At 72.7% G+C, this 49,811-nt stretch carries 53 protein-coding genes and 1 pseudogene; 36 read left to right on the forward strand and 18 right to left on the reverse strand.

What is annotated here, in order from left to right; all coding sequences use genetic code 11:
- The first annotated feature begins 53 nt into the window (after positions 1–53).
- Both AB0I15_RS60495 and AB0I15_RS60500 read left to right on the forward strand, forming a co-directional pair.
- On the forward strand, positions 54–917 hold the full coding sequence (locus AB0I15_RS60495; protein ID WP_358118393.1) for a hypothetical protein: 864 nt from the start codon (positions 54–56) through the stop codon (positions 915–917).
- Positions 918–997: 80 nt separating this feature from the next.
- On the forward strand, positions 998–2,041 hold the full coding sequence (locus tag AB0I15_RS60500; protein ID WP_358118394.1) for an endonuclease/exonuclease/phosphatase family protein: 1,044 nt from the start codon (positions 998–1,000) through the stop codon (positions 2,039–2,041).
- A gap of 55 nt (positions 2,042–2,096) precedes the next feature.
- Here the strand turns inward: AB0I15_RS60500 and AB0I15_RS60505 are convergent, their stop codons facing one another.
- Both AB0I15_RS60505 and AB0I15_RS60510 read right to left on the reverse strand, forming a co-directional pair.
- Complete coding sequence (locus AB0I15_RS60505) at positions 2,097–2,474, reverse strand: roadblock/LC7 domain-containing protein (protein WP_358118396.1); 378 nt, start codon at positions 2,472–2,474, stop codon at positions 2,097–2,099.
- Between the two features lie 20 nt (positions 2,475–2,494).
- Positions 2,495–3,115 (reverse strand): hypothetical protein, encoded by a 621-nt coding sequence (locus AB0I15_RS60510; RefSeq protein ID WP_358118397.1) that lies wholly within the window; start codon positions 3,113–3,115, stop codon positions 2,495–2,497.
- Between the two features lie 269 nt (positions 3,116–3,384).
- On the opposite strand from AB0I15_RS60510, the gene AB0I15_RS60515 reads away from it, so the two are divergent.
- Entirely contained in the window at positions 3,385–3,750 is a 366-nt protein-coding gene (locus tag AB0I15_RS60515; protein ID WP_358118399.1) for a hypothetical protein, read from the forward strand.
- A 111-nt stretch (positions 3,751–3,861) separates the two neighbouring features.
- On the opposite strand, the gene AB0I15_RS60520 is transcribed toward AB0I15_RS60515, so the two are convergent.
- Positions 3,862–4,392, reverse strand: a complete 531-nt coding sequence (locus AB0I15_RS60520; RefSeq protein WP_358118401.1) for a GNAT family N-acetyltransferase — start codon at positions 4,390–4,392, stop codon at positions 3,862–3,864.
- A gap of 247 nt (positions 4,393–4,639) precedes the next feature.
- On the opposite strand from AB0I15_RS60520, the gene AB0I15_RS60525 reads away from it, so the two are divergent.
- The 3 genes from AB0I15_RS60525 (at position 4,640) to AB0I15_RS60535 (ending at position 8,424) form a co-directional block, all read left to right on the forward strand.
- A complete protein-coding gene (locus AB0I15_RS60525; RefSeq protein WP_358118403.1) occupies positions 4,640–5,959 on the forward strand; it encodes an FtsX-like permease family protein in 1,320 nt (439 codons plus the stop codon).
- 117 nt (positions 5,960–6,076) lie between these two features.
- The gene (locus AB0I15_RS60530) at positions 6,077–7,267 is read left to right on the forward strand and encodes a serine hydrolase domain-containing protein (protein ID WP_358118405.1); all 1,191 of its coding nucleotides are present in this window, start codon (positions 6,077–6,079) and stop codon (positions 7,265–7,267) included.
- Positions 7,264–8,424, forward strand: coding sequence for a serine hydrolase domain-containing protein (locus AB0I15_RS60535; RefSeq protein WP_358118406.1), 1,161 nt, complete (start codon positions 7,264–7,266; stop codon positions 8,422–8,424). The genes AB0I15_RS60530 and AB0I15_RS60535 overlap by 4 nt, the downstream gene beginning before the upstream one ends.
- 909 nt (positions 8,425–9,333) lie before the next feature.
- Here AB0I15_RS60535 and AB0I15_RS60540 read toward each other — a convergent pair.
- The 7 genes and pseudogenes from AB0I15_RS60540 to AB0I15_RS60570 form a co-directional block, all read right to left on the reverse strand.
- Positions 9,334–10,209, reverse strand: a complete 876-nt coding sequence (locus AB0I15_RS60540) for a polysaccharide deacetylase (RefSeq protein ID WP_358118408.1) — start codon at positions 10,207–10,209, stop codon at positions 9,334–9,336.
- A complete protein-coding gene (locus tag AB0I15_RS60545; protein ID WP_358118474.1) occupies positions 10,206–10,958 on the reverse strand; it encodes a polysaccharide deacetylase in 753 nt (250 codons plus the stop codon). Before AB0I15_RS60545 ends, AB0I15_RS60540 begins: the two co-directional genes overlap by 4 nt.
- Positions 10,950–11,597, reverse strand: a pseudogene (locus AB0I15_RS60550) (dipeptide/oligopeptide/nickel ABC transporter ATP-binding protein); the annotation flags it as partial. The pseudogene AB0I15_RS60550 and the gene AB0I15_RS60545, both read right to left, overlap by 9 nt.
- Positions 11,598–11,602: 5 nt before the next feature.
- Positions 11,603–12,499: an ABC transporter permease gene (locus AB0I15_RS60555; protein WP_358118409.1), complete on the reverse strand. Its 897-nt coding sequence runs from the start codon at positions 12,497–12,499 to the stop codon at positions 11,603–11,605.
- Positions 12,496–13,503, reverse strand: a complete 1,008-nt coding sequence (locus AB0I15_RS60560) for an ABC transporter permease (RefSeq protein WP_358118411.1) — start codon at positions 13,501–13,503, stop codon at positions 12,496–12,498. The genes AB0I15_RS60555 and AB0I15_RS60560 overlap by 4 nt, the downstream gene beginning before the upstream one ends.
- Positions 13,503–14,669, reverse strand: coding sequence for an ABC transporter substrate-binding protein (locus tag AB0I15_RS60565; RefSeq protein ID WP_358118476.1), 1,167 nt, complete (start codon positions 14,667–14,669; stop codon positions 13,503–13,505). The genes AB0I15_RS60560 and AB0I15_RS60565 overlap by 1 nt, the downstream gene beginning before the upstream one ends.
- Positions 14,567–14,833, reverse strand: coding sequence for a hypothetical protein (locus AB0I15_RS60570; RefSeq protein WP_358118477.1), 267 nt, complete (start codon positions 14,831–14,833; stop codon positions 14,567–14,569). Before AB0I15_RS60570 ends, AB0I15_RS60565 begins: the two co-directional genes overlap by 103 nt.
- Between AB0I15_RS60570 and AB0I15_RS60575 the strand changes: the two genes are divergently transcribed.
- From AB0I15_RS60575 to AB0I15_RS60585, 3 genes are all read left to right on the forward strand, one after another.
- Entirely contained in the window at positions 14,772–14,978 is a 207-nt protein-coding gene (locus AB0I15_RS60575; protein WP_358118482.1) for a hypothetical protein, read from the forward strand. The genes AB0I15_RS60570 and AB0I15_RS60575 overlap by 62 nt on opposite strands.
- A 308-nt stretch (positions 14,979–15,286) precedes the next feature.
- Positions 15,287–16,141: a MurR/RpiR family transcriptional regulator gene (locus tag AB0I15_RS60580; RefSeq protein WP_358118413.1), complete on the forward strand. Its 855-nt coding sequence runs from the start codon at positions 15,287–15,289 to the stop codon at positions 16,139–16,141.
- 474 nt (positions 16,142–16,615) lie between these two features.
- Positions 16,616–17,569, forward strand: coding sequence for a DUF3500 domain-containing protein (locus AB0I15_RS60585; protein ID WP_358118415.1), 954 nt, complete (start codon positions 16,616–16,618; stop codon positions 17,567–17,569).
- A gap of 51 nt (positions 17,570–17,620) precedes the next feature.
- On the opposite strand, the gene AB0I15_RS60590 is transcribed toward AB0I15_RS60585, so the two are convergent.
- The 5 genes from AB0I15_RS60590 to AB0I15_RS60610 all read right to left on the reverse strand — a co-directional run bounded on the left by AB0I15_RS60590 (position 17,621) and on the right by AB0I15_RS60610 (position 20,361).
- Positions 17,621–17,770 carry a hypothetical protein gene (locus AB0I15_RS60590; RefSeq protein ID WP_358118416.1) on the reverse strand — a complete coding sequence of 50 codons (150 nt, stop codon included), beginning with the start codon at positions 17,768–17,770 and terminating at the stop codon, positions 17,621–17,623.
- Positions 17,771–17,914: 144 nt separating this feature from the next.
- Positions 17,915–18,112: a hypothetical protein gene (locus AB0I15_RS60595; RefSeq protein ID WP_358118418.1), complete on the reverse strand. Its 198-nt coding sequence runs from the start codon at positions 18,110–18,112 to the stop codon at positions 17,915–17,917.
- A gap of 114 nt (positions 18,113–18,226) precedes the next feature.
- Positions 18,227–18,853 carry a hypothetical protein gene (locus tag AB0I15_RS60600; RefSeq protein WP_358118420.1) on the reverse strand — a complete coding sequence of 209 codons (627 nt, stop codon included), beginning with the start codon at positions 18,851–18,853 and terminating at the stop codon, positions 18,227–18,229.
- Positions 18,854–18,963: 110 nt separating this feature from the next.
- Positions 18,964–19,503: a hypothetical protein gene (locus tag AB0I15_RS60605; protein WP_358118421.1), complete on the reverse strand. Its 540-nt coding sequence runs from the start codon at positions 19,501–19,503 to the stop codon at positions 18,964–18,966.
- Positions 19,504–19,560: 57 nt separating this feature from the next.
- A complete protein-coding gene (locus AB0I15_RS60610; protein WP_358118423.1) occupies positions 19,561–20,361 on the reverse strand; it encodes an IclR family transcriptional regulator in 801 nt (266 codons plus the stop codon).
- A 124-nt stretch (positions 20,362–20,485) separates the two neighbouring features.
- On the opposite strand from AB0I15_RS60610, the gene AB0I15_RS60615 reads away from it, so the two are divergent.
- The 4 genes from AB0I15_RS60615 to AB0I15_RS60630 are packed head-to-tail and all read left to right on the forward strand — an operon-like array spanning position 20,486 to position 23,895.
- On the forward strand, positions 20,486–21,139 hold the full coding sequence (locus AB0I15_RS60615) for an ABC transporter permease (RefSeq protein ID WP_358118425.1): 654 nt from the start codon (positions 20,486–20,488) through the stop codon (positions 21,137–21,139).
- Positions 21,126–22,109 (forward strand): ATP-binding cassette domain-containing protein, encoded by a 984-nt coding sequence (locus AB0I15_RS60620; RefSeq protein WP_358118427.1) that lies wholly within the window; start codon positions 21,126–21,128, stop codon positions 22,107–22,109. Before AB0I15_RS60615 ends, AB0I15_RS60620 begins: the two co-directional genes overlap by 14 nt.
- Positions 22,099–22,869, forward strand: a complete 771-nt coding sequence (locus tag AB0I15_RS60625; protein WP_358118429.1) for an ABC transporter permease — start codon at positions 22,099–22,101, stop codon at positions 22,867–22,869. The genes AB0I15_RS60620 and AB0I15_RS60625 overlap by 11 nt, the downstream gene beginning before the upstream one ends.
- A gap of 51 nt (positions 22,870–22,920) precedes the next feature.
- Positions 22,921–23,895: a glycine betaine ABC transporter substrate-binding protein gene (locus AB0I15_RS60630; protein WP_358118431.1), complete on the forward strand. Its 975-nt coding sequence runs from the start codon at positions 22,921–22,923 to the stop codon at positions 23,893–23,895.
- Positions 23,896–23,902: 7 nt separating this feature from the next.
- On the opposite strand, the gene AB0I15_RS60635 is transcribed toward AB0I15_RS60630, so the two are convergent.
- Both AB0I15_RS60635 and AB0I15_RS60640 read right to left on the reverse strand, forming a co-directional pair.
- On the reverse strand, positions 23,903–25,531 hold the full coding sequence (locus AB0I15_RS60635) for a CocE/NonD family hydrolase (protein WP_358118433.1): 1,629 nt from the start codon (positions 25,529–25,531) through the stop codon (positions 23,903–23,905).
- Positions 25,532–25,555: 24 nt separating this feature from the next.
- A complete protein-coding gene (locus AB0I15_RS60640; protein ID WP_358118435.1) occupies positions 25,556–26,149 on the reverse strand; it encodes a TetR family transcriptional regulator in 594 nt (197 codons plus the stop codon).
- Between the two features lie 71 nt (positions 26,150–26,220).
- On the opposite strand from AB0I15_RS60640, the gene AB0I15_RS60645 reads away from it, so the two are divergent.
- Complete coding sequence (locus tag AB0I15_RS60645) at positions 26,221–27,753, forward strand: carboxylesterase family protein (protein ID WP_358118437.1); 1,533 nt, start codon at positions 26,221–26,223, stop codon at positions 27,751–27,753.
- A gap of 14 nt (positions 27,754–27,767) precedes the next feature.
- On the opposite strand, the gene AB0I15_RS60650 is transcribed toward AB0I15_RS60645, so the two are convergent.
- The gene (locus tag AB0I15_RS60650) at positions 27,768–28,688 is read right to left on the reverse strand and encodes an aminoglycoside phosphotransferase family protein (protein ID WP_358118438.1); all 921 of its coding nucleotides are present in this window, start codon (positions 28,686–28,688) and stop codon (positions 27,768–27,770) included.
- Positions 28,689–28,866: 178 nt separating this feature from the next.
- Here AB0I15_RS60650 and AB0I15_RS60655 point away from each other — a divergent pair, with 178 nt between their 5' ends.
- The 22 genes from AB0I15_RS60655 to AB0I15_RS60760 all read left to right on the forward strand — a co-directional run.
- A complete protein-coding gene (locus AB0I15_RS60655) occupies positions 28,867–29,553 on the forward strand; it encodes a bacterial transcriptional activator domain-containing protein (protein WP_358118440.1) in 687 nt (228 codons plus the stop codon).
- Between the two features lie 35 nt (positions 29,554–29,588).
- Positions 29,589–29,852 (forward strand): hypothetical protein, encoded by a 264-nt coding sequence (locus AB0I15_RS60660; protein ID WP_358118442.1) that lies wholly within the window; start codon positions 29,589–29,591, stop codon positions 29,850–29,852.
- A gap of 46 nt (positions 29,853–29,898) precedes the next feature.
- Positions 29,899–31,638 (forward strand): ATP-binding protein, encoded by a 1,740-nt coding sequence (locus tag AB0I15_RS60665; protein ID WP_358118443.1) that lies wholly within the window; start codon positions 29,899–29,901, stop codon positions 31,636–31,638.
- Positions 31,635–32,147 (forward strand): hypothetical protein, encoded by a 513-nt coding sequence (locus tag AB0I15_RS60670; protein ID WP_358118444.1) that lies wholly within the window; start codon positions 31,635–31,637, stop codon positions 32,145–32,147. Before AB0I15_RS60665 ends, AB0I15_RS60670 begins: the two co-directional genes overlap by 4 nt.
- Entirely contained in the window at positions 32,144–34,252 is a 2,109-nt protein-coding gene (locus tag AB0I15_RS60675) for a DUF4157 domain-containing protein (RefSeq protein ID WP_358118446.1), read from the forward strand. The genes AB0I15_RS60670 and AB0I15_RS60675 overlap by 4 nt, the downstream gene beginning before the upstream one ends.
- A gap of 15 nt (positions 34,253–34,267) precedes the next feature.
- A complete protein-coding gene (locus AB0I15_RS60680; protein ID WP_358118447.1) occupies positions 34,268–35,083 on the forward strand; it encodes a Pvc16 family protein in 816 nt (271 codons plus the stop codon).
- Positions 35,084–36,084: 1,001 nt separating this feature from the next.
- Entirely contained in the window at positions 36,085–36,156 is a 72-nt protein-coding gene (locus AB0I15_RS60685) for a hypothetical protein (protein ID WP_358118479.1), read from the forward strand.
- Positions 36,157–36,179: 23 nt separating this feature from the next.
- Complete coding sequence (locus tag AB0I15_RS60690) at positions 36,180–37,058, forward strand: phage tail sheath subtilisin-like domain-containing protein (RefSeq protein WP_358118480.1); 879 nt, start codon at positions 36,180–36,182, stop codon at positions 37,056–37,058.
- 14 nt (positions 37,059–37,072) lie between these two features.
- Positions 37,073–37,504: a phage tail protein gene (locus AB0I15_RS60695; RefSeq protein WP_358118449.1), complete on the forward strand. Its 432-nt coding sequence runs from the start codon at positions 37,073–37,075 to the stop codon at positions 37,502–37,504.
- Entirely contained in the window at positions 37,504–37,866 is a 363-nt protein-coding gene (locus AB0I15_RS60700; protein ID WP_358118451.1) for a hypothetical protein, read from the forward strand. Before AB0I15_RS60695 ends, AB0I15_RS60700 begins: the two co-directional genes overlap by 1 nt.
- Positions 37,860–38,024 carry a DUF6760 family protein gene (locus AB0I15_RS60705; protein ID WP_358118481.1) on the forward strand — a complete coding sequence of 55 codons (165 nt, stop codon included), beginning with the start codon at positions 37,860–37,862 and terminating at the stop codon, positions 38,022–38,024. The genes AB0I15_RS60700 and AB0I15_RS60705 overlap by 7 nt, the downstream gene beginning before the upstream one ends.
- The gene (locus tag AB0I15_RS60710) at positions 38,021–38,731 is read left to right on the forward strand and encodes a hypothetical protein (protein ID WP_358118453.1); all 711 of its coding nucleotides are present in this window, start codon (positions 38,021–38,023) and stop codon (positions 38,729–38,731) included. The genes AB0I15_RS60705 and AB0I15_RS60710 overlap by 4 nt, the downstream gene beginning before the upstream one ends.
- A gap of 10 nt (positions 38,732–38,741) precedes the next feature.
- Complete coding sequence (locus tag AB0I15_RS60715; protein ID WP_358118455.1) at positions 38,742–39,425, forward strand: LysM peptidoglycan-binding domain-containing protein; 684 nt, start codon at positions 38,742–38,744, stop codon at positions 39,423–39,425.
- A complete protein-coding gene (locus tag AB0I15_RS60720) occupies positions 39,422–40,555 on the forward strand; it encodes a hypothetical protein (RefSeq protein WP_358118457.1) in 1,134 nt (377 codons plus the stop codon). Before AB0I15_RS60715 ends, AB0I15_RS60720 begins: the two co-directional genes overlap by 4 nt.
- Positions 40,552–41,169, forward strand: coding sequence for a phage baseplate assembly protein V (locus tag AB0I15_RS60725; RefSeq protein WP_358118459.1), 618 nt, complete (start codon positions 40,552–40,554; stop codon positions 41,167–41,169). Before AB0I15_RS60720 ends, AB0I15_RS60725 begins: the two co-directional genes overlap by 4 nt.
- Before the next feature lie 10 nt (positions 41,170–41,179).
- The gene (locus tag AB0I15_RS60730) at positions 41,180–41,479 is read left to right on the forward strand and encodes a PAAR domain-containing protein (protein ID WP_358118461.1); all 300 of its coding nucleotides are present in this window, start codon (positions 41,180–41,182) and stop codon (positions 41,477–41,479) included.
- 4 nt (positions 41,480–41,483) lie between these two features.
- Positions 41,484–41,873, forward strand: a complete 390-nt coding sequence (locus AB0I15_RS60735) for a GPW/gp25 family protein (protein ID WP_358118463.1) — start codon at positions 41,484–41,486, stop codon at positions 41,871–41,873.
- Positions 41,870–44,941 carry a baseplate J/gp47 family protein gene (locus AB0I15_RS60740; RefSeq protein WP_358118465.1) on the forward strand — a complete coding sequence of 1,024 codons (3,072 nt, stop codon included), beginning with the start codon at positions 41,870–41,872 and terminating at the stop codon, positions 44,939–44,941. The genes AB0I15_RS60735 and AB0I15_RS60740 overlap by 4 nt, the downstream gene beginning before the upstream one ends.
- A 3-nt stretch (positions 44,942–44,944) precedes the next feature.
- Positions 44,945–46,924, forward strand: a complete 1,980-nt coding sequence (locus AB0I15_RS60745) for a baseplate J/gp47 family protein (protein ID WP_358118467.1) — start codon at positions 44,945–44,947, stop codon at positions 46,922–46,924.
- A complete protein-coding gene (locus tag AB0I15_RS60750) occupies positions 46,915–47,397 on the forward strand; it encodes a hypothetical protein (protein ID WP_358118469.1) in 483 nt (160 codons plus the stop codon). Before AB0I15_RS60745 ends, AB0I15_RS60750 begins: the two co-directional genes overlap by 10 nt.
- Before the next feature lie 2 nt (positions 47,398–47,399).
- Positions 47,400–48,350, forward strand: coding sequence for a hypothetical protein (locus AB0I15_RS60755; RefSeq protein WP_358118470.1), 951 nt, complete (start codon positions 47,400–47,402; stop codon positions 48,348–48,350).
- The coding region (locus tag AB0I15_RS60760) for a hypothetical protein (protein ID WP_358118472.1) at positions 48,350–49,811 on the forward strand (1,462 nt) is incomplete at its 3' end. The genes AB0I15_RS60755 and AB0I15_RS60760, both read left to right, overlap by 1 nt.

Here is a 49,811-nt window from a genome sequence, read left to right on the forward strand (position 1 = left end):
CGATGGCTTAGGAAAGAAGCCCCCCGGTTAGGATCATGTACATCTTTACCAAGATGCCTAGTGATCGCCCAGATCCGGGTATATACGGCTGGGAACTGCGCAGGGATTGGGCCGCCGGACTGAACGGCGGGCTCACCCGGGCGGGGCTGGACACGATCGCGCCCGCCGACGCCTGGTTCCCGTACTACGGAAACCAGCTCGTCCAGGCCATGGGGGCGCAGGAGGCCCTTTCCCGCGCCGCCCGGGGGCCCATCGACGATCCCGTTGAGGCGGCCGCGCCGCAGGCCGACGGCACGCGGCGGTTGTACGAGCAGATGATCGTCGAGGCGGCGAGCCGGGCCGGGCTGCCCGCGGCGCGCCCGGCCGGGGCGGAGGCGCTGGGCGACGTCGTACAGCAGGGGTTGAGCTGGCTCGCCGACACCACGGATCTGGATCGGCTGCTCATCGCCGCGATCTTCAGAGACGTCGCCGCCTACCTCGATGACGAGCGGGTCCGGGAGGCGGTCCTGGAGCGCGTGCTCCAGACGATGCCGCGAACCGGCCGGGTGGTGCTGGTCTGCCACAGCCTGGGCACGGTCGTCGGCATGGACCTCCTCACCCGGCTCGACCCTGGCTGCGAGGTCGACCTCCTCGTCACCGCCGGCAGCCCGCTCGGCCTGGACACCGTCCAGCAGCGCCTGCTCAGCGGGGGGCCGCACCGTCCGGACCGGGTGGCCCGCTGGTTCAACGCCTGGTCGCCCATCGACCCGGTCGCCATCGGCTGCCCCCTGGCCGGCCACTGGCAGGGGGAACTCACCGAGGTCCCCGTCGCCAACCCCGTGAGCCGCGCCCACAACATCGACGAGTACCTCGCCCACCCCGAGGTCGCCCACGTGGTCGGAGCCGGGATCGCTCTCACCCAGCCGGTCCAGGCATGAATCCGGGGAACGGCCCCGCACGGCACCGCCGGCCAGGGGACGAACGTGCCCGGCCGGTCCGACGAACGGAGGGAACAGCCATGACGACACTCAAGATCACGACGGTCAACGGCGAGTGGATGAACGACTGGTTCACCCCCGACGCCCAGCCGGCCGCCTTCAAGCCGACCTTCTCCCGCGACGGCGAACAGGGGATCACCGCGGAGGCCGCCGGCCGCCTGGCCAAGATGATCTCCGACATCGACGCGGACATCATCGCGCTGGTGGAGGCGCCGAGCCGCGCGGCGGAGCTGGCGCTGTTCGTCAACGAGTACCTGTCCGTCGACGGCACCGCCACCTACGACTTCGTGCAGGGCGACTCCGGCGGCAGCCAGAAGCTCGCGCTGCTGTTCAAGCCGGATCGCGTCACGGCCGCCCTCACCTCCTCGACGGACGCCGCGCCGCTCATCGAGCCGTGGCTGGCCGACGTCGACGGTGACGGCGACCTCAACGAGTACGCGTTCACCAGGAACCCGCTGTGCTGCACGGCCGACGTCGACGGGGCCCGGCTGGAGGTGGTGGTCGCACACCTGAAGTCGAACTTCATCAACCAGGGCCGCGCGATGTGGCAGGACCCCGCCCGCCGCCCGGAGTTCATCCGGGCCGCGCTGCGCAACCGGCGGCGGATCGCCAACGAGGCCATGCACATCCGCAGGGCCATGGAGCAGCGCATGGACGCCGATCCGGACTCGGCGTTCGTCGTGCTCGGGGACCTGAACGACGGGCCGGGCCAGGACTACTTCGAGGAGATGTACCTCGCCCACAACGTCACCGACATCCTCGTCGGCTCGCCGTACCAGCCGGAGCGGCTCTTCGGCCACGCCCAGGCCGACGTCGCCGAGGACCAGCGCTTCAGCGCCGTGTTCGACGATTTCGTCACCGAGGAGCCGCAGCGGCACGTGCTCCTTGACCACATCCTGCTCTCCCCGGCCCTGATGAACGGCGGCTCACCGCTGAGCAAGGTGCCGGGGTCGGGCCGGCTGGAGCATGACGCCTGGGCGGCGCAGATCGCCGCCGACGGCTCCGCCCGCGACGAACGCGCGAGCGACCACCGCCCGGCCAGCGTCAGCCTGGCCTACGCCTGATCTGGTGCGGTGTCCTCCTGCCTGCCGGCTCGGCGCGCGACTCGAACAAGTGTGATCAGTTGAGGCTGCCCTGGGTCAAAAGGGCGTCCAGGCGTTCCACGGTGGGCCGGGTCTCGATGTGCAGCCGCGGCACGTCCAGGCCCTCGTCCGCGAGGACGGCCAGCAGGCCCATGCGGCCGACCGCGTACACGACGATGTAGCCGCCACGGCAGCGGATCACCACCTCGCGCAGATCGCCCATGCCCACCTCCGCCCCGGTGCGCTTGCCGAGCCCAAGGGTGGCGGCGGCCAGCGCCGAGACGACCTCCGGCCGGGCGCCGTCGGTGTCGGCGACCACGAGGAGCCCGTCAACGGTCGCGACCGCCGTCTCCATCACCCCCGTCACCTGGTCACGGAGGTAGTGGAGCTCGGCGAGAATAGGGTTCTGTGCCATGATCACGACTTTCTCGGGTGCTATTTCCGTTGGTCTTCGCTGCCCCGCGGCCTGCTCGCCGTCGCCTGGTGGCGCGGGAGTACCGGGAGACGCAACGAGTCGTCGTCCAGGGTGGGGTCGTCGTCGGGCCTCATCACGGGGTCCGTGGTGAGGAGCCCTTCGCGCGCCATGTCGGCGAGTTCCTGCATGACGACGAACAGGCCCTGGCCGAGGGCGAAGGCGATGTCGCGGGGTGTGCGGCGGCCGTTGGCCTTGCCGAGCACGGACTGGCGCAGCGCGTCGGGCCTGATCGGCGACTCGGCCGCCGCGCGCACGGCCGCCGGCCGGCACTGGGCGGTGACGCCGACCGCCTGCCAGCCCGCGGCGATCTCCAGGCGGCGGGCGGTCTCCCGGTCCAGCCGCTCGATGGGGATGCCGGGCTGCACCAGCAGGTGCGGCAGCAGATCGCCGGGGCCGAGCGGCTCCACCGTGCCCGTCCTGGCGCCGAACATGGCCATGGCGAACAGCGCGTCGAACGTGGCCATCAGGCAGACGGCCTCCAGGCCGGCGCTGCCCACGGCGTCGCGGGCGACCAGTTCGGGGCCGACCCGGCCGGCGGGCGCGCCCGCACTGAATGCAACGTTCCAAGCGTCCTCGCTCACGCGGCCCGAGCGGAGCAGCAGCGATTCGGGGCCCGGAGAGACAGGGGTGACGGCCGCGATGATTCGGCCATCTCGCAGGTAAACCTGGCCACCGGGGCTGCCCTCGATCAGGAGCCGGCCAGACGCCGTCACCTGTCTGCCGTTTCGCAGCATCGAGCCTACGGGGCTCAAGTCGTCGACCTCTCGCGCTGGCACTTTGTGGCCCTTCACTATCTGGGGTCACAAGGGTACTTTATGTCCCTGCAGCCACAAAAGACAGAAAGAGTCACATGAACATTGAGACCGCACTAAAGAACGCCATGACCATCGAGGGCGCACTGGGCGCCGCGCTCGTGGACTACGGCAGCGGCATGGCCCTCGGCGCCATCGGGGGCGGCCGCGACCTCGACCTCGAAGTCGCCGCCGCCGGAAACACCGAAGTGGTACGGGCCAAGCTGCGCACACTGGCCTCACTCCAGCTCGATGACGAAATCGAGGACATCCTCATCACACTGAAAGCCCAATACCACATCATCCGGCTTCTCAAGACGCCTGGCGGCCAGCTTTTCCTCTATCTGGTTCTCGACCGGGAACGCGCCAACCTGGCACTCGCCCGGTTCAATCTTCGGCGCATCGAGGGCGAAATCTCGCTCTGACGTGAATTGTCATTAATTTCTGACGATAAGCGTGCCGGCGGCGGGACCAGGAGGCGTCGTCCGACGCCTCGGGTCACGGCCGGACCGAGTCGCGACGACCGGTCCCCGAGGTCAGGTCGCCTGGAGCGGGCGGGGCCAGGTGGAGAGGGGGGCGTGGAGGGGGAGGATCATGGTGTACGTGTCGCCCGCCACGACCGGCGCGTAGGGCAGTTGATGCCAGCCCGCGCTCTCGTAGAACGGGACCACGGCGGGGCTGCAGGTCAGGAAACCGAAGGACATCGCGAGGCCGGCCATCTCCGTGGCGGTCTGGGCGAGCAGCTTGCGGCCGATGCCCCGGCCCTGGAAGTCGGGATCGACGGCGACCAGGCCCACCTCGCCGACCAGCAGGCTCTCGCCGCTCTCACTCGTCTGCGCGAACTGCCGCAGCAGGGCCAGGTGAGCGACGGGCCGGGCGTCCGCCGTGCCGACCATGCGGGCCTCCGGACGGGCCCAGGTCCAGCTCCGCCGGCCCCCGAAGATCCCCGCGTACGTCGGGTACGCGCGGGCCAGCAGGCCGGCGAGGGCCTCGTGCGTGTCGGAGGAGACGTCGGCTTCCCGGTCGAGGGTCCATTCCAGGCGATCTTGGCGATACAGACGATTCACCCGGCCGTTCTATCACCCGTGGCGCACTGCCCCGCCCCGGAGAGGCCGCGCGGAGTCCTTCACCCGGACGCCCCACGACCGGCATCGGGCGAACGCTCGCGGATCAGGGTCTCGATCCCGTCGAGCATGCGGTGGATGCCGAACTCGAAGATGTTCTCCGGCTCCGACGCCTGTCCCGGCCCGACGCGGCCACGGTGGCGGCGCGGATGGCCCGCCTGTCGGCGCCCGCCCAGGCCGGAGGCGCACGATGAGGTGGCGTCTGGCCCTCGGCACGATCCGCGCCCACCGGGCGTCCTGCCTCGCCTCGGCCGCCGTCATGGCGGCCGGGACCGCGCTGCTCGCCGCGTTCGCGAGCCTGCTGGAGACCGGCCTGGCGACGGGCCGCGACTCCGGCTTCCTGATCATGCTGCCGGCGATCCTGGGCGGCTGGACCGTGGCGATCGTGGCCTTCGGCGTCGTCTCCACCGTGTCCCTCACGATCGAGCATCGGGAGCAGGAGTTGGCGCTGCTGCGCTCCATCGCCGCCACCCCGCGCCAGATCCGGCAGAGCGTCGTGCTGGAGACGATCGTCGTGGCCGTGCCCGCGATCGCCGCCGGGTTGCTGCCGGGCGTGGGGCTCGGCTCGGTCGTCCTCGGACGGCTGGTGGACGGCGGTCTGGTCGGCGCCGGGACCGTGCTGCAGGCAGGCCGGCTGTGCGTCGCGATCGGCGCGGGCACGTCCCTGTGCGCCGCCGTCGCCGCCGCGCTGATCTCCAGCCGGCGCGCCGCCTCCATCCCGCCGGTGCGGGCGCTCACCGCCGCACCGCCCGCCCGCGCGCTCACGCGGGGCCGCGTCGCCGGCGCCGGGCTGCTCGTAATAGGTCTGAGCCTGTCGGCCACGACGCTGTTCATGGACGACGGCCCTCTGCTGTCCAGCACGGCCGGACCGGCGGGCGTCGCCGTCGCCGTCGGCCTGGCCCTGCTCAGCCCGGCGGCCGTCCTGCCGGTCGGATGGCTGTCCAACGCGCGGTTCGGCGCGGTCGGCCGGCTGGCCGCCCGCAACGTGCACGCCCGGCCCCGGCACACCGGCGGTGTGGCCTCGCCGCTGATCCTCCTGGTCGGCATCGCCGGCGGGACGCTCTACATGCAGAGCACCGAGGACAGCGTCAGCCAGGGCACCACCGGCGTGAGCGCGCAACTCGCCCCGGTGAACTACCTGGTCGTCGCCATGATCATCACGTTCACGGCGATCGTCGTGGTCAACACGCTGATCGCCGCCACCCGGCGGCGGCGCCGCGAATTCGGGCTCCTGCGGCTGTCCGCCGCCACGCGCGGCCAGGTGCTGGGCATGGTCGCCGCCGAGGGAGTGGTGACCGCCGTCCTCGCCGTCGTCCTCGGCACGGTCGCCGCCGCCGCGACCACGGTGCCGTACAGCCTGGTCAAGACCGGATCGCCGCTGGCGTCCGGACCCATCTGGATGTACGGGGCCATCGCCGGCGGCGCGCTGCTGCTCGTCATGGCGGCCTCGCTCCCCACGGCCGCCGGAGCCCTGCGCACCAGGCCGGTCGACGCCCTGTCCGCACCCTGATCCGCCACCCGGTACGGGCGTGGGCCGGTACCGGTTTGCCACCCGACCGACCGGTAGATAGGCTGCCGTCTCGACAGCCGACCTACCGGTCGGTCGAGCGAGATGGACAGGAGCATCATGGACGTCACCGAAGTTCACGGGACGGTCGCCCACGGCTTCGAGCCGGTGTCGGACGCCTTCCGGCACAACTTCGCCCAGGGCGCCGAGGTGGGCGCCGGGCTGACCGTCTACCGGCACGGAGAGCAGGTCGTGGACCTGTGGGGCGGCCTGGCCGACCTCGACACCGGGCGGCCGTGGGAGCGTGACACGATCGCGCCCCTGGCCTCGACCACCAAGACCTTCGCTGCGGGGGCGTTGCTGCTGCTGGTCGAGCGCGGCCAGGTGGACCTGGACGCTCCGGTGGCGGCGTACTGGCCGGAGTTCGCCCAGGGCGGCAAGGGCGGCATCACCGTTCGCGTGCTGCTCAGCCACCGCGCCGGGCTGACCTCGATGGAGGCCAGGCCGGTCACCTGGGAGGACCTGCGGGACTGGACGCCGATCACGGACACCCTGGCCGCCGCCACGCCCGAATGGCCGCCCGGCACCGCGCACGGCTATCACGGCGTGACCTTCGGCCACCTGACCGGTGAGATCGTCCGGCGGGTGGCCGGGACGAGCCTGGGCGAGTTCTTCGCCCGCGAGATCGCCGCGCCGCTCGGGGGCCTGGACTGCTACCTCCGCGTGCCGGACGGCGAACTGTCCCGGATCGCCACGATGGTGGTCCCCGAAGCCGAGCAGGTCATGCTGGGCATGGAGGTGCCCGAACTGGCCGGCATGGTCCACGCGCTGAACGATCCCACCACGCTGACGTACCGCTCGATGTTCGGCAGCGTCGCCATCGGGTGGGACACCACGAACGACCCGAGCACCTACCAGGTGGAGAGCCCGTCCATGGACGGTGTCGCCTCCGCCCCCTCGCTGGCGCGCTACTACGCCGCGCTGATCGGCGAGGTGGACGGCGTCCGGCTGCTCAGCCCTCGGCTCATGGACCAGGCGCGGCGTTCGCACGGCGACGGCATCGACGAGATCCTGCGGGTGCGCACGTCGTGGGGGCTCGGGTTCGCACTGCCCGGCGGCCCGATGTGGCCCGCGCCGGAGGAGATCGCCGGGCTGTTCGGGCACAGCGGCGCCAGCGGCTCGTTCGCGTTCGCCGATCCCGAGCGCGGGCTGGCGTTCGCGTACGTCCCCAACCGCGGCTCCGAGCTGCTGGAAGGCGGCGACTTCCGGGTCCGCGGCCTGATCGAGGCCCTGTACGAGGGACGGCGGTGACGGTGCTGGAGCCGCGTTTCGCCGCCGTCGCCGAGACCTTCGGGCAGATCGTCGGCAAGGGCGATGACCGTGGCGCGGCGCTGTGCGTCTACCACCGCGGCGCGCCCGTGGTGGACATCTGGGCGGGCACCGCCGACGTCAAGACGCGCCGGCCCTGGGACGCCGACACGATCGCCCCGATCACCGGCGCCACCAAGGGGCTGCTGACGGTCGCGGTGCTGCTCCTGGTCCAGGACGGCACGCTCCGGCTGGACACTCCCGTATCGGACTGCTGGCCCGAGTTCGCCGCCGCAGGCAAGCAGGACGTCACCCCGCGCTGGCTGCTGTCGCACCGGTCCGGGGTCCCCGCCCTCGACCGGCCGATCTCCTCGCGCGCCATGATCGCGGGAGACGGCCCGGCCGCGGCACTCGCCGCGCAGACTCCGGCGTGGCCGCCCGGCAGCGCGCACGGTTACCACCCGAGCACCGGCGCCTGGATCCTCGACGAGGTGGTCCGCCGCGTCGGCGGCTCCACCGTCGGCGACGTCCTGTCCCAGCGGGTCACGACCGTGACGGGCAAGGACGTGTTCATCGGCCTGCCTGAGCGCGAGGCCGGACGGCTGGCGCCGCTGATCTTCCCGATCATGGAGCTGATGCGGGCCCGGCCCAAGGAACCGGAGTTCGCCGAGTTCGGCAAGGCGGTCTTCGCCTCCAGGACGCTGCTGGCCAGATCGCTCAACTCGCTGGCCATGTCCCGGACCGACCAGTTCAACGACCCCGCCTTCCTGGCCCTCGGCGAACCGTCGATGAGCGGCGTGGCGAGCGCCTCCGCCCTGGCCTGGCTGTACGCGTCCCTGATCGGCGAGGTCGATGGACACCGTCTGCTCGATCCCGGCCTGCTCCAGGACGCCCTGCGGACCGAGTCCAGCGGCCACGACCGGGTCATGCTCATGGACACCCGGTTCGGCCTGGGCTTCATGCTGCCGGGCGGGCCGCTGTGGCCCGGGGAGACGCCCACCCAGTTCGGGCACGGCGGCACCAGCGGCGCCCTCGCCTTCGCCGACCCCGTGCACGACCTGGCCTTCGCGTACGTGCCCAACCGCATGTCCGGCTACATCGAAGGCGCCGACGCCAACGCCCGCCGCCTGACGACGGCGGTGTACGCCGCTCTCCGCTGACACGCCCACCGGCCTTTCACACCTCGCGTCCCGTACGGGGACCACGAAGAGCGCGGGCGCGCGACTTCGTGAACCGGTACGGGAGGCGGGCTCGGCGACCGACGCGATCCAGGACCCGCGCTCGGCCCACGCGCCTTCGCGGCTCGCAGGCAGACGACCACGTCCTATGCCCGCCTGCCGCTGAAGCCGAGCCCGGAGCTGCGGTGCGGGCTCACGACCAGTCCGATGACGAGGCTTCATCGACTATGCCGACGACCGGCCGTTCGTGTCGCCGTCTCCGAGTGGCTTCGGCATCAAGCTCCTGCCGACCGACCAGAGGATGCCGCCGACCCGGCCACGAGCCCAGCGAATGCGCCACCCTCCCGACGCTCCGCCGAGCAGAGCCCACCTCGCCCTCGACCTCGCCGACGTCGAGGATGCCAAGGTTCCCCTGCATTGATTCACCTTCTCCGCCCACAAGAGCAAGCCCTCAGGCGGCACCATTCACCGGCGACCGTCAAGCTCAGGCCACTGTCGCCACCCAGGCACCCTCGGAATGGGACCTGTCATATGGCATGGCATGCCGCCTGAGGGGGGACGGGCGGCATGCCGTCGGCCAGACCGGGCCGCCGACGGGCAGAGCAGCACGCCAACGGAGAGGACCGCACGCCAGCGGCCAGGGGCGGCACCTTCGGCCGGGTCACCGGGGCGGCACGCCGACTGGCAGATCGCCACGTCAACCGAGAAGCCCGCACACCGATGACCCGGGCGGCCGGTGGCCGGGGCGGCTTGCCGGGGCGGTGCTCCGGCGGCCGAGGAGTTGGTCGCCGACGGGCAGGGGTCCGTGAGCGGCCAATTCCGCAGGTCCTGCCAGGTGACCGGCCTGGCCTCCGTCGAGAGCGGCGCCCCGGCGGGAGGGGTCGCTGGTGGCTACAGCCGGAGTCGGGAGGTCTCCGGGTCGCCGGGGTCGTTGGTGGTCGCCCGGCCGCGCCACCACTCGGCGACCTGCGCGCCGGTGGCGAACCACACGTCACCGGGCTCCCGCACATAAGCCAGCAGCTCTTCGAGCAGGCCGATCCGGCCGGGTTTGCCGATGCAGGAGGGCTCGATCGTGAGCACGGCGCACAGACCGTAGTGGTGGTAGGCGTCGAACTCCAGCCGCCAGTCGTCCAGCACCTGGGCGTAGCCGGCGATGCGGCTGTTGCCCTTCGGGAAGGGCGGCCCGTAGTTGAACATGAACCTGCTGAAGTCGTCCAGCTCCCATGAGGCCGGCACCTCGACCACGTCGGACCTCCCGGACGGCGTGTGCAGGAAGTACGGCCGGTCGTCCCCGCGTGCCATCGACGTCCAGGTGTATCCGAGTTCGCCGAGCACCCCGGCGGTGTCGTTGGTGACCTCGTGCGACAGCGGCCGGAACCCGGTGGGACGCCGTCCGGTCGCCTTCTCGATCTCCTCCCCCGCGCGAGCCGGCAGGTCGCGCTGCCCGGCGGCGTCGTAGCGGGTCAGGTCTTCCGCGCCGAACCCCCGGCAGCCGACCTCGTGGCCGCGTCGCGCGATCTCCGCCAGCACGTCGGGATATCTGCCGGCGACGGCCCCGGGGGTCAGCCAGCTCGCGGTGGCCCCGGCCGCGTCCAGGGCGTCCAGGACCCGGGGCACGCCGCGGCGCCGGCCGTACTCCCCCATGGAGAGCGTCTTGGGCCGCTCGCGGCATGACTCGTCGAGCTGGAGCCAGAAGTGCTCGGCGTCGAGGTTGACGGTGACCACCACGGCGCACCGCGCGCCCGCCGGCCATTCGAGCGGGGTCATCGGGTCTCCCTCCACCAGTCCGCGATCTGGGCGCCGGTGGCGAACCAAACGTCGCCGCGGCCCTTGATGTGCTCGATGAGCCTGTCCAGCAGGCGGACCCGGCTGGGCCGGCCCATCACCTGCGGGTGGGCCATGAGCACGTAGCAGAGCCCGTAGCGGTGGTATCCGTCGAACTCGCGCCGCCAGTTGTCGAGCGTCGCCTCCGTTCCGGCCAGGCGGTCCTGGCCGTTCGGGACGGGCGGCGCGTAGTTGTAGGAGAACTGCGGGTAGTCGTCGAGCTCCCACTGCGCGGGGATCTCGATCAGGTCGGTCGGCCGCTCGTCGATGACCCACCGGTAGGGCCGGTCGTCGCCGCGCATCGAACTGGAGTAGGAGAATCCCAGCTCCCGCAGGAGCCGCGGGCTGTCGGCGCGGAAGTCGCCGGACGGCGTCCGGAACCCGGTCGCGGTGCGCCCGGCCACCTTCTGGAAGGCGTCCTGGCTGCGCAGGATGAGCTCACGCTGCTCCGCGACCGTCTTGGCGTAGTAGAGCTCGTGCATGTAGCCGTGGTGGCCGAGCTCGTGGTCGCGTTCGGCGATCTCGCGGACCGTGCCGGGCCACCACTCGGCGACCCAGCCGGGGACGAAGAACGTGGCCGGGACGCCGTGGCCGTCGAGCAGGTCGAGTATGCGGCGGGTGCCGCGCGCCGGGCCGTACGCGCCGATCGCGAAGCGCTTGGGCGAGTCGCGCAGGTCGTGGGGGTCGCTCATGTGGCGTACGACGGCCAGGTCGTGGGCGATCACGACATAGGTGAGGCCGAGCTCGCGCTGCAGGTCGATGAGCAGGTTGACGACCTGGGCCTGCACCGAGACGTCGAGCGCGGACACCGGCTCGTCGGCGATGACCAGGTCGGGTGAGAGCGCCAGCGCGCGGGCGATGCCCACCCGCTGCCGCTGCCCGCCGGAGAACTCGTGCGGGTATCTCTCCGCCGCCGAGCCCGGCAGGCCGACGGAGTCGAGCAGCTCGCGCACCCGGCGCCCGCGGCCGGCGCGGTCGCCGGCCAGGCCGTGGGCCCGCATCGGCTCCGTCAGTGCCGCGCCGACGCTCTGCCGGGGGTCGAGGCTGGCCATCGGGTCCTGGAAGACCATCTGCATCCGGGGGCGCAGCCGTCGCAGACCGCGCCCGTCGAGCGCGGTCACGTCGGTGCCGTCGAACTCGACGCGCCCGGCCGTGGGCTCGACCAGCCGCAGCAGCGCCCGGCCGAGCGTGCTTTTGCCGCATCCGGACTCGCCCACCAGCGCCACCGACTCGCCCTCGCCGACGGTGAACGACACACCGTCCACGGCCATCGTGTCGGGCTGTCCTTTGCGGGGGAAGGTGACCCGCAGGTCTTCGATGTTCAGCAGCATTCGGGTCACCTGCGGCCTTTCGGGTCGAGGGCCTCGCGGAGCGACTCGCCCAGCAGCGTGAAGCCGAGCGCCACCAGGATGATCGCGACGCACGGGAGAAACGCCAGCCGCGGCGCGACGGTGAGCGTGTCTTGGGCGTCGGCCAGCATGCGGCCCCATTCGGGCGTGCTCGGATCGTCTCCCCCGAGGCCGAGGAAGGCGAGGGCGGCGGCGTCGATGATGGCCGTGGCCAGGGTGAGCGTCGCCTGGACGAGCACGGGCGACAGCGAGTTGGGCAGGATGTGGCGCAGGGTGACCGCCGACCGGCGCAGGCCCAGCGAGGTGGCCGCCACCACGTAGTCGCGTTCGCGCTCGGCCAGCATGGCGCCGCGCAGCAGCCGGGTGAACGCGGGAACCGTGACCACCGCGATGGCGATCATGATGGAGAACGTCGTCTTGCCGAGCATCGCCGCGATCCCGATGGCGAACAGCAGGCCGGGCAGCGCGAGCATGATGTCGACCACCCGCATCACGATGGCGTCCACCCACCCGCCGAACGCGCCCGCGAGCCCGCCGAGCACGATGCCGATCAGGGCGCCCGCCAGCGTCGAGACCAGCCCGATGAGCAGGGACGACCGGGCGCCGTAGATGAGGCGCGACAGCTCGTCGCGGCCGTTCTGGTCGAGGCCGAGCGGGTGCTCGGCGCTGAAGCCTGGAATGTGGTCCGGCCTGATCTGCGACAGGTCGGGCGAGGCCACCGGACTGTACGGCGCCAGCAGCGGCGCGGCGAGCGCGACCACCACGAAGAGCACGACGAGCGCGAGGCCGGTCATCGCCCCGGCGCTGTGGCACAGCCGCCGCCACACGCCCGCGCGGGGCACGGCGGCGGCAGGGGCCGCGAGATCCGCCGCCGATGTGGTCACGACACCCTCACTCTCGGGTCGACGACGCCGTAGGAGATGTCAACGGCCGCGTTGATCACCGTGTAGACCACGGCCGTGAGCAGGGTGAAGCCCTGGATGACGGCGTAGTCGCGGTTGTTGATCGCGTCGTACAGGAACCGGCCGATGCCCGGGTAGGCGAAGACCGTCTCGGTGAGCACCGCCCCCGACAGCAGGAGCCCGGCCATCAGCCCGATCGACGTCGTGACGGGCAGCAGCGCGTTCTTGAGCACGTGGCGCGTCCGCAAGGTGCGCGGCGACAGCCCCTTGGCCACGGCCGTGCGCACGTAGTCCTCGCCGAGGACTTCGGCGACCGACGCGCGGGTGATGCGGGTGATGATCGCCAGCGGGATGGAGCCCAGCGCGATGCCGGGGAGCACCAGGTGCTGCACGGTGTCCCAGGTGGCCAGCGGATCGCCGCTGATCAGCCCGTCGAGCAGATAGAACCCGGTGGGGTGCGGCGTGTCGTCGAGCCAGGGGCTCAGCCGGCCGCTCGGCGGGAACAGCGGCACGGCCACCGCGAAGACGTATTTCAGCAGGAAGGCCAGGAAGAACACCGGGACGGTGATGCCGGCCAGCGAGGCGGCCACCGACACGTTGTCCAGCCAGCTTCCCGCGCGGGTGGCCGCGAAGTAGCCGAGCGGCACGCCCACCGCGATGGCGAACACGAGCGCGGCCGCGGCCAGCTCGACGGTCGCCGGGAAGCGGGTCAGGAACTCCGTCAGCACGCTCCTGTGGGTCTCCAGTGAGTCGCCGAAGTCGAGCCGCACCGCCCGCGCCAGCCAGGACAGGTATTGCGCGGGAAGCGGCTGGTCGAGACCGTAGATCCGGTCGAACTCCGCGCGCGCCTCCGGGGTGGCCCGGTCTCCCAGCAGGGCGTCGGCCGGGGAGCCGGGCAGCGCGCGGACCCACGCGAACAGCAGCACCGACAGCCCCAGCAGCACGGGGACGAGCAGGAGGGCCCTGCGGACGATGAGGCGCGCCATCAGCTCGCGAGCTCCACGCTCGCGAAGTCGAAGTGGTCGAGCGGGCTGGGCACGTAGCCGCGCACGCGGGTGGACAGGGCCACGTAGGACGGCACGTTGCCGTAGGGCACTCCCGGCAGGAAGGTCATCATCTTCCGGTTGATCTTCTCGTAGGCGCTCGCGCGGGCCTGTGGGTCCACGGTCGCGTCCGCCTCGGCGAGCAGCTTCTTCAGCTCGTCCTTGAAGTCACCCATCGTGATCTGCTGCGCGTAGAGGTTGAGGAAGTACGACGCGTCGGGGTAGGTGCCGATCAGCCCGAACATGAACATCGGCGCCTTGCCCGACAGCAGGCCGCTGACGTATTCGCTCCACTGCTTGGCCTTGGGCTGCACCGTGAACCCGGCGGCCTGCAGATCGGCCTGGATGGACTGGAAGATGTCCTGCGGGTTGGGCATGTAGGGGCGGCTGATCCCGGTCGGGTACCAGAACTCGATCGTCGGCCGCGGGGTCTTCGACTCCTTGATGAGCTGGTCGTAGGCGTAGGTGGTCGCGTCGGCGGCGTGGCCGGCGAGGCTGGACGGGATGAACTGGGTCGCGTCCTCGGTGCCCGGGGGCAGCTTGGCCTGGCGCAGCGCGGGCCGGTTGAGCGCGTGGGCCACGGCCTGGCGGATCTTGGGGTCGTCGAACGGCTTGACGCTGGAGTTGAAGCTCACGTGGCCGATGTCGAACGGTTTGCCCTCGTACAGTTCGACCTTGGAGTCGCCGCGCAGCCCGCCGAGCATCGAGGCCGGGACGGCGGAGAACCCGTCGATGCCGCCCGCCTGGAGCCCCTGCAACTTGGCCGTCGGGTCCTTGAGCACCCGCAGCACCAGCTTCTCGATCTTTGGCCGGCCGCCCCAGTAGGAGGGGTTCGCCTGCAGCGTGATGCGGTCGCCGTGGTCCCAGGAGACGAAGGTGTAGGGGCCGGTGCCGACGGGGTGCTGGGCGCCGAACGGGCTGTTGAAGTCGGGCTGGTCGGCGCTGCCGCCGATGGCGTCGGCGTCGTATTTCTCCAGCGCCGCCGGGCTGGCGATCGAGAACGGCGTCATCGACAGGGCCGAGATGAACGACGCCGACGGCCGGGACAGCTCGATGACGGCGGTGTGGTCGTCGGGCGCCGAGCACGACTTGTAGAGGCTCTCGCCCAGCTTGGCGCTCGCGTTCTTCGCGAACCCACCGAAGACGTTCTGCCACCAGGTCGAGACCGACGGGCTCTGCTGCAGCCCGGAGAAGTTGTACAGCGGTCGAAGTTGGCGCACACGGCCTTGCCGTCGAAGGCCGTGCCGTCCTGGAACTTCACCTCGCGCCGCAGGTCGAAGGTCCATGTCCGGCCGTCGTCTGACGGCTTCCAGCTCAGCGCGAGCCGCAGGCCGATCTCGGTGCCGCCCGGCTTGGGCGAGACCAGGGTGTCGTACATCTGCTCGAGCGTGATCCACGACAGGCCGTCGGCGGCGTAGGCCGGGTCGAGGGAGCCGGGGTCACCGTTGACGGCGAAGACGAGAGAGTTTCGGGCCTGGTTGCCGGTCGGCCCGGCGGTGGCCGTGCAGGCGGTGGCGGCGACCAGCCCCGTGAGGGCAACACCGGCGGCGAGGACACCGCGGAGAAGTTCTATTTGTGCATTCCTCTCGGGGGGAAGGTCGTGCTGTAATAGGCACTACCAAGTCGTCGTCATGGCGACTACGGGAACTGTAGGAACCGCTACCGGACTAGTCAAGGGGTCCCCCGAGTGAATGAATCGCCGCTTGAGCGTTCCCTTCAGCACCGCGTGAAAGAGACTTGGGCGAGGCTCGCCCCCGCGGAGCGGAAGGTCGCGGCCTACCTGCGCGACCATCTTCAGGACGTCCCGTTCGCCTCGGCGAGCGACCTCGGCGAGGCCACCGGCACGAGCGACGCCACGGTCGTGCGCACGGCCAAGGCGCTCGGCTTCAGCGGCCTGGCGGAGCTCAAGCACGAGGCCGGGCGGCTGGTCGCGGCCCTGGTGCGGCCGTCCGACCGGCTGCGCGCCCGCATCGAGCGTCTCACCGGCGACCCCGAGGAGCTGCTCGACCGGGTCTTCGAGGACGCCGTCGAGGTGCTGCGCGAGACGCGCGCCGCGCTGCGCGGCGAAGGGCTGGCCCTGGCCGCCGAGACCCTGACCCAGTCCCGCGAGGTCATCGCCTACGGCGTCGGGCCCTCGGGCATCGCCGCCGAATATCTGGCGCTCCGGCTCAACCGCCTGGGCATGAAGGCACGGGCGAGCAGCGACACCGGGTTCCGGTTCGCCGACCTGATCGTGCCGCTGGGCCCGGGCGACACGGTCGTGATGTTCGCGCCGGCGCGGCTCTTCTACGAGCTGGAGGTGCTGCTCGACCAGGCGGAGGCCGTCGGAGCCAAGGTGGTCCTCATCACCGACTCGCTCGGCCCGGTCCTCGGCCCGCGCGTGGCGGCGACGCTGCTCGCCACGCTGTCGGCCACGGGGGCGACGCGCGAGATGCTTCCGTCGATCGCCGTCATCGACGCCCTGGCCCTGGCCGTCGCCTCCCGCCTGGGTGACCGCGCGGTCGCGGCGTCGGCCCTGCTCGACGACATCCGCGCCCCGTTCATCGAGGGCGCCACGGGCCGGGCCCCCAGGGGGAAGTAGGTCGCACCGGCCACCTGCCGACGATCGGCCGCCTCGCTTCGGGTGCCGGCCGGCGTGACGGGGGGTCCCCAGGTCGCGGCCGGTTACGGCCCTGGTTGATCAGCCGGGTGACTTCACACCTGGCGCGCGGCTCGGCGGCCAAGGCCCCCTCATGTGGCCGACCGCCGGCCCCGACGGGACGGCCGATCACCGCACCCCGGATCAGCAGCCGGCCGATCACCGTGCCCCGGATCAGCGGCGGGCCGATCAGCACGCTCCCGGGCACGCGGGCGGCCGATCACCACGCTCCCGGGCGGGCCGCCGCCCGCCCGGGAGCCCGGTGCGCCGACCCGCGGAGGGGCGTCGCAAGCGGAGAAGCGTCGCAAGCGGCGGCAGAGCCAGACCGTGATGTCGCCTGAATTGCAGTATGTTGCGATTTATCGCCTCAGCGATATGTCTGACCCCTTAAAGCGCCCTCCGGTTAAGGAACCCTCCATGAGTGCCCATGACGTCCAGGTGATGCGGCAGGCGGTGCTGCGCTTCCTCGGCTCGCTCGACACCGGGCGGAGGGACGCGGCCACGGCGGCGTTCGGCTCGCCCGAGCGTACCGAGTGGTCCTATCTTCCCGGTCCTCGTCCGGGACTGCCGCTGGTCGAGATGACCCCCGGGCAGCAGGACCTCGCCCTGGCCCTGCTCGACGCCGGGTGCGGCGTGACCGGCGCGCGCACCGCGAGAGGCGTCATCGACCTGGAGCGGGTCCGGCGGCGCCTGGTGACCGGCGTCGACGAGATCGACGGTGACCGCTACTGGTTCCGGGTGTTCGGCGATCCGGGAGGCGCGGACCCGTGGGCCTGGCGGGTCAACGGCCACCACCTCGCCGTGCACATCACGGTCGTGGGCGACGCGATCGCCGTCACGCCGAGCTTCCTGGGCGCCGAGCCGGCCATGGTCCTGTCCGGGCCACAGAAGGGCCTGCGGCTGCTCGCCGACGAGGAGGAGATGGGCCGGGCCCTGCTCGCCGGGCTCCCGCCGCGCCGGCGATCGATCGCGATCACCGGCGCGGTGGCCCCCGACGACGTCCTGACCCGCAACGACCCCGCGGCCGACCTCGACCGCATCCTCCGCGGGCTGTCCCACGCCGACATGCCGGCGTCGTCGAGACACCTGCTCGAACGGCTCATCCGCCGCTACTTCGACCGCGCCCCAGGCTGGTACGGCGAGACCTGCTGGCGCGACGCCCTCGACGCCGGTCTCGACAAGGTGACGTTCGCGTGGGCGGGTTCCGACCAGCGTGGCCAGGGCCACTACTACTGCGTCGCCGGCCCCACCTTCCTCCTGGAGTACGACAACACCCAGGACGACGCCAACCACATCCATTCCGTATGGCGTGACCTGCGCGACGACTGGGGCGGAGACCTGCTCGCGCGGCACTACGCCGACCACCACTGACCACCCGCGCCGGGCCCCGAACGGCCCGGCGTCGAAAGCACCCGGAACCGCTCAGTGGCGCCGCGACCGCCACTTGCTGAGGAAGCGCCGGGCCTTCTCCTGCGTGTGCGGGTCACGGGCCATGCGCTTAGCCTTCTCGATGTTCTGTCTGCCTTTGGGGCTGCGCAGATACGCGCGCACCCGATCCATGAGTGTGGCCATGCGCCTCCCTCTACCCCGTCGGCACCGTATGAAAGCTTTTGGGGGCGTCCGGTCGCGTGGCCGCCCATGCCAGAGGGTTTCGGCCGGCACCGGCGCCGCGGCCGGGGACGCTCCCCCGGACGCGGCCGCCGCGTGCCCGCGACGCTACGCCGGAGGTGTTCGCCCGTTGTCCCGGATGCCGGCGGACCGGATGCCGGCGGAAAGGTGCTGCAGCGTCTCGGCCTGCTGAGATGCCAGTGGCGGCGCCTGATCGACGATCGCCTGGATCGCCGACTTCCGCCGCTCGATGCCCGCCCCGTCGATGCTGATCTGTCGCCTGCGTCGGATCCTGTCGTCAGTCACGGTCGGTAGCGTATTGAGGCGGCCACCAACAGCGGGTCACGAGACGATCATCGATGATTGGGACGATCAGCGGACCGGCGGCTCGCTCGCCACGTCGGCCCACCCCGTACACGGTCAAAGCAGCGCGAAGACCGCCCACGCCACCCCGGCCCCGACCGTCGCCCCGGCCAGAACCTGCGCCACGGTGTGGTGCGTGATCCGCACCCGCGCCCAGCCGATCACCGCGACGACCACCCCGCCCACCGCCAACGTCACCGCGGCGGGCAGCACGTACGCGAGCATCACCACCGCGCCGGCCGCCACCGCCGCATGAAAACTGATCTTCCAGACGGCGGTGATCGGCCCCAGCGTCGCGATCCAGCCCAGCATCACGACCACCGCCCCGGTCACCGGCCACGGCCCGTCCCACGCCAGCAGCGCCGCCAGGGCCGCCACGACGGCCGCGAGCGCCGCCAGCATCGGTCCTCGCCGCGACCGGCGCTCCACGATGTGCCGCGAATCCAGCCGCCCCCTCCGGACCCCGCGTGCGATCACCACCCCGGGCACACCAGCGCACACCAGCGACACCGCCAAGCCCCAGCCGCCCCCGGGCCACCCGTCCGATAACAGGCCCAGCACCGGCAGGAGCGCGAGCACCACGTTGACGGGGAAGAAGACCTCGGTCACCGCCCAGGCGACGCGGTCCCAGCCTCGGCGCGGCCGCGCCGCCGCCCCGGCGACCGGCACACCTTGATCCGCCACTGCCCCTCCTGAAGAAGACCCGTCGCTCGACGACGGGAGCCGGTCAGGGGCTGCCGATCCGGGAAGGAGGCCACCGGACGTTTCCGGTGCCGCGGTCATGCCACCCCGGCTCACCAAAAATCAGGATAGTGGCGAGGACATATGCAATTCCTGTCGTCCTGCGGCGGATCCACCACCTGGCCCGCGATCGGCCCCAGCATCGCCTCGATCGACTTGGCCGCGGCGACCGCCGCGCCGGTGACGTTGTAGGGATCGACGACGTCGGCCACGCTGATGCTCAGGCGCTCGCCGTGCGACCACACATGGGCGCGTTGCCCCGCGATCTCCACGTGGCCGGGCTGCCCGATGTCGGGAAAACGCGACATCGGAGCCGGGAACCGAGCGAACTCGGCCGCCGAGTAGGCCACGCCCGGGACCGGTCGCGGATGGGCGGCCGGAAGCCGTTCGACCGGCACGGCCAGCGCCGACAGCACCCGAAGGAGGTCGGCCCGCGTCCCGGCGCGCAGACTGACCAGCAGGTGATCGCCGTCGTTGGCGTGACCGCCGTAGGCGCGGCAGAAGCGGAAGTAGGCGAGCTCCCGCGCCCAGGCGCGCAGCCGGTCCGGCGGGTGACGCTCGTAGAGGTAGTCGGTCCAGCGCTTCCCGGTCATCCGCCGGATCGTACCGGGCGGCCCCTGGACAGGCACGCCCGGGCGGACACGTCACCGTCAGATCCGGTGCGGCTCGCCATCGCCGGGCGGCAGGCCCAAGGCGCCGGAGAGCTCGTGCGCGGTCTCGGCGACGACCGCGCCCATCTCGTGCAACCGGCCATGGGCGGCCGAACGCGTGACGGACACGCTGATCGCCGCCGTGACCAGCCCTCGATGGTCGCGTACGGGAGCCGACACCCCCGCCTGGCTGTCCTCCAGCTCGACGTCGGAGATCGCGTACCCGGCCGTGCGGACGTGAGCGAGATCCGCCAGCCACTTCTCCTGGCTGCCGACCGCGCTGTCCAGCCCCGACGGCAGGCCGGCCCGCAGGAGCTCGCGCACCCTCTCCTCGTCCCATTCGGACAGCAGCGACCGCCCCGCGGCGGCCATGATCACAGGGATCGAGACGCCTTCCCAGACCCGATGGTAGGCCCGCGACGACGGTACCGACAGCAAGGTCAGCACCATGTTGCCGCGCAGCACGCACAGGTAGGCGTCCTCGTCGAAGGCGACGACCAGGCGCCGCACGTAGGGGGCGGCGACCCGGGCCAGCCGGACGTGCTGCGTCCGGGAGGCCAGGGCGAACAACCGCCAGCCGAGCCGGTAGCGGCGGCTGAGCGGATCGCGTTCGACCATGCCCTCGAGTTCGAGCGCGCGCAGTGCCCGGGAGACCTGGCTCTTCTCCCTGCCGAGCCGCTGGGCGATCCAGCTCACACCGAACCCGTCGGCGTCCCGTTCGTCGCCATGACCTGCGAGTACTTCAAGGATCTCCATGTCCCGGCGCAGCCCGGCCGAGGACACCGGCAGCTTCTCGCTCATCCCTGTCCGTTCGTAACGAAACCATTGCACTAGTGTTGCGCTAGCTGCACCTTATTTTGCGCTCATCGCAACAGATCGCATACGTTTGCGAATCCATGCAAGCGTAAGCGAAGGCGGTCCCTCCATGAGTTTCAGCGAGTACGTGGTCTCACGATGGGACACCCTCTCGCTGGCCGCCGCCGAGCACGCCCTCGTCGTGGCCATCGCCATGGCCATCGCCACCGCCATCGGCGTCACCGTCGGGCTCCTCAGTCACGACTCCCCGCGAGCCCGGGGAGGCTCGGTCGCGATCTCCGCCGCGATCCTGACGATCCCGTCGCTGGCGCTGCTCACCCTGCTCATCCCCCTCACCGGGCTCGGCTGGGGCTCCACGCTCGTCTCGCTCACCGTGTACGCGTTCCTGCCCATCATCCGCAACACCGTGACCGGGCTGCGCGGCCTGGACGCGGCCACCGTGGAGGCCGGCCGCGGCATGGGCCTGAGCCGCGCCCGCGTCCTGCTGCAGGTGCAGTTGCCCCTCGCCTGGCCGCTGATCCTCACCGGGGTGCGGATCTCGGCCCAGATGCTGATCGGCATCGCCGCCACCGCCGCCTTCGTCGACGGCCCCGGCCTGGGCACGCAGATCTTCGAGGGCCTGTCCCGGCTCGGCTCGGTGAACGCCCTCAACGCCACGCTCGCCGGAACGCTCGGCATCGTGGTCATCGCCATCCTGTTCGACCTGTTCTTCTTCGCCGTTCGTCAACTGACCACCCCGAGGGGGCTTCGTGTTCGACCGTGACACCGAAGGCGTGCGCATCGAGTTGCGCTCGCTGACCAAGCACTATCCGGGTCAGCCCGCCCCAGCGGTCGACAACGTCACCCTCGACGTCCCGGCGGGAGAGCTCGTCGTCTTCGTCGGCCCGTCCGGCTGCGGCAAGACGACCACCATGAAGATGATCAACCGGCTGGTCGAGCCCACCTCGGGCGAGATCCGCATCGGCGGCCAGGACGTGCTCGGCCTCGACCCCGACGAGCTGCGCAGGCACATCGGCTACGCCATCCAGCAGGTCGGGCTCTTCCCCCACCAGACGGTCGCGCAGAACATCGGCCTGGTGCCCAAGCTCCTCGGCTGGTCCGCCGCCCGGATCGACGCCCGTGTCGAGGAACTGCTCGCGCTCGTCAACCTGGAGCCGTCGGCCTTCCGGGACCGCTATCCCCGCCAGTTGTCCGGCGGCCAGCAGCAGCGCGTGGGCGTCGCCCGCGCGCTGGCCGCCGACCCTCCGGTCATGCTCATGGACGAGCCGTTCGGCGCCACCGACCCGATCACCCGCGAGCACCTGCAGAACGAGTTCGCCCGGCTGCAGAAGCAACTGCGCAAGACCATCATCTTCGTCACCCATGACTTCGAGGAGGCCATCAAGCTGGGCGACCGCATCGCGATCCTGCGCGAGCGCTCCCACATCGCCCAGTACGACACGCCCGCCGCCATCCTCGCCGCCCCCGCAGACGACTACGTCGCCGGCTTCATCGGCCAGGACGGCACGCTCAAGCGGCTCGCGCTGCTGCGCGTGCAGGACGTGCCGGCGACGCGCCCGCCGGACACCCGCCTGCCGCAGGTGACCGCGGACGCCAGCCTGCGCGAGGTGCTGGACCTCATGCTCGCCCACGGCACCGACCGGTGCAGCTCGCCGTCCGGCGTGCTCACCTACGCCTCCCTGTGCGAGGCCGTGGGCTCCCCCGCCGAGACGGTGGCCGCCGGTGACCGCTGACACCCTGTACGCCGGACGCGCCCGCCCGGCCGGCCGCCGCCTCCCCGGCCCGCGCCACTTCTTCACCCCCGCCGCCGTCGCCGTCGTGCTGATCGCGCTGTACGCCTGGGTCGGCACGCTGGAGCTGGACTCCATCGAGCAGCGCAGCCTCAACGGCGCCGTGCTCCTGGCCAAGGCCGTCGAGCACCTGCAGATGACGATCGCCGCCACGGTCCTCGTAGTGATCATCGCCGTGCCGCTGGGCATCGTCGCCTCGCGCGCCCGCAACCGGTTCATCGCCCCGGTCATCCTCACCGTGGGCAACCTGGGCCAGGCCATCCCCTGCATCGGGCTGCTGGTGCTGTGCACGTTCCTCATGGGCGTGGGCTTCCAGACGGCGCTGGTCGGGCTCGTCGCGTACGCCGTGCTTCCCGTGCTGCGCAACACCATGGTCGGCGTGCAGCAGGTCGACCCGGCGCTCATCGAGGCCGCCCGGGGCATGGGCATGACCAGCGGTCAGGTGCTGCGCCGGGTGGAGCTCAAGCTCGCCGTGCCCGCGATCCTGGCCGGCCTGCGCACGGCCCTGGTCCTGACCGTGGGCGTCGCCACGCTGGGCGCGTTCGTCGCCGCCGGCGGGTTCGGCGAGCTGATCATCAACGGCCTCAAGCTGAACCGCATGCCCGTGACCATCGTCGGCGGCGTGCTGACCGCGTGCATCGCCTTCCTCATCGACTGGCTGGGCGGGCTCGCCGAGGACGTGCTCAAGCCGCGCGGCATGTGACCGTTCCCCCTTTCTCGTCCTATGTTCGTCAATCGACACGAGGTGTTTCGCATGCTTTCCCGTCCCGCACGGACATCCTTCGCCTGGCTCGCCGCCGCGGCGCTGACCATGACCGGCCTGAGCGCCTGTGGCTCCGCCGACGCCGTCGAAGCGGGCAGCGCGGGCCAGGAGCTGTCCGGGGCCAAGTTCGTCATCGGCTCCAAGGACTTCACCGAGAACATCATGCTCGGCAAGATCGCCGTACAGCTCCTGAAGGCGCACGGAGCGGACGTGGTCGACAAGACCAACCTGGGCGGGACCGTACCGAACCGCAAGGCCCTGGAAGCCCGTGAGATCGACATGTACTGGGAGTACTCCGGCACCGGCTGGATCGAGCACCTGAGAAACACCACCCCCATCCAGGACTCGGCCAAGCAGTTCAAGGCCACCGCCGAGGCGGACCTGGCGAAGAACAAGATCCACTGGATCGGACCCACCCCTTTGAACAACACCTACGCCCTGGCCATCCGCTCGGAGAAGGCGATGGAGCTGGGCGTCAAGACGGTCTCCGACGTGGCCCAGCTGGCCAAGGCCAAGCCCGACCAGGTCACGCTCTGCATCGAGACGGAGTTCTCCACCCGTGACGACGGCCTGCCCGGCCTGAGCAAGGCGTACGGCATGAGCCTCCCCAAGAACCGCGTCAGCCTGCTCGACACCGGCGTCGTCTACACCGAGACCGACAAGGGCCAGACGTGCAACTTCGGCGAGGTGTTCACCACCGACGGCCGCATCGCCGCGCTCGGCCTCACCGTGCTGGAGGACGACAAGAAGTTCTTCCCCATCTACAACGCGGCCATGACGATGCGGCAGGAGACCTTCGACAAGCACCCGGCGCTGGAGAAGGTGCTCCAGCCCGTCATCGCCAAGCTCGACGACGCCACCATGCAGCGGCTCAACGCCCGCGTCGACGTGGAGGGCGAGGAGCCGGCCAAGGTCAGCGCCGACTGGCTCGGCGAGCAGGGCTTCCTCGGCAAGGAGAGCGCCTGACCGCGGGCTAGTCCCGGCGGATCGGGAGGATGACGGCGGACGGGTGCCGGGGGTCGTGGAAGACCTGCTGGTCGGCTGCGCGCAGGGCGGTGACGGTGGCGCGGGGTTCGCCGGTGCCGGAGTTGCGGTTGTAGCGGGGGAAGGCGCCGCTGGAGACCTGGACGCGGATGCGGTGACCGCGCCGGAACCGGTACGCCGTCGGCCACAGCCGCACCTCCGCCACCGCAGTCGTGTCGGCGCTCGTGTCGGCGCTCGTGTCGGCGCTCGTGTCGGCGCCGCCGAGGCTGGTCAGGCCGTCGCAGACGTTGGTGGAGCGGCCGTCCGCGCCGACGTCGCACAGGCGGACGAAGACGTCGGCGTGCGGCAGGCTGGAGCGGAAGAAGATCTCGGCGCTCACCTCGCCGACGACCTCGACGTCCTGCTCCAGCACGGGAGTGGTGTAGGTGAGGACGTCGGGGCGGGCCTCGAGCGCGGTGTTGTCGACGCGGCCGGCCTTGACGCCGAAGGCCATGCGGACGCCGCCGACGGCGGGTGTGGGGTCGGCGGGGTCGTAGCGGTAGCCGTCGGGAGGCGAGTCGGCGGGCGCCTCCGCGGAGAGGGCGCCGCCCGGCCGCAGGTGCAGGCGCCGCGGCTCGTACCCCGGTGGCGGCCAGGACGGGAAGTCGCGCCACGTCTCCTCGCCCATGACGAACAGCCGCACCGGCGCGCGCTCGGCCGGTCGCTCGCCCCGGGCCAGGGCCAGGCCGAAGCCGAGGGCCTCGGCGGCGGCCGTCTGCCCGACGCCCATGGAGATGTGGGCCCAGGGGCCGACGGTGAGGCGGGCGAGGGGGTGCCCGGACTCCTGCAGCGCCCGGAAGTCGCGGAGCTGGCCGGGCAGGAAGATGTCGTACCAGCCGCCGACGGTGCTCACCGGCACCTGGACGGCGGCGACCCGGTGCCGGTGGTCGAGATCCCGCCAGAACGGCGCGTCGGCGTCGTGGGTGAGGATGTTCTGGACGTAGTCGGAGCGGTGGCCGATGGCGGCGGTGTCGGCCTGGCTCAACGGCAGGGTACGCAGGGCGCGCTGGACCTTCCTGCCCCCGAGCACCTGGCGCGCCATCGCGAACCGGCGTTCCTGGCCGGCGACCTGGACGCCCCAGGCGAACGGGGTCTCCAGCGAGAAGCCGTCCCCGCGCAGGAAGTCGAGGGTGAGGGCCGACTCGGAGACGCCCGAGATCATGGCCTTGACCTGGGATGGCACGGCGTCGGCGACCGCCCATTGGACGAAGCCGAGGTAGCTGGCGCCGTACAGGACGATCGACTCGCCGAACCAGGGCTGTTCGATCACCCAGTCCAGGGTGTCGAGGCCGTCCTCACGTTCGCGGCGCAGCGGGTCGAAGGGGCCGTCGGAGCCGAAGGTGCCGCGCGTGCTCTGGATGAGCACCTGGAAGCCGCGTTCGGCCAGCGGCCGGGCCATCGGGCCCGCGGCCAGGCCCGCCCTGCCGTAGGGGATGCGGATGAGCGCGGTGGGCAGGCCGTCACCGCCTGCCGCCGGGGCCCAGCGGTCGGCCAGCAGCACGGCCCCGTCGCGCATCGGGACGCGCAGGTCGCGCTCCACGGTCAGGTCCCTGGTGAGGGGCGGGGGCAGGCGCAGCATGCGCTGGACGAGGTGGCTTCAGGTTCATCGCGGGTGGCCTCCGGGGGCGAGGGTGGAGCGGCCGCGGGCGAGCATCGCCGACAGGCGCAGCAGGCGGTCGGCCAGTTCCTCGGGGTCGAGGGGGCCGGCCGCGTCGACCAGCCAGTCGTTGACGATCGCGCCGGTCCCGCCCGTGATCAGCACCGCCAGGTCCCGGGCCGTGGCCTCGTCGAGGTCGCCGAACACCGCGCGCAGGCCCGACCTGGTGACGAGCGAGCCGAACAGGCCGTTCATGGCCCGGGTCATCGGGAAGGCGCAGGACCCGGTGAGCATCGCGCGGTAGAAGGGCCGGTGCCCGGCGAAGTGCCGGGCCATCGCCAGCATGCGGGCGCGCGGCGGCGCCCCGGCGTCCGCGACCTGGGGCATGAGCTCCCGTTCGACCAGGTCGGCCGCGGCCGCCATGAGGAGCGCGTCGCGGTCGCCGAACTGCAGGTAGACGAGCTGCCGGCTGACGTTCGCGGCGTCGGCGAGGTCGGTGATGGGCAGGGCGGTGGTGCCGCGCTCGGAGACCAGGCGTACGGCGGCGGCCATGAGGGCCGCGCGGGAGCGGAGCACACGGCGGTCCTGTCGATCCTGCACGCCCCCAACACTAGACATGTGTTAAAAAACAGACAACTGTTCAATCAGCTGCTTTACCCGAGGAGCCGCCGATGCCCACCGCCGAATCCCCCGATCCGCAGGTCCGCACCGCGGCCGGCGTCGTCCGCGGCCGGGCGGAGGGCGGCCTGGCCGTCTTCCGCGGCATCCCGTACGCCGAGCCCCCGGTCGGCGAGGCCCGTTTCCAGGCGCCCCGGCCGGTACGCGGCTGGGACGGCGTACGGGAGGCCGCCGCCTTCGGCCCACCGGCCCCGCAGGACATGACCATGGCCGGCCGCGACGGCGGCGACGTCTCCATGGCCGCGGGCGACGACTGGCTGACGGTCAACGTCTGGACCCCCGACCCGGACCCGGCCGCGCGCCGCCCGGTGCTGGTGTGGATCCACGGCGGGGCGTACAAGCTGGGTTTCTCCGGCAGCCCCGGCTACGACGCCCGGCACCTGGCCCGTGACGGCGACCTGGTGTTCGTGTCGCTGAACTACCGGCTCGGCATCGAGGGCTTCGCCCGCGTCGACGGCGCTCCCGCCAACCGTGGCCTGCTCGACCAGGTCGCCGCCCTGGAGTGGGTGCGCGAGAACATCACGGCGTTCGGCGGCGACCCCGGCCAGGTGACCGTCGCCGGCGATTCGGCCGGCGCCGGGTGCGTCGCGGCGCTGATGGCCATGCCGAGTGCGGCGGGACTGTTCCGGCGGGCCATCGGGCAGAGCGTGCCCGGCACGTTCTTCTCCGACGCCCTGGCCCGCGACGTCGCGGCGGCCCTGGCGGCCGAGGCGGGCCTGCGCCCGACGGCCGGCGAACTGTCCGCCGTGGACCCGCGGCGACTGCCGGCGGCCGGGCAGGCGCTGGAGTCGAAGATGCCGCGGTACGAGGGCCGCTGGGGCGCGCCGGCGCACACGCTCACCGCCTACTCCCCCGTCGTCGACGGCGAGGTGCTGCCGCAGGCGCCCTGGCAGGCCCTGGCGGGCGGCGCGGGACGCGACGTGGAGCTGATCGCCGGGCACAACCGTGACGAGTTCCGCCTGTTCCTCCTCTTCTCCGGGAAGCTGGGCAAGGTCACCGAGGACGAGGCGGCGCAGGCGCTGCGTCTCTTCGGCCCCGGCGAGGACGGCGAACGGGCCTACCGGGCGGCGTTCCCGGACGCCTCCGCCGAGGAGCTGTACGAACTCGTCCAGAGCGACTGGCTGTTCCGCATGCCCACGCTGCGCCTGGCCGAGGCGCAGGCCGCCGGGGGCGGACGGGCGTACCTGTACGAGCTGGCCTGGCAGTCCCCGGGCAGCGGCGGGATGATGCGCGCCTGCCACGGCCTGGACGGCCCGCTGCTGTTCGGCACCTACGACGCGCACCTGGGCCCGATGACCATCGGCCCCGACCACACCGACGCCGCCCGCGACCTGACCTCCCAGATCCGCCCGGCCTGGACCTCCTTCGCCGCCTCGGGCGACCCGGGCTGGCCCGCCCACGACCCCTCTGAGCGCCTGACCAGGATCTTCGACACGCCACCGTCGGTCACCGCCTACCCCGAGGAGACCTCGCGCCGCCTCTGGCAGGACCACGTCTTCGGGGCGCTGCCCCTGCTGACCGCCTGAGAACCGTCAGGCGCTCAGGCGAGATCGGCCCAGGGGGCCGGCGGGGCCGAGGCGAAGAAGCGGAGCAGGCCCAGGAGCCGGCCGGCCGGAGGGGCGGTCCAGTGGCGTTCGGCGGGACGCGGGACGGGATCCGGCAGGCGGCCGAGGGCCCAGGTGAGGTGGAACCAGAGCACGCGGGCCTCCCACGCCTGCGCGGCCGGCCCTTCGCCGCTCTCCCGCCGGTAGCCGTCGAGCATGGCCGGGACGCCGGTCAGCGGGATCTTGGCGAAGTCGGTGGCGGGATCGGCCCACGCGGCGTCGCCCCAGTCCACGATCGCGTCGAGCCGGGCCGCCTCCGGGGAGACGAGGAGGTTCTGGGGAGCGATGTCGCCGTGCACCAGGACGGGCGCCGGGTTGGCGGGAAGGTGCGCCGAGAGCCGGTCGAACCAGCCGGTGAGCCAGCGGGCGGCCTCGGCGTCGATCCAGCCTGCCGCGAGAAGGCGGCCGGTGAGCGCCCAGGGGTCCGCGGCGCCGTGCTCCGCCAGGGGAAGTTCGGGCGCGGTGGCCGGGGACAGCCGGTGCAGCCTGGCCAGTTCGCGTCCCACCTGGCGGAGGACGTCGTCGGTGGTGGCGGGCGGTCCGAGCCGGGCGAGATCCTGTCCGCGCGCTCGGGTGAGCACCATGTAGGGCACGTCCACGGCCGAGCAGGTGTCGTCGAAGGCGACGACCTCCGGCGTCCGCACGCCCGCGCGCAGGGCTGCGGGGATGACCGCGGCCTCCTTGACCAGGTCGGGGAGGAAGCCCTTGGCCCGCGGGATGCGCAGGACCAGGTCGTCGCCGAGGAGGAAGACGTGGTTGGCCACACCCGGGGGCAGGGGCCGCACCCGCCCGGCGGTGACCCCGTGCCGGCCGGCGATGGCGGCCAGGGTCTCGTCGTTCGCCTCGAAGTCCTCCACGATCGAGCATGCTGGCACGTACGCCCGGGGCCCGTCTTCCCTTTTTCCGCGGTTCCGGACCCCTCAACGCCCACATAACCGGACGAACTCCACCGACGAGGAACCGCCCGGGTCAACACCGATGACGCGGCGCTTAAATCTCTTGCCAAAACCGCGATGACCAGGCGATCCTCCCTACGTGGCCGTCTTTCTGCAACTCCTGGACCGATTCCACATCCGTGGCGGCGACGGCCCGATCATCGTGTCGGTCACCGGGCAGCGGCTGCTGGCGCTGCTCGCGCTGCGCGGTTCGGTGAGCCGGAGCGTCGTGGCCGGGACCTTGTGGCCGGACGTCACCGAGAACCGCGCGCACGGGAGCCTGCGCACCACCCTGTGGCGGCTGCACCAGGCCGATGAGGGCATCGTGGGCAGCACCATGGGCGCGCTCAGCCTGACCTCCGCCGTCCACGTCGACGTGCGCTCCTTCACGGAGCGGGCGCTGCGCTCGCTCGCCGGCCCCGACGACCACTGCCTGCCCATGATGCTCGAACGCGGCGAGCTGCTGCCCGGCTGGGGCGAGGAGTGGGTGGTGTTCGAGCGTGAGCGGCTGCGGCAACTGCGGCTGCACGCGCTCGAGGCGATGGCCGCCCACCTCCTGGAGCGACGCCAGTTCGCCCTCGCGCTGGAGGCCGCCCTGCACTGCATCCGCCTGGAGCCGCTGCGCGAGAGCGCGCACCGGGCGATCGTCGCGGTGCACCTGGCCGAGCACAACGTGCACGAGGCGCTCCAGCACTATGGAACGTTCCAGGAGCTGGTCCGCGACGAGCTGGCGATCGAGCCATCGGAGACGTTCACCGCGATGGTCAGGCCGTTGATGCGCCGCTGACGCTCCGGTGACGCGCTCGGGCGTGAGGTGGACGGGTGCCTTCACTGGACCACCCGCGCAGCGCCATCCTGATGATCAGCCTTTGCGCGGATCCCGAGACCGGCGTGCGCGACTTCCGTGTCATGCAGACCCTCGACCCGCGCCACCCCGGTCACGTCTACCACGTGACCAGCCGCGAGCAGGTGATCGCCGCGGTGGAGGGCTGGATCGACGCCCACAGTGACGCCCACGGTGACGCCCCCAGTGACGCCCCCAGTGACGCCCACGGTGACGCCGCCGGCGGCGGTGACGGGCAGTGACACAGGTGTGACATGCGGTTGACGAGGCCTCCTTAACATCCTGAGCATGACGGGACTCGAGCAGGCGATGGGGCTTCTCGACCGGCTGCTCGGGCGAGCGGTCGAGACGGTCCTGGCGGCGTACGGGGCCGGCCACGATCCTCGCCGCGGGCCGCAGCCGGGCTCGGAGGAGATCGCCGGGGTCGTCCGGCTGCAGCCGCGCCTGCCCTTCCGCGCCCCCGACGAGCCGTCGCCGCTCGACCTCCTCGAGCCCGGCTCCCGGCCCGCCCGGCTCGCCGAAAGGTTCCGGCTCACCGGTTTCGACCTGGGCGTGCTGATCATCGCGCTGGCCCCCGAGGTGGACCTGCGCTACGAACGCCTCTACGCCTTCCTGCACGACGACGTCAACCGGCAGCGGCCGACCGTGGACCTCGCACTCACCCTGCTGTCGGCCTCCCCGGGCGAGAAGCTCGCCCGGCTGGAGCACTTCGCCGCCGACGCGCCCCTCGTCCGTCATCGGCTGATCAAGCCGGTCCGCGGCCGGCTCGCCGAGCCGATCCAGGTCGCCGAGCCCGTCGTCAGACACCTGCTCGGGCTGGGCGGGCTGCCCCCGTGGTGCGAGCTCATCGACCCGGGTGAGCGGCCCGCGGAGCCCGCCCCGGGCCCGCGCGTCTACCTGTCGGGCGCCGACGGCCCGGCCACACGGGAGGTCGCGCTGAGCATCGCCGCAGCCGAGCGGGCGCCGCTGCTCGTGCTGGACCTCGGCACGGCCGTCGAGCACGGCTGGCCACAGGCGATGGAGGCCGCGCTGCTGGAGGCCACGCTCCGCGACGCCGTGCTCCTGGCCGGCGACCTGGACGATCTCGACGACCCCGGCGATCGGCGCGCGCTCCTGCGCGCGCTCGCCAGGCGTCACGGCACGACGCTCGTCGCAGGAACGGACGCCGCCCCGCACGGCTTCGCCGAACGCCCGGTCCCCGCCCGCCGGGCCGCCCGCCGCGTGCTGAGCGGGCTCGCCCAGCAGGTCCTCCCCCGGCACGGCTGGGACGACCTCGTCCTGCCGGCCGGCACGGTCGAGCAGTTGCGCGAGCTGTCCACCCACGTCCGGCACCGCGACCAGGTGCTCGACACGTGGGGGTTCGGCGGGGCGCTGAGCCCGGGACGCGGCGTGACCGCCCTGTTCAGCGGCCCCTCCGGCACCGGCAAGACCACCGCGGCCGAGATCGTCGCCTCCGACCTCGGGCTCGACCTCTACCGGATCGACCTGTCCGCGGTGGTCAGCAAATACGTGGGCGAGACCGAGAAGAACCTCAGGCGCATCTTCGACGCCGCCGAGGAGTCCGGCGCCATCCTCTTCTTCGACGAATGCGACGCCCTGTACGGCAAGCGCTCCGAGGTCCGCGACTCCCACGACCGCTACGCCAACATCGAGACCGCCTTCCTCCTGCAGCGCATGGACGTCTACGACGGCGTCGCGATCCTGGCCAGCAATCTCAGGCAGAACATGGACGACGCCTTCACCCGCCGGTTGCGTTTCGTCATCGACTTCCCCGTCCCCGACCAGGCCCAGCGCCTGGAGCTCTGGCGCCGCCACCTGCCCTCGCGAGCCGACGTGGAGCCCGGCATCGACCTGACCTCCTTCGCCGCCCGCTTCAAGATCACCGGCGGCAACATCAGGAACATCGTGCTGTCCGCCGCCTACCAGGCCGCCGCCGAAGGGTGCCCGATCGGCGAGCGGCACCTGCTCCACGCCACCGGCCGCGAGCACCAGAAGCTCGGCAGGCCGCTGAACGGGGTGCAGCCGTGAACGCCGTCGTCCTCGGCCTGCTGGAGCGGGAATGGCAGGCGCAGTCCGGCCGTGACGTGCCCTTCGCCATCACCAGCCGGGTCACGGAGGTGCTGGAGCTGGCCTACGGCGGCGCCGTACACGATCTTCCCGACGCCACCACGCCCGCCGGCCTGCTGGCCGCGCTCGGTCCCGCCGTGCCCTCCCCGTGGGCGCTGCGGGTGCTGACCGCCCTGTCCGCGCTCGACCGTTCCACGCCCGCACCTCCCGCGACCGCCTTGGCGCGCACCGACCCCCCACCCGCGCCGCCCGCCCAGCCCGACAGGCCCGCCGCGCCCGTCCCGCGCCCTCGGGTCCGTCTCAGCCGGCTGCTCGGCGCGCACGTGCTGGCCGGCGGGGCCGGGTTCGGTCTCGCCGCAGCATGGGGGGACTCGCCGGTCCTGCTCGGCGTGCTCGCCGCCGTCGCGGGCGCCTGGGCCGCGCTGCTCGTCCCCGCCAGGAAGCCCGGCCCTTGGAGCGTTCCACGATGACGACCCGCCAGAGCGCGCGGCGCACCCGTACGCGTGCCCGCACCGTGGCCAGGCGCTCGGCCGAGTCCGCGACCGAGGGTCCCAGGTCCGCGCTCCACGATGATCTGAACACCCGGTCGATGGCCGGTTTCGTCCAGGCCAAGCTCGCCGTAAGCCGGCCCGACGACCCGGCCGAGCGCGACGCCGACCGGGTGGCGGCCGAGGTGATGCGCTCGGCCGAGCTGTCCCGGCCGCCGATGCGGGTGCCGGACACATGCTCCCGCTGCGCGGACGACGCCCGGCCGTGCTCCGGCTGCCAGGCGGCGCGATCGGCGGAAGGCGGTGGTGGCGGCGTCGGTGGCGGCGTCGCGAGCGTGCTGGTCCCGGTCGGCGGGCAGCCGTTGCGCGCGGCGGACCGGGCCTTCTTCGAGCCGCGCCTGGGTGTGGACCTGTCGAGCGTGCGCGTGCACACCGGGTCCGCGGCCGGCGCGGCGGCCCGGTCGCTGCGGGCCAAGGCGTACACCGTGGGCAGCGACGTGGTCTTCGGGCCCGGCCGCTACGCCCCGGAGAGCGGTGAGGGGCGCCTCCTGCTCGCCCACGAGCTGGCGCACGTCGCCCAGCGCGGCGGCACCGTACGACGTGCTCCGGACGAGAGCCTGCCGCTGATCGACACGGCCAGGGCGCTGCTGACCGGCGGCCCGGTGGCGCTGGCGGGCGAGGTGTGGCTGCGGCTGTCGCCGGAGCAGAAGGAGTCCTTCATCGACAAGGCGCTGGAGGGCGCCGCGACGGTGGTCGCCCACCTGCCGGGCAACGCCGCGCTGGGCGTGCTCTGGCCGGTGTTCAAGACCGGGCTCGAGGGGTTCATCGCCCGGCTGCGCTCTTCGCGGGTGAAGACCGCGGAGAAGATCGCGGCGATGGACAAGATCGCCGGGATCGTCGCCGGCAGGAACATGGAGTTCAACAAGGCGTTCCTCGCCGGCGTGGCCAGGGGTTTCTTCGTCGAGGGCATGCTCGGCATCTTCATCATGATCCGCGACATCACCCTGGCGATGCCGCAGGTCTGGGAGTTCGTCAAGACCGTCGGCCGGACCATCGCCGGGTTCCCCGACGCCATCTCCGACCTTCTCACAGACCTACAGGGGGTCTGGCAGACCCTGGCCGGCGAGGCCGGCTCGATCGCCTCGCAGGCGTGGGAGTACGCGAGAACCCCCGGCAGGATGCTGGACGCGATCTCCTCGTCCTGGTCGGCCATGAAGGACATGGTCGGCGGCAAGGCGGGCGACCTGGCGGAAGACCTCGTCAAGACCGTCAACCAGCCGGGCAGCGAGGTGGCCCTGGGCAAGACCACCGGCGGTGTGCTCGGCGAGGGCCTGTGGGAGATCTTCTTCGGCGTGGTCACCGCGGGCGGCGGCGCGGCGCTGACCGGCGCGAAGGCCGCCCTCAAACCGGTCATCACCGTGTTCCGGCGGCTCGGCGGCAAGATCGCGAGCGGCTTCATGACGCTCTTCCGCGAGGTCCACGGCCACCTCGAACCCGCGATCAAGTGGATCAGGAGCACGGCCGCCTCGGCCAAGGGCAAGCTGGGCGAGTTCGGCGACAAGCTCGGCACCCTCATCGAGAAGCTGAAGGACTTCTTCGGCCGGCTGCTCAACAGTTGCCACGAGAGCACGCTGACGTGCAAGCTGCCCGGCACCCACAAGAAGTCTCCGCAGTTCCGTTCGGTGGGCAAGCAGCACCTGCCGAAGGTGCGCGCCCTGTCCAGGACCCTGACCCGGCAACTCGGCATCGCCGTCCGGTCCGACCGGATCCTCGACGCGCCCAAGATCGGCGCCGTGTTCGACTCGTCGGGGAAACGCCGATCGATCTCCAACAAGGCGGGCTTCCTGCGCGACAGCAGGAAGTTCTGGCGGGCGTTCAAAGACCACTTCAAGGAGGACTTCAAGCTCATCGGGAAGGGCCGGCGCGTCACGAAGGCGCTCGCCGAGAAGTACGGCTGGGACCCCAAGCACGTGGGCGACCGGCTCGTCCATCACCACGTCGCGCTCGGCCGGTTCGTGGCCGCGATCCCGGAGGGCCTGCACCACAAGTTCTCCAAGGTGATCCATGGAAAGGCCCGCAAGCGATGAGCCGGGGAGAGCACCGTGTTCCATGACCTGGACCTGACGCTGACCGTGCTGCTGAACGATGCGCCGGTCGCCGAGCTGCCCGAGCTGAGCGGCGCGGACGTCAGCTTCGAAACGCCGGACCGGAGCTTCCATCCGGCGGCCGCGACCGTCAACCTGTTCCTGCACGAGATCAAGGAGAACCGGGCGCTGCGGCACCCCGCCCCGATCGTGCACGACAACGTGCGCCGCCGGCCGCCGCTGCGGACCGACTGCTCCTACCTGGTGACCACCTGGGTGCCCGGACCGGTGGGCGCGCAGCGGGTGGTCACCGAGCACCGGCTGCTGGGGCAGGCGCTGGCCTGGCTGGGCCGGTTCCCGACCGTGCCGGAGCGTTTCCTGCGGGGCGCCCTGGCGGGCCCGGACCGGATCTACCCGCTGCCCACGGAGGTGGCCCAGCTCGACCCGGCCGATCACAACGGGGACTTCTGGGCGGCCATGGGCGTGCCGCCCAGACCGGCCTTCCAGTTCACCGTCACGATCGAGCTGGACCTGGGCTTTCCCCGGCGCGAGCATCCGGTCGCGAGCGTGGAGGTCGGGCATCCGGGCGAGCCGGTCGTCGCGTTCGGCGGGCGGGTCACCGACGCGGCGGGCGCGCCGGTGCCGGGGGCGCGGGTGGGGCTCCAGCCCACGGGCCGGACGGCGCTCACCGACGCGGCCGGGCGCTTCGCCTTCGACCAGGTGTCGCCGGGCGACGGCTACCGGCTCAGCGCGACGGCGCCGGGCCACGACCCGGTGGACCGGCCGATCGTCGTGCCCGATCCGCATGGCCACTACGACCTGCACTTCAGGTGAGAGCGAGAAAGGCGAGCGCATGGCCGTACGAACCTCCTATCCCGGGGTCTACATCGACGAGTTCGCCCCGGCGCCGCCCATCCAGGGGGTGGGCACCTCGACCGCGGCGTTCGCGGGTCCCGCCGCGCGCGGGGAGATCGACGTCCCGGTGAAGGTGACCCGCTGGGAGACCTTCCTGCGGGTGTTCGGTGATCTTCCGCTGTCCGGCCGCTATCTGTGGTACGCCGTGCGCGGCTTCTTCGACAACGGCGGGCAGGTCTGCTACGTCACCCGGGTCAGCAACGGCGTCTGCTCCTCCGCCGAGATCGGTAACGCGGCCGGCGAGCCGGTGTTCCTGGTCAGGGCGGCGACGCCGGGCACGGCGGGCGACGCCATCTCCGTACGCGTGGAGCACAGGGCGCTGGTCACCGGCGCGGAGCTGTACCGCCCGTCGGCGCGGGGCACGGTCACCGGGGTCCGGCAGATCACGCTGACCACGCCCGCGGAGTCGGTGCGCTTCCGCGTGGGCGACCGGGTGCGTTTCACCGGGCCGAAGACGGACCCGCGCGTCCAGGTGGTCGGCATCGGGGGCGGGGTGATCCGCGTGGACCGTGACCTGGTCTCGGCGGTGAACGACGCGGGCACGCTCACCCTGGCCGACACCGTGCCGGGCACGACGGCGATCCGCGTCAGGACCGCCGGGCAGCTCGCCGAGGGCGTGCTCGTGCCCGGCACCACGCTGACGCTGGTCCAGGGCGCCGTCACCGAGACGGGGATCGCGCAGGAGGTGCGCCAGGAAGGCGAGGTGGAGGACGGCGCCTGGGTCTACGGCGTCACCCTCAGGCAGGGCCTCGCGCACGGTCTCGTCCTCGACCCGGCCGGGGCGGCGGCGGGGGTGAGCTCGCGGGAGTTCACCATGACCGTCGGCTCGGCCGTCTATCGCGACCTGGCGCTCGATCCGGCCCATCCCCGCTACTACCTGCCGCTCGTGAACGACGGCCCGGTCGTCGTGCGGCCGGTCGATCCGGCTCCGCCGGACGGGTTCCCGGCGGCGGGGAGCACGAATCTGGCGGGTGGCGGGGACGAGGATCTGAGCACCCTGGACGCGGGCGACTACATCCGCGCGTTGACGGCGCTGCGGCCGATCGACGATGTCAACCTGCTGGCCGTACCCGACGCGACGGACCTGCCCGACACCGACACGCTGGCGGTGCAGCGCCGCATCGTGGAGGACTGCGAGCTGCTGATGGACCGGTTCGGCGTGCTGGATCCGCAGGCCCGCGACCTGCCGCCGTTCGGCGCGGGCGCCGCGCCGGGCATCGACACCCAGCGGCGCACGCTGAGCTCGGCCCGCGGATACGCGGCGCTCTACTACCCGTGGATCAAGGTCCTGGCGGCGGACGGCGGCCCGCCGGTGCTCGTCCCGCCGTCGGGTCACGTCTGCGGCGCGATCGCCAAGGTGGACGACACCGCCGGGGTGTTCAAGGCGCCCGCCAACGTCTATCTCAACGGCGCCCTCGACATCCAGGCCAACGGCAACCTCATCGACGCCGAGCACGGCGAGCTCAACCTGATGGGCGTCAACGTCATCCGGGTGCGGCAGGGCGGCCGGCCGCTGCTCATGGGCGCCAGGACCATCGCCGACGACCTCAACTGGCAGTACGTCAGCGTGCGCCGCCTGTTCCTGTTCCTGGAGGAGTCGATCCAGGAGGGCATCCGCTGGGCGGTCTTCGAGCCGAACAACCTCGAGCTGTGGCAGAAGCTCAAGCGCGCCCTCAACGCCTTCCTGCATCGGCAGTGGCAGGACGGCGCGCTGTTCGGCGCCACCGCGGACGACGCCTTCCAGGTGCAGATCGACCAGGCGCTCAACCCGCCGGACGAGCAGCGGCTGGGCCGGCTGCACATCAGGATCGCGCTGCGACCCACCTATCCCGCCGAGTTCGTCGTGGTCCATATCGGGATCTGGGACGGCGGCGCCGAGATCAGCGAAGGCTGAGAGGAGAGCGGGCCATGCCCAGACCAGTGGATCCGTACCGGAGTTTCAACTTCCACGTCGAGATCGACGGCATCGCACAGGCGGGGTTCACCGAGTGCACCGGGTTCTCCGCGTCCGTCGACCCGGCCGACTATCGCGAAGGCAAGGACGGCCCGGCCATCAGGAAACTCCCCAACCTGGCCAAATACTCCAACCTCACGCTCAAGTGGGGGCTGACCGACTCGCGAGACCTGTTCGACTGGTTCATCGACGTGACCATCGGCAAGATCAGCCGCCGGAACGGCTCGATCATCGTCTACGACCTCGACGGCATGACCGAGAAGGTCCGATGGAACTTCTTCGAGGCCTGGCCCACCAAGTGGGACGGCCCCGACTTCAACGCCACCGGCACCACCGTCGCCATCGACACGCTCGAGATCGCCTACGAGCGGCTGAGGAGAGAGTAATGATCGCCACCGAACGGCCCTTCCGGCTCCCCGTCGGCTATCTCGACGACGACGGCACCTTCCACCGCGACGGCGTCATGCGCATGGCGACGGCGGCGGACGAGATCCTGCCGCTGCGCGACCCCCGGGTGCAGAGCAACGAGGCCTACCTCATCGTCATCCTGCTCTCCCGGGTGATCACCCGGCTGGGCACCCTGGAAACGGTCACGCCCAAGGTCATCGAGAGCGTCTTCGCCGCTGACCTCGCCTATCTGCAGGACTTCTACAACCAGCTCAACCTGACCGGCGAGGGTGGGGCGCGGCCGGCGTGCCCCACCTGCGAGCACCGTGAGCTGGAGGTGAACGGTGCGGGGGGATCGTAGGCTACCCCCTCGACTCCCTCTACGGGGAGGTAGCCTTCCTCGCCTACCACTTCCACTGGCCGCTCGGCGACCTTCTCGGCCTGGAGCACGCGGACCGGCGGCGGTGGGTGGCGGAGGTCTCCGCCATCAACCGGCGCATGCTGGAGGCGGCCGAGTGAACCGCCGGCTCGCCTGGGCCGCCCGCATGGCCGCCCGCCTGGCGGGCCGCCGGCGCCGGCCGGTGCGCCGCCCGGCCGGGCCCCTGGTGCTGCTCCGGGTGTGGCGCCCGGTGTCGGTCACGGTCACGCGCCACACGTCCTCCACGGTGAACCTGGTGAACCTGGTGAACCTGGTGGGCCGGGCGGGCCGGGCGGGCCCACCGAGGACGGCGAGCACGCTCGTCGTGGCTCGTACGGTCCTGCTCACCGGGCCGTCGCGGACGACCGTGGCCCGGCTCGGCGGCGGTTCCCGCGACCTCCGGCGGGTCGAACGGACCGTCAGCCGGAGCCGCACGCGCACGACCGCCACGCTCACGTCCCGCCGGACCGTGCGCGAGCGGCACACCGGCTTCACGCTGATCCGCCGCGACGGCACCCGGTCCGCGGCGCTGCCGCACCACCGCCACATCCGGGTCGAGCACCCCGCGCGGGAGTGGCGCGGCCCGGGCGGCGAGCCTGTCACGGGCCCGCCGGTCCCGGCCGGTCCCGTGGTGACGCGGGTGCCGCCGCGCCCGCCCGTCCCCGGGCCCGAGCCTCGGACGGCGGCGGACCCGGGGCCGCCGCCCCTGCCACCACCCGCGCTCGACCTGGACCGGATCACCGACGACGTGGTGCGCCGCATCGACCGGCGGATCGTCGCCCACCGCGAACGGCTTGGACGGATCTAGAGGAGCCACGATGCCGCTGGAGAGATTGACGATCACCCCGCTGGACGCCAGGGGACGCCCGCAGCCCGGCCGCCGGGTCAAGGTCCGCTACAACCCGGAGGAGTTCACGGTGAGCAAGGACAACGCGTTCGCCGTGCAGGGCGTGCCCGGTCTGGGCTCGCCGATCGTGCAGTTCGTCAGCGGCAACCAGCGCACGCTGGAGATCGAGCTCTTCTTCGACACCTACGACAACGAGCAACTGCCCAAGACCGACGTCCGGACGGAGACCGGCCAGGTCGCCGCGTTCATGGAGCTCGACTCCGACCTGCACGCGCCGCCGGTGGTCGAAGTGGCGATGGCGGCGTGGAGCTTCCGCGGCGTTCTCAGCCGGGCCAGCCAGCGCTACATCCTGTTCATGCCCGACGGCACGCCCGTACGTGCCCGCATGGCCTGCACGTTCATCGAGTACGTGGACCAGGAGCAGGCGGCCAGGGTGGCCAACCTGCAGACCGCCGACTACAGCAAGGAACACGTCGTCGCCGGTGACGAGACGCTCTCCTCGATCGCCGCCCACCTGTACGGCGACGCGGCCCTGTGGCGGCCGATCGCCCTGGCCAACGGCCTCACCGACCCGCGCGGGATCGCGCCGGGCGACTCGCTGCGCGTGCCCGCCCTGCCCTACGTCAACCCGGCGACCTGGGAGGTGGAGGAGTGAAGCAGTACGCGCCCGGCTTCACCGTCACCATCGCCGGCCGGCCGCTGCCACCCGCCCTGCGCGCGAGCGTCACCGCCATCCGCTACCAGGACGGGCTGGAGGGGGCCAACCGGCTGGAGGTGAGCATCTCCGACGAGCGGCTGCGCTGGCTCGACGATCCGCTGCTGGCCGTGGACGCGCCGGTCGAGCTGAGCCTGGGCTACGCCTCGGGCCCGCTGGAGATCGTCTTCACCGGCGAGATCACCGGTGTGGAGGCGGCCTTCCCGTCCTCGGGCGCGCCGGCCCTCACGGTCGTCGCCCACGACTTCATGCAGCGGCTGACGATCGGCGCCAAGGACCGGGCGTTCGCCGTCAGCCTGCCGTGCGTCGGGAAGTTCCCGCTGCCCGATCCGGTGATCGCCGCGGCGGTCTCGGCCACCGACCTGCTGGTCCCGGTCATCGACCCGGTGGGCGCGGCGCTGTCGTTCCTGGCGCTGACGGCCACCTACGCGATCAGCCCGGCGGACGCCGCCCGTTCCATCCGCATCCAGCGGGGCCAGAGCGACTTCGAGTTCCTGTCGGGCATCGCGCGGGACAACGGCTGGGACCTGTTCATCGACCACTCGGCCGCTCCGCGCGGTCATGTGCTGCGCTTCCAGTTCACCGGGGCGGACTCGGCCCCCGAGGCCACGCTGCGCTGGGGCGAGTCGATCGTGGACTTCACCCCGCGCGTCTCCACGGTCGGCCAGGTGGCGACGGTCTCCGCCCGGATCTGGGTGTCGGCGCTCAACGCCGAGTTCGTGGTCGTGCTGGGCTGGGACTACGACCGAGCCGCCTTCGACCTGCGGGTCTATCCGGCCATCGCCTACCCGGACGCCGAGCGGACCGGGACGCTGACCGTCGACGCGGACGGCCCGGCCACCGCGCCCCGCCGGATCCTGGGCGAGCTGATCCCCCGGCTGAACAACCGGCTCACCGGGAGCGGCACCGCCATCGGCGACACCCGGATCAAGGCGGGCCGGCTGATCTCCCTGGACGGTCTAGGCGCCCGGTTCGGCGGCCTCTACCGGGTCACCCAGGCCACCCACACCGTCGATTCCAGTGGTTACCGCACCGCGTTCGAGGTGCGCAAGGAGGTCTGGTTCCGATGAGGCTCTACGACTCCGGCGGCAAGAGCGCCGAGCACACCGCGACGAGGCTGCTCAGCGGCGTGGTGGTCAACGACTGCGAGCTGTTGCCGCAGGGCAACGTGCTGGTCCGGGTGCCCGCTCTCGACCAGGAGATGTGGGCCCGCCTCGTGGCGGCGGGCGGCGGCCCCGGGGCGGGTTTCTTCTTCCAGCCCCGGATCGGCGACGAGGTGCTGATCGGGGTCACCGGTGCCGAGGCGTTCGTGCTGGGCGGCATGTACAGCCCGGTCAACGGCCCGCCGGTGAGCAACACCGTCGACGCCAAGACCAAACGGATCATCAAGAGCGGCCTGGGCGGCGGGGTCGGGCACCGCATCGAGCTGGACGACGCCCGGCAGAGCATGTCCATCCACTGCGTGACCGGGCACGAGATCACGGTCGGGCCGGCGGAGATCGCGCTGACCAACCCGGCGGGCTCGCTGACCATCACCCTGCGCGACGCCGACCAGACCATCGTGATCAGCGGGGTCAACATCGAGCTCAGCGCCAAGGCCAAGCTCACGCTGAGCGGCGGCCTGATCGACATCACCGCGAAGGGCCCGCTCGTCCAGCAGGGCAAGCCCATCAAGATCAATTAGGGAGATCCGGATGCCTCCAGCCGCCCGACCCGGCGACCCGACCGGTCACGGCACCCCGTTGACGCCCGGCCCGCCGGGCTGCAGCCTCGACGTGCTCATCGGCGGCCGGCCCGCCTGGCGCGTGGGCGACGTCCACGCGTGCCCGCTGGTCACCGGCCTGGTTCCGCACGTCGGAGGCGCGGTGGTCACCGGCAGCCGGACCGTGCTGATCAACGGGCGGCCCGCCGTACGGGCCGGTGACCAGGTGGTGGAGAGCGGGCCGCCCAACCCGATCGCCGCCGGCTGCCCGACCGTGCTGATCGGGGGCTGAGCCGATGCCGGACTTCCTGGGCGTGGGCTGGGCCTTCCCGCCCGGCGTGACCGCGGCGGGCCAGACCGCGACCGCCGGCCATGAGGAGGACGTACGGCAGGCGATCGTGATCATCCTGGGCACCGATCCCGGCGAGCGGGTGATGCGCCCCGACTTCGGCGCCGGGCTGTCCGCCTTCGTCTTCGAGCCGGTCACCCCGGTCACCCTGGCCAGGCTCGAACAGCGGGTACGCGAGTCGCTGATCACCTGGGAGCCCCGCATCGACGTGGAGTCGGTGGTGTGCGTGCCCGAGCGCTCGACGGTCGACATCGAGATCCGCTACCGGGTGCGGGCCACCAACACCCTGCACAACCTCGTCTACCCCTTCTACCTGGAGGAAGGAGCGGGCCGGTGAACCTCGGCGACCTGCGTCCCGGCTACGTCCCCGAGTGGACGCCGGGCGAGCACGACCCCGGCACGGCGCTGCTCGCGATCGCCGCCCGCTACCTGGCGATCATCGACGAGCGGCTCGGCCTGGCCCCCGACAAGCACTACGCCGTCCTGCTCGACCTGCTCGGCGCGCGGCCGGGCCCGGCCAGGCCCGCCTCCGCGACCGTGGTGATCACGTTGGCGGAGGGCGCGCCGGACGCCCGGCTGCCCGCGGGAACCCGGCTCGCCGCGCCGCCGCCTCCGGGCGGGCAGGCGCAGGTCACCTTCGAGACGGAGCAGACGGTGGGGCTGGCGGGCGCCCGGCTGGCCGAGGTGGTCAGCCTGTGGCCGGGGCGCGACCAGTACATCGCGCACGACCCTGCCGCTCCGCTGCGCCCCTTCGACGGACGGCTGCTGCGCAACACCCCGCACCTGCTCTACCTCGCCCACGACCGGCTGCTCGACCTCGGCGGGCGCGCCGAGATCACCGTCGGCTTCGCCCTGACCACGCCGTCGGACCGGCCGCTCGACCTCGCCTGGGAGTACTGGGACGGGTCGGACTGGAGCCCGTTCCTCGACACGGGCGACTCCTGCGCCGGGCTGACCCGCGACGGGAGCTACGTCCTGCGGGCCGACTGCGCGAAGACCAGGCCGGTCGAAGTCGACGGCGTGCGGTCCCGGTGGATCCGCGCGCGCCTGGACGAGACCCTCCCGGCCGACCCGGCCAGGGTGCTGCCCGAGGTCTCGGCGGTGACGCTGGCGACCACGCTGACGCGCTCGTACGCGTCCATCTGGCAGGTGGGCGAGCGGGCGGGAGGCCGCGACGGCAAGGTCCTGGCCCGGCTCCGGGACGGCTCCGGCGTGCCGCTGGCGGGGGTGCCGGTGTCGGTGCTCGTGTCGGTGCTCGTGTCGGGGCCCGTGTCGGGGCCCGGCGGGTCCGCCGGCGAGCAGCAGACCGACGGCGACGGCGAGGTGGTCCTGGACGCGGAGGCCGGCGACACCGTCGTGGTCCGGCTGGGCGGCTTCGCGCAGGAGCATCGGCTCGGCGGCGGCGACGTGACCGTGACGTTCGGCCTCGACCTGCTCGCCCCCGACATGGCCGTCGCGGACGAGGTGGAGGTGGACCTGTCCAGGCCCTTCCACCCGCTGGGCGTGCAGCCGCAACCGGGCGCGACCTTCTACGTGCGCAGCGAGGAGGCGCTCGGCCGGCCGGGCGCGCGGGTGCGGGTCTACGTGCGGCCGGCCCGTACGCCGGAGGACGAGCTGACGCCGCCGGCCGGCTCGAAACCGCTGCCGCACCTGGTGAGCTGGGAGTACTTCGACGGCGGCGGCTGGCGGGCGCTGCCGGTGGACGGCTCCGGCACGGCGCCGGGCGCGTTCAAGGGCCACGGGTTCTTCGAGCTGACCGTGCCCCGCGACCTGTCGGAGACCGAGGTGAACGGGCAGCGCGGCAGGTGGCTGCGGGCCAGGCTGCTCAGCGGCGGCTACGGGCTGGTCCGCACGCTGGAGGGCGGCCTGGAGTTCGTCGTCGGCCAACCGCCGGCGCTGGCCGATCTGCGGTTCGGCTACACCTGGCAGGACGGGCCCGTCGCGCCCGCCGCCTTCCGGACCTACAACGACTTCGCCTACGGCCAGTCCGCGACCCCGTTCTCCCCGGTCTCCGACGAGACACCGGCGCTCTACCTCGGGTTCGACCGCAAGCTGCCCGTCGACGACGTCGGGCTGCTCTTCGACCTGTCCGGCGAGCCCGATACGCCGCCGCTTTCGTGGGCGTACCACGACGGCCTGAACTGGAGCGAGCTCGCCGTGTCGGACGGCACCCGCAACCTGTCCGTGCCCGGCACGGTCCGGCTCATCGGCCCGGAGGGCAGCCGGCCCCACCCCCGCTTCGGCGAGCCCCGCCACTGGTTGCGCGCCCGGCTCGCCCAGGATGGTCCGCCGGGACGTCCCGACATCCACGCCGTTCACCTCAACGCGGTCCCGGTGGCGCAGCGGCAGACCGTCACCGGCGAGCCGCTGGGCCTCAGCACCGGCACGCCCGGTCAGTCGTTCCCCTTCCGGGTGCTGCCGCTGCTGCCCGGCCCCAGGATCGAGGTGCGTGAGCTGTCCGGCAGGCGGGCCGAGGTCGAGTGGCGCGCCCTGGCCGACACCGGTTCCCTGCGGCTGGTCCACGACCGGCTCGGCCACGTGACGGAGGCGTGGGTGACCTGGCAGGAGCGGCCCGACCTGCGCGCGTCCGGGCCCGCCGACCGGCACTTCGCCGTCGACCACCACCGCGGGCTGGCGCTGTTCGGCGACGGGCGGCACGGCCTGGTGCCGCCGGACGGCGCGGCCGTCGTCGCGACCGCCTACCACGCGGGTGGCGGGCCCGTGGGCAACCTGCCGCCGCACAGCATCACCCAGGTGCTTGGGGCGGCGGCGGCCATCGAGACGGTGGACAATCCGGCCGCGGCCGACGGCGGGTCGGCGCCCGAGCCGGTCGAGAATCTGCTGCGGCGCGGCCCCGGCCTCCTCCACGCCCGGGGCCGGGCCACCACACCCGCCGACTACGCGGCGCTCGCCCTGGCCCTGCCCGCCGTCGCCGACGCGTGGGCCTTCCCGTGCCTGGACGCCTCCGGACGGCCCGCCGCCGGATGGGTGAGCGTCGTGATCGTCCCGCACGGCACCGAGCCCCGGCCCTACCCGTCCCTGGCGCTGCGCGAAGAGGTGGCGCGCACGCTCGCGGCCCGCGCGCCCGCCACGGCCAGGGTCAACGTGACCGGGCCCGGTTACCTGCCAGTCGACGTGTCGGCGACGCTCGTGCCGCGCTCGCGCTCCGCGGCGGGCGCGGTGGAGCAGGCCGCCCGCCGGGCGATCGCCGCCTTCTTCCGGCCGCGGGGCGGCGACGTCCCGGTGGCCCGGCTGGCCGCCCTGCTGGAACGGCTGGACGGGGTCGACCACCTGGAGGAGCTGGTCCTGACGGCACGCGGCGTGACGCACGCCGACAACGTGCCGGTGCCGGACGGCCTGCTGGCCACCGCCGGCGACATCCGGCTGAACGTGATCGGAGGCTGAGCCGTGCCCTTCCCGCAGCCCCGCCTGGACGACCGGCGCTGGCGTGACCTGATCGACGAGGCGCGCTCGCTCATCCCGTACCGCGCGCCCGGGTGGACCGACCACAACGTCTCCGACCCCGGCATCACGCTGTCCGAGCTGTTCGCGTGGGTCGCCGAGATGGACCTCTTCCAGCTCGACCAGATCTCCGACCGGCTGCGCCAGACGATGCTCTCCCTGGCCGGCCTGCGGCGCGAACCCGCGGTCCCCGCCACGGTCACCCTCTCACTGTCGGGGGACGGGGTCGTGGTCCCGGCCACCACCGAGATCGCCGGGCCGCGCGGGCTGCTCTTCCGCACGCTCGAACCGGTCCTGGCGACCGGGGCGCGGCTCACCTCGGTCGAGGCGGCCGGTGAGAAAGTGGCCGTCGGCGCGCCGTTCACCCCGTTCGTCCGGCCGGGCGAGGCCCTGGTGCTGGGCTTCAGCGAGCCGCTGCGGCGCGGCGCGACTCTCGCGATCACCGTGGACGGCACCGAGATCGTCACCCGGTGGGAGGGTCGCCTGCACGGCCGCTGGCGGGCCCTGGAGGTCGAGGACGGCACCCGAGGGCTCAGCAGGAGCGGCTCGGTGCGCGTCCGCACGCCCGGCGCCGCGCTCATCAGATGCCGGTACGTCAGCGGTGATCTGGACGCCCCGCCGGTCGTCCGTGAGCTGGCCGTCAACGGGGTACGCGCCGAGCAGGCCACCCCGGCCGGCACGCTGACCTGGCCGATCGCCCCCGGCGCGGTGATCGAGGGCCCGGTCCGGCCCGGCACGACCCTCCACGCGGCGATCCGGCTGGACGACTCCGGTGCGATCACCCGCCTGGAGGCCGGCCGGCCGGGCACGCCCGGACTGTTCGTCCTCGAGGTCTCCCCGGCCCGCCTGACCGTCGAGGCGCTCCTGCTCGGCGCGGGCGACGACGCGCCCGGGCAGCGGCACCACCTGCCCGCCGCCCCGGTGACCACCGAGATCTGGACGCTCGAAGCGGAGTGGCGGCGCTGGCTGCTGCGCGACGACCTCGGCGGGTCGGGGCCCGCCGACGCGCACGCCGTCCTCGACCCGCTGACCGGCCTGGTGCGCTTCGGCGACGGCGAGCGCGGCCGGGTGCCGCCGAGGGGAGCGCCGATCGTCGTGCTGACCCGCCGGACGGCCGGCTCCGCCGGCAACGAGGCCGCCGGGTTCGCGGTGGCCGACACACCCCACAACCGGGCACTGGCCGTGCCGGGCGTGCGGATCACTCCCGCCGCGCCCGCCGCCGCGCCAAGCGTGCGGATCCTCACTGCCGGGCCCACCCCCGTACCCGGTGTGCGGGTCGCTCACGTCTTGCCCGCGGCCGGGGGCGTGGACGCGGAGGGTGTGTCCGATGTGTGGGCGCGGGCGGAGGGGCTGCTCGACCGGGCGACCCGGGCGATCACCCTCGCGGACTGCGAAGAGCTCGCCGCCGCCACCCCCGGCGTACGGCTGGCCCGGGTGGTGGCGCTCGCCGGTGTCCATCCTTCGCTCCCGTGCGTGCCCGCGCCCGGCGTGATCACCGTGGTGCTCGTGCCGTACCTGCCCGCGGGCCGTCCCATGCCGAGCCCCAGGCTGCTGCGCGCGGTCGCCCGCCACCTGTGCGGCCTCCGGCCGCTGGGCTCGCGGTTCGAGCTCACCGGCCCGGTCTACACGGAGCTGTCCGTCCGCGCGCGGGTGCGCGTCCTTCCCGCCGCCGACCCCGACGCCGTACGGCACGACCTGCTGCGCGCGCTGGACGCCTGGCTCGACCCGCTCACCTGGCCGCTGGGCCGGGACGTCTACCGCACCGAGGCGCTGACCGTGCTCGACCAGGTGCCAGGGGTGGACCGGGTGTCCGGCGTCGAACTGCTCGCCGGGGGCGAACCGGCGTGCGGCAACCTCCGCGTCGGCCCGCTGGGGCTGGTCACCGCGGGCGAGCACACGATCGAGGTGGAGCGGCCATGCGGCTAGAACGACTGCGTCACGTGTCCGGGCAACTCCTGCGCGCCCGTGACCTGCGCGATCAGCTCGCCTACGAGGAGCGGCTGCGCGCGCTGCACGAGCGGATCCCGCACCCGCCCGCCACGGACACGCCCCACGTGGCCTCCGGCGGCACTCCGGGCGACGGCACGCCGTGGCGGCCCTGGCGGCGGGCGGGCGAGCGGACCGCGATCGGCGTCGAGGTGGCGATCGACACCGGGGCCCACGGGTTCACCGACGTGCCCTGCTACTTCGCCTGGCAGTCCGCCGCCGGCCGTTCGCGGGTGCCGGTGCTCCTGCCGTACGTCGAGGACGTCAGCGCCACCGCGTTCGTGTTCCGGCTGGCCCTGCGCGGCCTGAGCGACACCTGCCCGGACGCGCTCGTGGCCATCGCGCTGGCGGAGCGGTGGTCGGTCCGCTGGATCGCCGTCAGCCGCCCGGTCGACCTCCTGGAAGGGGAATGAGCATGGACGCCCGTTACACCGAGCGGCTGCGCTTCTTCGATGGACAGCAGCTCTACGCCGAAGACCTCGACGGCCTGGAGGCGGCCAACCGGGAGCTGCGGTGGCTGCACAACCGGAGCCTGCACCAGCCGGGCGTCGGCGCCGGGCTGGCCGTGCACGGGCCGCTGGGTTCGGCCGTGGTCCTGGTGCAGGCCGGGTACGCGCTGGACGCCGCGGGCCACGAGATCGTGCTGACCGAGACGGAGACGCTGCGGGTGCCGCCGGTGGCGGGCGAGGGGGACGGCGGGCCCGCGTTCTTCGACCTCACGGCGTCCTATCCGGCCGATGAGGAGCTGGAGGAGGCGGAGACGAGGCAGGGGGTCTGCGCGCCTCGGGGGATCGTCCGGCTCCGGGAACGGCCGGCGTTCACCTGGGTGCGGCTCAAGCAGGACGTCTCCGGCACGTTGCGGCCGGTCGACCCGCGCCATCGGGCGGATCTCGAGGCGGGCATGAAGATCATCCTGGCCCGTGCGCAGGTGCGCGAGTGCGTGCTCGCGGCGGACGTCTCCCTCGCCCAGCGCAGGACGTCCACGGTCGCCGACCGGCCCCGCGTCCGCTGCGACACCGGCTACGCGCGGTGGACGTGGTGGAGCGTTCCCACCGGCGCGGATTCGGTGATCCAGGGGGTGGAGGCGACCATCGGCACCGAGGCGGCCGGCTTCGCCCAGACGCCCTGCTACTCGGCCAGGGTGGCGGGCGAACGGCCGCTGGAGGTCACGTACCAGGAGGAGGGCGACGACGTGGTGACCGTGTTCGACGGTCCCGTCTACGTCGAGGAGCCGGCGAGAGCCTCCTTCCGCTGCCGGGTGGTGCTGCTCAGCCCCGACCACGAGGTCAGTGAGGCGGCCATGGAGGCGATCGTGTCCGCCGTGCGGTCGCAGTGGGCGGTCACGTGGCTCGGGATCGAGGGCTGATGAATCACCGCTACCTGAACCGCGAGGGGCGCTGGCTCGGTTTCCGGTGGTCCGGCCTGCGGCTCGGCGCCGACGGCTCCTTGCGGCTGCATCCCCTGCCCCTCGGGGCCGTCGCCGACGAGGGCTGGGCGGCGCCGCCCGGCCCGCTGGGGGTCGTCGCGGTGCCGGGCGGAGCCGTCTACTTCACCGACGGCCACCGGCTGTACGTCGTGCCCGACTGCGAGCGCGACGCCACCGGCTGCTTCGGCGGGCTGTGCGAGCCCCGCGGCCTGGCCTACCACCCGGGCCGCCGCGCGCTGCTGGTCGCCGACGCCAGGGACGACCGGGTGCTCGTCCTCGACGCCGGGACGCTGCGGCCGTCGCAGAGCTGGAGCGGGCTACCCGGGCCGCGTTCGCTGGCCGTCGACGGGGCGGGGACGGTGTACGTCGCCTGCCGCGACGCGGTCCACGTCATCGACCGGTGGGGCAACCGGGCGCCCGGCCTGCCGTACGCCGACGAGGTGGCCGCCGGGGGCGGGCGCGTCTTCCTGCTGGCCGGCGGGACGGTGACCGTGCTGCCTGAGAGCCTTGAGGAGGGGCGGGCCTGGCCGACCGGGCTGGGGCGGCCGATGGGGCTGGCCGTCCGCGGCGACTACGTCTACGTGGGCGACAACGAGCGCCGCGAGCTGGCCGTGTTCCTGGTGGACGGCGAGCGGGCCGGGCGGGCGCGCGGCTTCGCCGGGCCGGTCGCGGCCTTGGGCGTCGACGGGGATCGGCTGCTGGTCCACCGTGGACGCGCGGAGGTTCCCGTACGGCTCGGGGCCGAGGGCGCGTACGGCGAGCGGGGCGCCCTGTGGGGCGGGCCGATCGACAACCCCAGCCCGCACCGCGACCCGCTGCACCTCGTGCGGGCCCGGATCTCCGGCTCGCGGTTCCGCCTCTTCCTCGGTTCGGCGGAGCCGGTCGGCGCCCCGTTCGAGGACCCGGCCTGGCGTCCGGCGGCGTTCGACGCCCCGCACACCACGATCGCCGGCAGGCCGCTCGACCGGCTCTGGGTCGGCGTGGAGTTCACCGGCGACGGCCTGAGCACTCCCGTGCTCTCCCAGCTCAGGGTGGACTTCGACCACCACACGTACCTGGAGCGGCTGCCGCGGATCTACCAGCGCGACCCGGCGTCGCGCGAGTTCCTGCGCCGGTTCCTGACGCTGTTCCAGAGCGGGTTCGACGAGACGCGCGGCCGGATCGCCGACCTGCCCGACCTGCTGAACCCGCTGACCGCCGACCCGGCCGAGCTGGCCGCCCGGCTCGGCCTGGACCTGCCGCCGCACCACCGGCGGCGCGCGCTCGCCGGCGCCTTCGCCACCCACGCGCGCCGCGGCACCGCCGCGGGGGGGGGGGGGGCGGGCGCCCCGCCCGGCCGGGGGGGGGGCGGCCTGGCCCCGCCCCCCCCCCCCCCCCCCAGGTGGGGGGGGGGGGGGGCGC

The sequence above is a fragment of the Nonomuraea sp. NPDC050643 genome (genome assembly GCF_040654715.1).
GTDB lineage: Bacteria > Actinomycetota > Actinomycetes > Streptosporangiales > Streptosporangiaceae > Nonomuraea.

Bases quoted from the DNA above. Each gene is read 5' to 3' on its own strand.
- AB0I15_RS60495 (WP_358118393.1), top strand. From the start codon at position 54: ATGCCTAGTGATCGCCCAGATCCGGGTATATACGGCTGGGAACTGCGC.
- AB0I15_RS60500 (WP_358118394.1), top strand. From the start codon at position 998: ATGACGACACTCAAGATCACGACGGTCAACGGCGAGTGGATGAACGAC.
- AB0I15_RS60505 (WP_358118396.1), bottom strand. From the start codon at position 2,474: ATGGCACAGAACCCTATTCTCGCCGAGCTCCACTACCTCCGTGACCAG.
- AB0I15_RS60515 (WP_358118399.1), top strand. From the start codon at position 3,385: ATGAACATTGAGACCGCACTAAAGAACGCCATGACCATCGAGGGCGCA.
- AB0I15_RS60525 (WP_358118403.1), top strand. From the start codon at position 4,640: ATGAGGTGGCGTCTGGCCCTCGGCACGATCCGCGCCCACCGGGCGTCC.
- AB0I15_RS60530 (WP_358118405.1), top strand. From the start codon at position 6,077: ATGGACGTCACCGAAGTTCACGGGACGGTCGCCCACGGCTTCGAGCCG.
- AB0I15_RS60540 (WP_358118408.1), bottom strand. From the start codon at position 10,209: ATGACCCCGCTCGAATGGCCGGCGGGCGCGCGGTGCGCCGTGGTGGTC.
- AB0I15_RS60545 (WP_358118474.1), bottom strand. From the start codon at position 10,958: ATGAGCGACCCCCACGACCTGCGCGACTCGCCCAAGCGCTTCGCGATC.
- AB0I15_RS60560 (WP_358118411.1), bottom strand. From the start codon at position 13,503: ATGGCGCGCCTCATCGTCCGCAGGGCCCTCCTGCTCGTCCCCGTGCTG.
- AB0I15_RS60585 (WP_358118415.1), top strand. From the start codon at position 16,616: ATGAGTGCCCATGACGTCCAGGTGATGCGGCAGGCGGTGCTGCGCTTC.
- AB0I15_RS60590 (WP_358118416.1), bottom strand. From the start codon at position 17,770: ATGGCCACACTCATGGATCGGGTGCGCGCGTATCTGCGCAGCCCCAAA.
- AB0I15_RS60605 (WP_358118421.1), bottom strand. From the start codon at position 19,503: ATGACCGGGAAGCGCTGGACCGACTACCTCTACGAGCGTCACCCGCCG.
- AB0I15_RS60610 (WP_358118423.1), bottom strand. From the start codon at position 20,361: ATGAGCGAGAAGCTGCCGGTGTCCTCGGCCGGGCTGCGCCGGGACATG.
- AB0I15_RS60615 (WP_358118425.1), top strand. From the start codon at position 20,486: ATGAGTTTCAGCGAGTACGTGGTCTCACGATGGGACACCCTCTCGCTG.
- AB0I15_RS60630 (WP_358118431.1), top strand. From the start codon at position 22,921: ATGCTTTCCCGTCCCGCACGGACATCCTTCGCCTGGCTCGCCGCCGCG.
- AB0I15_RS60635 (WP_358118433.1), bottom strand. From the start codon at position 25,531: ATGCTGCGCCTGCCCCCGCCCCTCACCAGGGACCTGACCGTGGAGCGC.
- AB0I15_RS60645 (WP_358118437.1), top strand. From the start codon at position 26,221: ATGCCCACCGCCGAATCCCCCGATCCGCAGGTCCGCACCGCGGCCGGC.
- AB0I15_RS60665 (WP_358118443.1), top strand. From the start codon at position 29,899: ATGACGGGACTCGAGCAGGCGATGGGGCTTCTCGACCGGCTGCTCGGG.
- AB0I15_RS60675 (WP_358118446.1), top strand. From the start codon at position 32,144: ATGACGACCCGCCAGAGCGCGCGGCGCACCCGTACGCGTGCCCGCACC.
- AB0I15_RS60695 (WP_358118449.1), top strand. From the start codon at position 37,073: ATGCCCAGACCAGTGGATCCGTACCGGAGTTTCAACTTCCACGTCGAG.
- AB0I15_RS60700 (WP_358118451.1), top strand. From the start codon at position 37,504: ATGATCGCCACCGAACGGCCCTTCCGGCTCCCCGTCGGCTATCTCGAC.
- AB0I15_RS60715 (WP_358118455.1), top strand. From the start codon at position 38,742: ATGCCGCTGGAGAGATTGACGATCACCCCGCTGGACGCCAGGGGACGC.
- AB0I15_RS60725 (WP_358118459.1), top strand. From the start codon at position 40,552: ATGAGGCTCTACGACTCCGGCGGCAAGAGCGCCGAGCACACCGCGACG.
- AB0I15_RS60730 (WP_358118461.1), top strand. From the start codon at position 41,180: ATGCCTCCAGCCGCCCGACCCGGCGACCCGACCGGTCACGGCACCCCG.
- AB0I15_RS60735 (WP_358118463.1), top strand. From the start codon at position 41,484: ATGCCGGACTTCCTGGGCGTGGGCTGGGCCTTCCCGCCCGGCGTGACC.
- AB0I15_RS60750 (WP_358118469.1), top strand. From the start codon at position 46,915: ATGCGGCTAGAACGACTGCGTCACGTGTCCGGGCAACTCCTGCGCGCC.
- AB0I15_RS60755 (WP_358118470.1), top strand. From the start codon at position 47,400: ATGGACGCCCGTTACACCGAGCGGCTGCGCTTCTTCGATGGACAGCAG.